This is a genomic window from Streptomyces sp. MS19 (assembly GCF_047200595.1).
Lineage (GTDB): Bacteria > Actinomycetota > Actinomycetes > Streptomycetales > Streptomycetaceae > Streptomyces.
In genome coordinates, this window is sequence record NZ_JBJZOH010000009.1 from 1 (window position 1) to 57024 (window position 57024).

At 75.0% G+C, this 57024-nt stretch carries 53 protein-coding genes (1 of these 53 only partly in view); 32 read left to right on the forward strand and 21 right to left on the reverse strand.

Translation table 11 applies throughout. The annotated features are described in order from the left end of the window. The first annotated feature begins 100 nt into the window (after positions 1–100). The 7 genes from ACL02R_RS11795 (at position 101) to ACL02R_RS11825 (ending at position 7409) form a co-directional block, all read left to right on the forward strand. Positions 101–1081, forward strand: coding sequence for an ABC transporter permease (locus tag ACL02R_RS11795; protein ID WP_412796822.1), 981 nt, complete (start codon positions 101–103; stop codon positions 1079–1081). 18 nt (positions 1082–1099) lie between these two features. Beyond that, entirely contained in the window at positions 1100–2182 is a 1083-nt protein-coding gene (locus tag ACL02R_RS11800) for an ABC transporter ATP-binding protein (protein ID WP_412796823.1), read from the forward strand. 49 nt (positions 2183–2231) lie between these two features. Next, positions 2232–3338 (forward strand): ABC transporter ATP-binding protein, encoded by a 1107-nt coding sequence (locus tag ACL02R_RS11805; protein ID WP_412796824.1) that lies wholly within the window; start codon positions 2232–2234, stop codon positions 3336–3338. Between the two features lie 226 nt (positions 3339–3564). Then, the gene (locus tag ACL02R_RS11810) at positions 3565–3759 is read left to right on the forward strand and encodes a hypothetical protein (RefSeq protein WP_362966117.1); all 195 of its coding nucleotides are present in this window, start codon (positions 3565–3567) and stop codon (positions 3757–3759) included. A 55-nt stretch (positions 3760–3814) separates the two neighbouring features. Then, a complete protein-coding gene (gene mshB / locus ACL02R_RS11815) occupies positions 3815–4711 on the forward strand; it encodes an N-acetyl-1-D-myo-inositol-2-amino-2-deoxy-alpha-D-glucopyranoside deacetylase (RefSeq protein ID WP_412796825.1) in 897 nt (298 codons plus the stop codon). Next, positions 4708–5076, forward strand: a complete 369-nt coding sequence (locus ACL02R_RS11820) for a DUF6113 family protein (RefSeq protein ID WP_412796826.1) — start codon at positions 4708–4710, stop codon at positions 5074–5076. The genes mshB and ACL02R_RS11820 overlap by 4 nt, the downstream gene beginning before the upstream one ends. Before the next feature lie 515 nt (positions 5077–5591). Next, positions 5592–7409, forward strand: a complete 1818-nt coding sequence (locus ACL02R_RS11825) for a hypothetical protein (protein ID WP_412796827.1) — start codon at positions 5592–5594, stop codon at positions 7407–7409. Positions 7410–7473: 64 nt separating this feature from the next. On the opposite strand, the gene ACL02R_RS11830 is transcribed toward ACL02R_RS11825, so the two are convergent. Next, entirely contained in the window at positions 7474–8466 is a 993-nt protein-coding gene (locus ACL02R_RS11830; protein ID WP_412796828.1) for a GNAT family N-acetyltransferase, read from the reverse strand. Between the two features lie 137 nt (positions 8467–8603). On the opposite strand from ACL02R_RS11830, the gene fdxA reads away from it, so the two are divergent. Together fdxA and dapC are read left to right on the forward strand one after the other, a co-directional pair. After that, a complete protein-coding gene (fdxA, locus tag ACL02R_RS11835; protein ID WP_362966107.1) occupies positions 8604–8930 on the forward strand; it encodes a ferredoxin in 327 nt (108 codons plus the stop codon). Positions 8931–9042: 112 nt separating this feature from the next. Next, positions 9043–10140, forward strand: a complete 1098-nt coding sequence (gene dapC, locus ACL02R_RS11840; protein WP_412796829.1) for a succinyldiaminopimelate transaminase — start codon at positions 9043–9045, stop codon at positions 10138–10140. A 48-nt stretch (positions 10141–10188) separates the two neighbouring features. Here the strand turns inward: dapC and ACL02R_RS11845 are convergent, their stop codons facing one another. Further along, positions 10189–10635 (reverse strand): ATP-binding protein, encoded by a 447-nt coding sequence (locus ACL02R_RS11845; RefSeq protein WP_412796830.1) that lies wholly within the window; start codon positions 10633–10635, stop codon positions 10189–10191. A gap of 509 nt (positions 10636–11144) precedes the next feature. Here ACL02R_RS11845 and dapE point away from each other — a divergent pair. Then, positions 11145–12224, forward strand: coding sequence for a succinyl-diaminopimelate desuccinylase (dapE, locus tag ACL02R_RS11850; RefSeq protein WP_412796831.1), 1080 nt, complete (start codon positions 11145–11147; stop codon positions 12222–12224). A gap of 79 nt (positions 12225–12303) precedes the next feature. Next, positions 12304–13137, forward strand: coding sequence for a TIGR00730 family Rossman fold protein (locus ACL02R_RS11855; protein WP_412796832.1), 834 nt, complete (start codon positions 12304–12306; stop codon positions 13135–13137). A 17-nt stretch (positions 13138–13154) separates the two neighbouring features. On the opposite strand, the gene folP is transcribed toward ACL02R_RS11855, so the two are convergent. After that, positions 13155–14015 carry a dihydropteroate synthase gene (folP, locus tag ACL02R_RS11860; protein WP_412796833.1) on the reverse strand — a complete coding sequence of 287 codons (861 nt, stop codon included), beginning with the start codon at positions 14013–14015 and terminating at the stop codon, positions 13155–13157. A gap of 158 nt (positions 14016–14173) precedes the next feature. On the opposite strand from folP, the gene ACL02R_RS11865 reads away from it, so the two are divergent. Next, positions 14174–14692, forward strand: a complete 519-nt coding sequence (locus ACL02R_RS11865) for a DivIVA domain-containing protein (RefSeq protein WP_412796834.1) — start codon at positions 14174–14176, stop codon at positions 14690–14692. Here the strand turns inward: ACL02R_RS11865 and ACL02R_RS11870 are convergent. Further along, positions 14689–15483: an enoyl-CoA hydratase-related protein gene (locus tag ACL02R_RS11870; RefSeq protein WP_412796835.1), complete on the reverse strand. Its 795-nt coding sequence runs from the start codon at positions 15481–15483 to the stop codon at positions 14689–14691. The two genes, ACL02R_RS11865 and ACL02R_RS11870, sit on opposite strands and share 4 nt — an antisense overlap. Positions 15484–15702: 219 nt before the next feature. Here ACL02R_RS11870 and ACL02R_RS11875 point away from each other — a divergent pair, with 219 nt between their 5' ends. Next, a complete protein-coding gene (locus ACL02R_RS11875; protein ID WP_019434894.1) occupies positions 15703–15870 on the forward strand; it encodes a DUF3117 domain-containing protein in 168 nt (55 codons plus the stop codon). Between the two features lie 173 nt (positions 15871–16043). On the opposite strand, the gene ACL02R_RS11880 is transcribed toward ACL02R_RS11875, so the two are convergent. Further along, the gene (locus ACL02R_RS11880) at positions 16044–16754 is read right to left on the reverse strand and encodes an O-methyltransferase (RefSeq protein WP_412796980.1); all 711 of its coding nucleotides are present in this window, start codon (positions 16752–16754) and stop codon (positions 16044–16046) included. A gap of 104 nt (positions 16755–16858) precedes the next feature. On the opposite strand from ACL02R_RS11880, the gene sigE reads away from it, so the two are divergent. The 5 genes from sigE to ACL02R_RS11905 all read left to right on the forward strand — a co-directional run bounded on the left by sigE (position 16859) and on the right by ACL02R_RS11905 (position 21637). After that, positions 16859–17665, forward strand: coding sequence for an RNA polymerase sigma factor SigE (gene sigE, locus ACL02R_RS11885; protein ID WP_412796836.1), 807 nt, complete (start codon positions 16859–16861; stop codon positions 17663–17665). Further along, entirely contained in the window at positions 17662–18624 is a 963-nt protein-coding gene (locus ACL02R_RS11890; RefSeq protein WP_412796837.1) for an anti-sigma factor family protein, read from the forward strand. The genes sigE and ACL02R_RS11890 overlap by 4 nt, the downstream gene beginning before the upstream one ends. A gap of 78 nt (positions 18625–18702) precedes the next feature. Further along, positions 18703–20142, forward strand: a complete 1440-nt coding sequence (locus tag ACL02R_RS11895; RefSeq protein ID WP_412796838.1) for a trypsin-like peptidase domain-containing protein — start codon at positions 18703–18705, stop codon at positions 20140–20142. 117 nt (positions 20143–20259) lie between these two features. Further along, positions 20260–20739, forward strand: a complete 480-nt coding sequence (locus ACL02R_RS11900) for a sec-independent translocase (protein ID WP_412796839.1) — start codon at positions 20260–20262, stop codon at positions 20737–20739. Positions 20740–20923: 184 nt separating this feature from the next. Then, a complete protein-coding gene (locus ACL02R_RS11905; RefSeq protein ID WP_412796840.1) occupies positions 20924–21637 on the forward strand; it encodes a hypothetical protein in 714 nt (237 codons plus the stop codon). 103 nt (positions 21638–21740) lie between these two features. On the opposite strand, the gene ACL02R_RS11910 is transcribed toward ACL02R_RS11905, so the two are convergent. Next, entirely contained in the window at positions 21741–22892 is a 1152-nt protein-coding gene (locus ACL02R_RS11910) for an Mrp/NBP35 family ATP-binding protein (protein ID WP_412796841.1), read from the reverse strand. Positions 22893–23007: 115 nt separating this feature from the next. On the opposite strand from ACL02R_RS11910, the gene ACL02R_RS11915 reads away from it, so the two are divergent. Then, the gene (locus ACL02R_RS11915; RefSeq protein WP_412796842.1) at positions 23008–23820 is read left to right on the forward strand and encodes a hypothetical protein; all 813 of its coding nucleotides are present in this window, start codon (positions 23008–23010) and stop codon (positions 23818–23820) included. A gap of 11 nt (positions 23821–23831) precedes the next feature. Here the strand turns inward: ACL02R_RS11915 and ACL02R_RS11920 are convergent, their stop codons facing one another. Both ACL02R_RS11920 and ACL02R_RS11925 read right to left on the reverse strand, forming a co-directional pair. Further along, positions 23832–24362: a hypothetical protein gene (locus ACL02R_RS11920; RefSeq protein ID WP_412796843.1), complete on the reverse strand. Its 531-nt coding sequence runs from the start codon at positions 24360–24362 to the stop codon at positions 23832–23834. Between the two features lie 211 nt (positions 24363–24573). Further along, a complete protein-coding gene (locus tag ACL02R_RS11925) occupies positions 24574–25323 on the reverse strand; it encodes a ferritin-like fold-containing protein (RefSeq protein WP_412796844.1) in 750 nt (249 codons plus the stop codon). Between the two features lie 524 nt (positions 25324–25847). Between ACL02R_RS11925 and ACL02R_RS11930 the strand changes: the two genes are divergently transcribed. Continuing rightward, positions 25848–27380, forward strand: coding sequence for a DEAD/DEAH box helicase (locus ACL02R_RS11930; protein ID WP_412796981.1), 1533 nt, complete (start codon positions 25848–25850; stop codon positions 27378–27380). Between the two features lie 1264 nt (positions 27381–28644). Further along, the gene (locus ACL02R_RS11935) at positions 28645–29511 is read left to right on the forward strand and encodes an alpha/beta fold hydrolase (RefSeq protein WP_412796845.1); all 867 of its coding nucleotides are present in this window, start codon (positions 28645–28647) and stop codon (positions 29509–29511) included. 193 nt (positions 29512–29704) lie between these two features. On the opposite strand, the gene ACL02R_RS11940 is transcribed toward ACL02R_RS11935, so the two are convergent. The 7 genes from ACL02R_RS11940 to ACL02R_RS11970 all read right to left on the reverse strand — a co-directional run bounded on the left by ACL02R_RS11940 (position 29705) and on the right by ACL02R_RS11970 (position 34420). Continuing rightward, on the reverse strand, positions 29705–30553 hold the full coding sequence (locus ACL02R_RS11940; RefSeq protein WP_412796846.1) for a PHP domain-containing protein: 849 nt from the start codon (positions 30551–30553) through the stop codon (positions 29705–29707). A 36-nt stretch (positions 30554–30589) separates the two neighbouring features. Next, on the reverse strand, positions 30590–31237 hold the full coding sequence (locus tag ACL02R_RS11945) for a DUF6758 family protein (RefSeq protein WP_412796847.1): 648 nt from the start codon (positions 31235–31237) through the stop codon (positions 30590–30592). Positions 31238–31280: 43 nt separating this feature from the next. Further along, on the reverse strand, positions 31281–31865 hold the full coding sequence (locus tag ACL02R_RS11950; RefSeq protein ID WP_412796982.1) for a suppressor of fused domain protein: 585 nt from the start codon (positions 31863–31865) through the stop codon (positions 31281–31283). A gap of 5 nt (positions 31866–31870) precedes the next feature. Beyond that, entirely contained in the window at positions 31871–32824 is a 954-nt protein-coding gene (locus ACL02R_RS11955; RefSeq protein WP_412796848.1) for a DMT family transporter, read from the reverse strand. 159 nt (positions 32825–32983) lie between these two features. Then, entirely contained in the window at positions 32984–33211 is a 228-nt protein-coding gene (locus ACL02R_RS11960) for a DUF3107 domain-containing protein (protein WP_362966068.1), read from the reverse strand. Positions 33212–33358: 147 nt separating this feature from the next. Then, entirely contained in the window at positions 33359–34000 is a 642-nt protein-coding gene (locus ACL02R_RS11965) for a TetR/AcrR family transcriptional regulator (protein WP_412796849.1), read from the reverse strand. Positions 34001–34159: 159 nt separating this feature from the next. Beyond that, complete coding sequence (locus tag ACL02R_RS11970; RefSeq protein WP_412796850.1) at positions 34160–34420, reverse strand: hypothetical protein; 261 nt, start codon at positions 34418–34420, stop codon at positions 34160–34162. 122 nt (positions 34421–34542) lie between these two features. On the opposite strand from ACL02R_RS11970, the gene ACL02R_RS11975 reads away from it, so the two are divergent. The 5 genes from ACL02R_RS11975 to moeZ all read left to right on the forward strand — a co-directional run bounded on the left by ACL02R_RS11975 (position 34543) and on the right by moeZ (position 40625). Beyond that, complete coding sequence (locus ACL02R_RS11975; protein ID WP_398840368.1) at positions 34543–35535, forward strand: alpha/beta fold hydrolase; 993 nt, start codon at positions 34543–34545, stop codon at positions 35533–35535. 9 nt (positions 35536–35544) lie between these two features. Next, positions 35545–36618, forward strand: coding sequence for a DUF3152 domain-containing protein (locus ACL02R_RS11980; protein ID WP_412796851.1), 1074 nt, complete (start codon positions 35545–35547; stop codon positions 36616–36618). A 159-nt stretch (positions 36619–36777) separates the two neighbouring features. After that, positions 36778–38262 (forward strand): DUF3492 domain-containing protein, encoded by a 1485-nt coding sequence (locus ACL02R_RS11985; RefSeq protein WP_412796852.1) that lies wholly within the window; start codon positions 36778–36780, stop codon positions 38260–38262. Between the two features lie 56 nt (positions 38263–38318). After that, on the forward strand, positions 38319–39287 hold the full coding sequence (locus tag ACL02R_RS11990) for an NAD-dependent epimerase/dehydratase family protein (protein ID WP_412796853.1): 969 nt from the start codon (positions 38319–38321) through the stop codon (positions 39285–39287). A gap of 159 nt (positions 39288–39446) precedes the next feature. Beyond that, on the forward strand, positions 39447–40625 hold the full coding sequence (moeZ, locus tag ACL02R_RS11995) for an adenylyltransferase/sulfurtransferase MoeZ (protein ID WP_362966056.1): 1179 nt from the start codon (positions 39447–39449) through the stop codon (positions 40623–40625). A 69-nt stretch (positions 40626–40694) separates the two neighbouring features. Here moeZ and ACL02R_RS12000 read toward each other — a convergent pair whose 3' ends face one another. The 5 genes from ACL02R_RS12000 to ACL02R_RS12020 all read right to left on the reverse strand — a co-directional run bounded on the left by ACL02R_RS12000 (position 40695) and on the right by ACL02R_RS12020 (position 47186). Then, on the reverse strand, positions 40695–42323 hold the full coding sequence (locus ACL02R_RS12000) for an alpha/beta hydrolase (RefSeq protein WP_412796854.1): 1629 nt from the start codon (positions 42321–42323) through the stop codon (positions 40695–40697). Positions 42324–42382: 59 nt separating this feature from the next. Continuing rightward, positions 42383–43183 (reverse strand): ABC transporter permease, encoded by an 801-nt coding sequence (locus tag ACL02R_RS12005; protein WP_412796855.1) that lies wholly within the window; start codon positions 43181–43183, stop codon positions 42383–42385. Positions 43184–43203: 20 nt separating this feature from the next. Then, the gene (gene modA, locus ACL02R_RS12010) at positions 43204–44007 is read right to left on the reverse strand and encodes a molybdate ABC transporter substrate-binding protein (RefSeq protein ID WP_412796856.1); all 804 of its coding nucleotides are present in this window, start codon (positions 44005–44007) and stop codon (positions 43204–43206) included. A gap of 7 nt (positions 44008–44014) precedes the next feature. After that, entirely contained in the window at positions 44015–44413 is a 399-nt protein-coding gene (locus ACL02R_RS12015; RefSeq protein ID WP_412796857.1) for a TOBE domain-containing protein, read from the reverse strand. Positions 44414–44495: 82 nt separating this feature from the next. Next, on the reverse strand, positions 44496–47186 hold the full coding sequence (locus ACL02R_RS12020) for a lysylphosphatidylglycerol synthase transmembrane domain-containing protein (RefSeq protein ID WP_412796858.1): 2691 nt from the start codon (positions 47184–47186) through the stop codon (positions 44496–44498). 173 nt (positions 47187–47359) lie between these two features. Here ACL02R_RS12020 and ACL02R_RS12025 point away from each other — a divergent pair, with 173 nt between their 5' ends. The 5 genes from ACL02R_RS12025 (at position 47360) to nudC (ending at position 56496) form a co-directional block, all read left to right on the forward strand. After that, the gene (locus ACL02R_RS12025) at positions 47360–47701 is read left to right on the forward strand and encodes an MGMT family protein (protein WP_412796983.1); all 342 of its coding nucleotides are present in this window, start codon (positions 47360–47362) and stop codon (positions 47699–47701) included. A gap of 260 nt (positions 47702–47961) precedes the next feature. After that, positions 47962–51306, forward strand: a complete 3345-nt coding sequence (locus ACL02R_RS12030; protein WP_412796859.1) for an ATP-dependent helicase — start codon at positions 47962–47964, stop codon at positions 51304–51306. A gap of 100 nt (positions 51307–51406) precedes the next feature. Next, entirely contained in the window at positions 51407–52099 is a 693-nt protein-coding gene (locus tag ACL02R_RS12035; RefSeq protein WP_412796860.1) for a sensor domain-containing protein, read from the forward strand. Positions 52100–52127: 28 nt separating this feature from the next. Then, complete coding sequence (locus ACL02R_RS12040; protein WP_412796861.1) at positions 52128–55535, forward strand: ATP-dependent helicase; 3408 nt, start codon at positions 52128–52130, stop codon at positions 55533–55535. Positions 55536–55545: 10 nt separating this feature from the next. After that, positions 55546–56496 carry an NAD(+) diphosphatase gene (nudC, locus tag ACL02R_RS12045; protein WP_412796862.1) on the forward strand — a complete coding sequence of 317 codons (951 nt, stop codon included), beginning with the start codon at positions 55546–55548 and terminating at the stop codon, positions 56494–56496. Between the two features lie 55 nt (positions 56497–56551). Here nudC and ACL02R_RS12050 read toward each other — a convergent pair whose 3' ends face one another. After that, a complete protein-coding gene (locus tag ACL02R_RS12050; protein ID WP_412796863.1) occupies positions 56552–56809 on the reverse strand; it encodes a mycoredoxin in 258 nt (85 codons plus the stop codon). 154 nt (positions 56810–56963) lie between these two features. Here ACL02R_RS12050 and ACL02R_RS12055 point away from each other — a divergent pair, with 154 nt between their 5' ends. After that, positions 56964–57024, forward strand: the start of a protein-coding gene (locus tag ACL02R_RS12055; RefSeq protein WP_412796864.1) for an ATP-dependent DNA helicase UvrD2. 2240 nt of this gene lie beyond the right edge of the window; 61 of the gene's 2301 nt are visible here — the first part of the coding sequence; the start codon lies at positions 56964–56966; its stop codon lies off the right edge, out of view.

A 57024-nucleotide genomic window follows, 5' to 3' on the forward strand; every position in this document is an offset into this window, starting at 1 on the left:
CCCCCCCCCCCCCCCCCCCCCCCCCCCCCCCCCCCCCCCCCCCCCCCGCCCCGCACCACCCGGCGCCACCCCAGGCCAACGAACCGAAGGCTGCGACCCGATGCTCAGATTCATCCTGCGGCGATCCCTCGGCGCCCTCGCCATCCTGCTGATCATCAGCGCCGTGACGTTCTTCCTCTTCTACGCGATCCCGCGCAACCCCGCGCTGCTCGCCTGCGGCAAGGGCGTCTGCACACAGGAGCAGCTCGCCGTCGTCGAGCACAACCTGGGCATCGACAAGCCGATCCCCCAGCAGTACTGGGAGTACATGATCGGCATCTTCGCCGGCCGCGAGTTCCCCGCCGGGAGCTGCCCGGCACCCTGCCTCGGCTTCTCCTTCCGCGACAACAGGCCCGTCCTCGACACCATCCTGGACCGGCTGCCGACCACGGTGTCCCTCGCCGCCGGCGGCACCGTCGTCTTCCTGATCCTGGGCCTGGCCTTCGGCATGGTCGCCGCCTGGCGCCGCGGGACCCTGCTGGACCGCTCGGTCAGCTCGGCGTCCCTCGTGCTCAGCTCGGCGCAGATCTACTTCCTCGGCCCGCTCGCGCTCGCGCTGCTCGTCTACAACAACCAGATCCTGTCCCAGCCGGGCTACTTCCCCATCTCGGACGACCCGGGCAAGTGGTTCGCCGGGCTGCTGCTGCCCTGGCTGGTGCTGTCCACCATCTTCACCGCGCAGTACACCAGGCTCTCCCGGGCCTCGCTCGTCGAGCAGTTGCAGGAGGACCACGTGCGGACCGCGCGCGCCAAGGGCATGGGACGGCGGACCGTCTTCTTCCGGTACGCCTGGCGCGGCTCGCTGATCCCGATCGTCACCGTCCTCGGCATCGACATGGGGTCGCTGATCGGCGGCGCCATGATCACCGAGAAGACCTTCGCCCTGCCCGGCCTCGGCCGCCTGGCGGTGGACTCGGTCACCCAGTCCAACCTGCCGATGCTGATGGGCGTCATGCTCTTCGCCGCCCTGATGATCGTCTTGTTCAACATCATCGTCGATGCCTGCTACGCGCTGATCGACCCGCGCGTACGGCTCGCGTAGCGCAAGGGAGCTGACGACGTGACCACCACAGAGCCCGCCGCGACGCCACGGCCGGGCACGGGGACGGACGCCGGGGCGGACGCCGAACCGTTCCTGTCCGTACGGGACCTGCGCGTGCGCTTCGCCACCGAGGACGGCACGGTCAAGGCGGTGGACGGCCTGTCGTTCGACGTGCTGCGCGGCCGGACCCTCGGCATCGTCGGCGAGTCCGGCTCCGGCAAGTCCGTGGCCAACCAGGCGATCCTCGGCCTGCACAACCCCAGGGTCGCCGACATCAGCGGCGAGATCCTGCTGGAGGGCGAGGACCTCGTCACCGCCCGCGAGCGCCGCATGGAGCAGCTGCGCGGCAACCGGATCGCCATCATCTTCCAGGACCCGCTGACGGCCCTCTCGCCGTACCACACCGTCGGGCAGCAGATCGCCGAGCCGTACCGCAAGCACAAGGGCGCCGGACGCCGCGAGGCGCGCGAGCGCTCCATCGAGATGCTGGCACGGGTCGGCATCCCCAGCCCGCAGCGCCGGGTGGACGACTACCCGCACCAGTTCTCCGGCGGCATGCGGCAGCGCGCCATGATCGCCATGTCCCTGGTCTGCGACCCCGACCTCCTGATCGCCGACGAGCCGACGACCGCGCTCGACGTCACCGTCCAGGCGCAGATCCTCGACCTCCTGCTCGAACTCCAGCAGGAGTTCGGCTCCGCGATCATCATGATCACGCACGACCTCGGCGTCGTCTCGCGCGTCTCGGACGACATCCTCGTCATGTACGCGGGCCGCGCCGTCGAACGCGGGACCGTCCACGACGTCCTCAGCCGCCCCCAGCACCCGTACACCTGGGGCCTCCTCAGCTCGATGCCCCGCCTCAGCGGCGATGTCGGCAAGGAGCTCGTGCCCATCACCGGCACGCCGCCCAGCCTGCTGAACCCGCCGCCAGGCTGCCCGTTCGCCCCCCGCTGCTCCTTCCGTGACGAGGTGCCGGAGGACCGTTCCTGCACCGGGGACAGGCCCGCGCTGCCCGAGGGGCGCGGCGCCGCCTGCCACCTCACCGACGGGCAGCAGCGCGTCCTGTTCACCGAACGCATCAGGCCCCGGCTCGTGTGAGCCCCGCCCGCCATCACACCGCACGCACGGACCGGAGACCGAGGACCAGATGACGACCGAGACCGCCGAGACCAAGGCCGGGACCGCCGGGGCCCGCAGCGCGCTGATGACCGTCCGGGGACTCACCAAGCACTTCCCGGTCCGCGGCGGCTTCCCGGTCAAGCGGACCGTCGGCGCCGTGCACGCCGTGGACGGCCTCGACTTCACCGTGCACGCGGGGGAGAGCTTCGGGCTCGTCGGCGAGTCGGGCTGCGGCAAGTCCACGACGGGCCGCCTGCTCGCCCGGCTGCTCGAACCGACCGCGGGCACGATCACCTACCGGGACCGCGACATCACGCACGCCTCGCGCCGCGCGCTGGCCCCGATCCGCTCCGAGATCCAGATGATCTTCCAGGACCCCTACTCGTCGCTCAACCCGCGGCAGACCGTCGGCACGATCATCGGCGGCCCGATGGAGATCAACGGGATCGCGCCGCCCGGCGGACGGGAGGCGCGCGTCCGCGAGCTGCTGGAGACGGTCGGGCTCAACCCCGAGCACTACAACCGCTTCCCGCACGAGTTCTCCGGCGGCCAGCGGCAGCGCATCGGCGTCGCCAGGGCCCTCGCGCTCGAACCGAAGCTGATCGTCGCCGACGAGCCGGTCTCCGCGCTCGACGTCTCGATCCAGGCCCAGGTCGTCAACCTGCTGCGCAAGGTGCAGGAGGAACTGGGCATCGCCTTCCTCTTCATCGCCCACGACCTCGCCGTCGTCCGGCACTTCTCGCAGCGGATCGCGGTGATGTACCTCGGCAAGATCGTGGAGATCGGCGACCGCGAGGCGATCCACGAGCGGCCCAGGCACCCGTACACGCACGCGCTCCTGTCGGCCGTCCCCGAGGTGACGCTGGAGAGCGAGGACGGCACGCCCGCCGAGCCGCCGCGCGAACGCATCAGGCTCCAGGGCGACGTGCCCTCGCCCACCGACCCGCCCTCGGGCTGCCGCTTCCGCACCCGCTGCTGGAAGGCGCGGGACGTGTGCGCCGAGCAGGAGCCGCCGCTGGTCCGCCTCGGGGGGAACGCCGAAGGCCACCTCACCGCCTGCCACTTCCCCGAGGACGGCACCACGCTGGCCGCTGACCGCCCCGAACCGGTGCTGCCGGACCCCCTCGTGCGCTGAGCCGTGCCCTGAACCGTGCCCTGAACCGTGCACGAGCACGGACGCCCCCCGGTGCCAGGCGTGGGCCGGGTGGCGTGCGCCCCTTCTCTGCTTCCGTGCACCCGGCCGTGCGCGCGCGCCCGCTCGTTATGATCCATGGCACGTGACGGGCAGCACTCACCCGAGCACGCGCTGAAGTCTGTCGCCGGCTGCCCTGAACGGGCCCGAACTATAGGGGTGATCCTCGGTGGCGCTCTCCGTCTCCGCCGTGCTGCTGCTCGCCATCATCGTCGTCCTCCTGGTCAGGAAGGCGGGGCTCAACCTGATGCACGCCTTCGTGTGCATGCTCCTCGGCTTCTACCTCGCCGGGTCGAACGTGGCGCCCGCCATCAGCGACTTCGGGTCGAGCGTCGCGGGGATGATCAGCGAGCTGAGCTTCTGACCGCCGGGCGCCCTTGTTTTTCGCCCGGCACTTGCCTCCGGCGTAGGCTCCCGGCATGAGTCCGGTCACTCCCCGGGTGCTGCTGGTGCACGCCCACCCCGACGACGAGTCGATCACCACCGGTGTGACGATGGCGGCCTGCGCCGCCATGGGCGCCGGGGTCACGCTCGTCACCTGCACGCAGGGCGAGGAGGGCGAGGTCATCCCGGCCGCGCTCGCCCACCTCGCGTCCGGCCGGGACGACGCGCTCGGCCCGTACCGCGCGGGCGAACTCGCCGCCGCCATGCGCGCCCTCGGCGTCACCGACCACCGCTTCCTCGGCGGCCCGGGACGCTGGCGCGACTCCGGGATGGCCGGACTGCCGGAGAACGCGCGGCCCGCCGCCTTCGACCGCGCCGACCCCGACGAGACCGGCGCCGAACTCGCCGCGGTCGTCGCCGAGGTGCGGCCGCACGTCGTCATCACCTACGACCCGCACGGCGGTTACGGCCACCCCGACCACATCCAGGCCCACCGCACCGCCATGCGCGGAGTGGAGATCGCGGCGGAGCGGCACGGCCACCGCGTGCCGCGCGTCCTGTGGGCCGCCGTGCCGCGCGGGGCCGCCGGCGAACGGCTCGCCGCCCTGCGCGCGGCCGGACCCGGGCGGTTCGCGGGCGTCGCGGATGTCGCGGAGATCCCCGGCGTCGTGGCGGACGAGGAGATCGCGCTCACCGTGCGCGGCACCCCGGAGCAGGCCGCGGCCAAGGCGGCGGCGATGGCCGCCCACGCGACGCAGATCGAGGTGGCGGGCGACGTCTTCGCGCTCTCCAACGGGCAGGCGCAGCCGCTGTGGGAGACCGAGTACTACCGGCTCGCCGCCGGGGTGCCCGTGCCGCCCGGTGCGGCCGACGTGTTCGCGGGCCTGGACCTGGATGCCGCGCGGGGCGCGGCGGGGGAGGTGCGGTCGTGAGGATCGCGGTGTACGCGCTGCTCGGTGTGCTCGGCGCACTGGCCGGGATCGCGGGCTCGCTGGTGCAGGGCGGCTGGTTCCCGCTCGGGCTGCTGCTCGCGCTCGCGGGCGCGGCCGGGCTGTTCTGGGGCGGCGCGCTCGTCACCAGGTCGCGGGTCGGGGCGGGCGCGCCGGCCGCGGGCTGGGTGCTCGCGGTGCTCGCGCTCACGTCGAGCCGCCCGCAGGGCGACTTCGTCTTCGCGGCGGGCGCGGGCAGCTACCTCTTCCTGCTGGGCGGCATGGCGGTCGCCGCCGCGGCCGCGACCCTCGCGCCGTCGGAACGCCCGCTGTTCGCCGTCCCGGAGGTGCCGCGCGCGCCACGGTGACGTCTCGCACGCCTGCGCGATGTGGCGAACCGGTGTGCGGCGTCCGGCGTGGCGGCCCGGCGCCCGTACGCGGGCGCGGCGGCACCGTCGGATATGTCAACACCGCCTCACCTGCGCATACTTGAAATCGGCGGCGATCGGCCCGCCGAAGTTTTGCGCCGCGCCGCGCGGCGCCGTACCGTTGCCGGACTGTGCGCCCCCGTGGTGTGTTGCACGGATGTGCCAATCCTGTGGGGGCGGCGTACCACACGGCCGTCACCAGTATCGTGGGGCCAGCCGCCCGGTCCCGGTGTGTTCCCGGGACGGCCGGTGAAGCCCAACCGGGAGATCCTGCCTTGAGTCGTGAATCTGACAATCCGTCCCCCCGTCCCAGGGGGTGGGGGGACCCCCAGCGCAGCGAAGGAGACGGTGGCGCACGCCCGGCGGCTCCGCAGCCCGAGGAGAAGAAGACCGAGACCACGCTGACGACGCGCGCCCGGATCAACATCCCCGGGTCCCGGCCGATCCCTCCCATCGTGGTGCGCGAGACGGTGCAGGACAGCCCCGACGGCCCCGACGGCGCCGCCGCCAGGGACGCCACCGACGGCGCGGGCACCGCGAGCGCCGCCCAGACCGCGCCCGAGGCCGCCGCCGCGCCGCCGTCCGCCCGGCCGGCCGCCCCCGCGAACGGCGCCGGCGCCGGCGCCGCGCCCGGCAAGAAGACCAGCTCCTGGTTCGAGCCGCGCAAGCCGCCGCCGCCCGCCCGCGCCGACACGCCCCCGGAGGGCCACCCGGCCGTCACCGACACCCCGCCCGGCGGCGTGCCGGACGCGCGGTCGGCCGCCGGACCCTCCACCGGGCCCACCCCCGTCGTACCGCCGCGGGCCGCCACCGACACGGGCCCCAACCCGCTGCTCGGCCGCCCCGAGCCGGACCACGCCCCCGGCACCGGCCCGAACCCGCTGCTCAGCGGCGGTTCCCCGGTGGAGCACGAGCCGCGCGCCGGCCAGGACCCCTGGTTCCCGCAGCACCCCGACACCCCGGCCGAGGGCGTGCCGCGCATCCCGCCGCGCCCGGTCGGCCCGACCAGCGGGCCCGTCACCGGGAGCATGCCGCTGCCCCGCCGCCAGCCGCCGCGCCCCGAGGACGAGGACCCGGCCGGTACGACGATGGACCTCGGCGGTCCGTTCCCGCCCGCGCCGCCCCCGGGCATCGCGGACCTGGAGTCCACCGGCCGGATGGCGCCCGTCACGGACGCGGACGCGCCCGTTCCGCCCGGTACCACCGGGCCCCGCACCGGGGGGTCCCGTTCCGCCGGTTCGGGACCCGCCGTGCCCCCGCCGGCCGACCCCGCGCCGCAGCAGGCGGCGCCGCCGCCCGCCGAACCCGCGGCGAAGGCGCGCAAGGGCGGCCGTTCCAAGGTGAAACTGCTGGTGGTCGGCCTCGTCGGCGTCGCCGTGATCGCGTACGGCGCCGGGCTGTTCCTGAGCCCGGCCGACATCCCGCAGGGCACCACCGTCCTCGGCGTGGACATCGGCGGCCTCTCCACCCAGGAGGCGCAGAACCGTTTGGAGAGCAGCTTCGAGGCCGCCAACAACGAACCGCTCGTCCTGCGGCTCGGCGACCAGGAGGTCGAGCTGAAGCCCAGCGTCGCCGGCCTGTCGGTGGACGCGGAGGCGACCGCCGAGAGCGTTTCGGGACAGGACTACAGCCCGGTCGCGGTGTACGGCTCGCTGTTCGGCGCCGAGCACCCGCAGGACGCGGTCGTCGCCGTGGACCGCGAGAAGCTGACGGTCGCGCTGCGCGACCTGACCGAGAGCGCGGGCTCGGGCCCGGTCGACGGCAGCATCACGTTCACGCCCGAGGGCCCGATCGCGGACGCGGGCCGTCCCGGGCTCGGCGTCGATCCCGAGGCGGCGGCCGACGCCGTGGAGGCCGCCTTCCGCGACCGCGCGGCCGGGACCGGCGACGGCGTTGTGGACCTGCCCATGACCGAGCAGCAGCCGGCGATCGGCGAGGAGCAGGTGCGGGCCGCCATGGCCGACTTCGCGGAACCGGCGATGTCCGGCTATGTGACGGTCAGGGCCGGTGACCAGGAGATCGACTTCAGCCCGGAGAACTCCATCTACCAGTTCATCGGCATGGCCCCGGCCAACGGCACGCTGGTCGACACGTACGACCTCGAAGCCCTCGCGGCGCTGTACGGGGGGACGTTCGAGACCGTCCTCGTCACGCGCGGCGACGGCTCGCAGACGCCCGTGATGCCCGAGGACGTCGCGGGCGCGCTGCGGACGGCGCTGCGGGAGACCGACCCGGCGGCGCGGGTCGCGGTCGTGGACCTCGACCCGAACTGACCGTGCCCGTCCCGGCGACGACGGCCCGTCCGCCCGTACCTCCCCGGTGCGGGCGGACAGGCCGTCAGCCTTCGCGGGGCGCCGCGCGGTAGTGGTAGTGGCTGTGCGCCGTGAAGCCGAGCCGTCCGTACAGGGCGAGGGCGGGCGCGTTGTCCGTCTCGACCTGGAGGTACGCGGCGCTCGCCCCCTCGGCGAGCGCCGCGCGCGCGAGTTCGCCCACGAGGGCGGTGGCCAGGCCGCGGCGGCGGTGCGCCGCGCCCACCTCGATCGCGCCGAGACCGGCCCAGCGGCCGTCGACCGTACAACGTCCGACGGCCGCCGGGCTGTTCCCGTCCGCGGGCGCCGAGGCGAACAGCACCGAGGGCCCGCCGGTCAGGACCCGGCGTGCGCCCGCCGGGTTCTCGCGCGTACGGGAGTAGGCGGCGAGCCACGCGTCGGACGGCGCGCGCCCGACGCGTACGCGCGGGTCGGGCGCGCGGTCGGCGAGCGCGGCCAGCGGGGCGACCATCGTCACGCTGTGCCCCGACGCCGCCCAGCCGAGCGTGTCGAGGCGTGCCGCGAGCAGCGCGTCCGCGCCGCTGCTCCCCGGCCCGTCGGTCGTCAGCTGGAGGACGAGGGGGAGGCCGCGGGCCGCGTACCAGGCGGTGAGCGCGCCGGTGTCGGGCTCGGCGGGGCCGGTGCGCACCGCCGAGTTGGCCCGGCGCGTCCAGCCGCCGCCGCCCGCGCGGGCGAGCCAGTCGCCGACCCGTCCGGTCTCCTCGCCGGGCCAGCCGCGCGCCGCGACCGCCGTCAGCTCGGCCACGTCCGCCGCCGGGACGCCGCGCCGCGGCGGCGGCGCGGGCGGCACCACCTTGCCCGCCACGAGGTCCGCCTCCGCGAGCCGCACGATCCGGCCGTCCCGCCGTGTGACGCCGACCACCCCGTCCTGCCACGACGTCAGCACGCCGACGGTGTCCGTGAACGTCACATCCGGCTCGTCCGGACCCGTCAACGACCGCACCGACACCCGTTTCCCCACGTCAGAAGGGGTGATGCGCACGACGAGCTGTCCGCCCACGGTGAACTCCGTCCTCTTGCCCGCCCCCTCTTTGGCCTCCCGGGGCCCGGACCGGAGATACTAAGGCGGGCACCGACGACGCCGCGCCCCGCGCGCCCCGGCGGTCAGCCGCCACCGTAACGAGGAGGACAGACAGCGTGACCTATGTCATCGCGGAGCCTTGTGTCGACCTGAAGGACAAGGCATGCATCGAGGAATGCCCTGTTGACTGCATCTACGAGGGTCAGCGGGCTCTGTACATCCACCCCGATGAGTGCGTGGACTGCGGTGCCTGCGAGCCGGTCTGCCCGGTGGAGGCCATCTTCTACGAGGACGACACCCCGGAGGAGTGGAAGGACTACTACAAGGCCAACGTCGAGTTCTTCGACGACCTCGGGTCGCCCGGCGGCGCGAGCAAGCTCGGCCTGATCGAGCGCGACCACCCCTTCATCGCGGCGCTGCCGCCGCAGAGCCACGACGAGTGACGTCCGGCGTCACCACGCCCGTCACCGGTCCCGTGCGGCGACTGCCGTACGGGACCCGTGCGCTTCAGGGCACCCGCCCGTCCCCCCTTCCGCGCAAGAAGTGAGCCACCCCGTGTCCCTCGTCTCCGCCCGGCTGCCCGTCTTCCCCTGGGACCGCCTGGAGCCCGCCAAGACCACCGCCGCCGCGCACCCGGACGGGATCGTGGACCTGTCGGTGGGCACGCCCGTCGATCCGGTGCCCGCGCTCGTGCGGCGCGCCCTCGCCGACGCGAGCGACAGCCCCGGATATCCGACGGTGTGGGGCACGGCGCGGCTGCGCGAGGCGGTTCTCGGCTGGCTGGCGCGCCGCACCGGCGCGGCCGGGCTCGACGAACGGAACGTCCTGCCGGTCATCGGCTCCAAGGAACTGGTCGCCGCGCTGCCCGCGCAACTCGGCCTCGGGCCCGGCGACCGCGTCGCCTACCCGGAACCCGCCTACCCCACCTACGAGGTGGGCGCCCGGCTCGCGGGCGCGGAGCCCGTCCCCTACCGCGGCAAGCCGGCCGAACTCGACCCGGCGGGGCTGCGGCTGCTGTGGCTGAACTCCCCGGGCAACCCGACGGGCCGCGTCCTGGGCGTGGACGAACTGCGCGAGACCGTCGCGTGGGCGCGGGAGCACGGCGTGCTCGTGTTCAGCGACGAGTGCTACCTCGAACTGGGCTGGGAGGCCGACCCGGTGTCGGTGCTGCACCCGGACGTCTGCGGCGGGGACACGTCGGGTGTCGTCGCGGTGCACTCGCTGTCCAAGCGGTCGAACCTGGCGGGCTACCGCGCGGCGTTCCTCGCGGGGGACGCGGCGGTGCTCGGCGAACTGCTCGCGGTGCGCAAGCACGCGGGGATGATGCTGCCCGCGCCCGTCCAGGCGGCGATGGCCGCGGCGCTGGACGACGACGGGCACGTGGCGGAGCAGCGCGCGCGCTACGCGGCCCGGCGCGCGGCGCTGCGCGGGGCGCTGGAGGCGCGGGACTTCCGCGTCGAGCACAGCGAGGCGTCGCTGTACCTGTGGGCGACGCGGGACGAGGACTGCTGGGCGACGGTCGGGTGGCTGAGTGAGCTGGGCGTCCTGGTGGCGCCCGGGGAGTTCTACGGGGCGGCGGGCGAGCGGTTCGTCCGGGTCGCGTTCACGGCGACCGACGAGCGCGTCGCGGCGGCCGTGCGGCGGCTGGCCTGAACCGCCGCCGGGCCGCGGCGTGCTGCCACGGCCCGGCGGGGCAACGGATCAGAGCGGGCTGCGCAGCAGGCTGAAGTCCTGGGTGTCCGGCAGCGCGGCGGTCGCCGCCGCCCCGCCCAGCTCGGTGGACGCGGTACGGGCCTCCTCCGGGGTGCCGACGACATCGCGCACCGTCGTGGCCGCCGTGCGCCCCGTGTCGGCGGCGAGGTCCCTGGCCAGCGGGCCGGCGACCGGCATGACCGCCCGCACGGCCTCGCCGCCGATCTCGTTCACCACGCCGTTCGCGGCGGTCGTCACGTTGTCGAGCGTCTGCTCGACGCCCGCGCTCTCCAGGCCTTGCAGGCCCGCGAGCGGCGCGGCGAGCGGCTGCTCGGAACCGGCCGCGGCCGCCTGTCCCGCCGCGCCCGCGACCGGCGCGGCACCGGCCGCGAGGAGGAGGGCCGCCTTGGCGACCCGGCGGGCGAACGGCTGCCGGGGGGTGGACGAGCTGGGCATGGTGCTCCTCTGCCTGGGGGGTGCTTGGGGGTGCTTGGGGGTGCTGGGTGTGTGCCGGGGTGTCGGGGAGCGGCGGGGCTGAGTCCCGGCCGCGCAGTGCCTATCGGCCGGGAGCGGCGGGAGGTTGCGGCCCGCGAGGGTAAAGGATTGGCAATGCGCCGACGCGATGGGAAATTGCCGCCCCGCGCGTAATCCGGGCGCGTAATGGCGCATTCGGCGGACGGCGGCGCGCGCGGCGCCCGTACTCGAATTGACGTGACGTCAGCGCCGCGTGTCAACGGCCGCGGTTTCGACCGACTTTCCCGGCCGTTGTCCGAAGCGCCGCGGAACGCGCCGTATTCCGTTTGCCGTACCCGCGTGGACGTATTTCCGTACATCTGTACCGCCGCGTTATCCGGTCCGCACCCCAGCGGCGGGCACGGCGAATGCGGCCCGTATTCCGGCGCGTTCCCCGCCCCCCGTGGCTCCGGCGGCGAGGGCGCTCGCCCGCGCCCGGGTACCGTGAGGCCATGGAACCGCCACTCCTCGACCTCGGCCTGGACGCCGCCGCGCTCACCGCGCGGCTCGTGGACATCCCCTCCGTCAGCGGCACCGAGAAGCCCCTGGCCGACGCGGTGGAGTCCGCTCTGCGCACCCTGCCGTGGCTGCGCGTGGACCGGCACGACGACAACGTCGTCGCCCGCACCGCGCTCGGCCGCGCCGAACGGGTCGTCCTCGCCGGGCACCTGGACACGGTCCCCATCGCCGAGAACGTTCCCGCCCGCCTCGACGGTGACGGCCGGCTGTGGGGCTGCGGCACCTGCGACATGAAGTCGGGCGTCGCCGTCCAGCTCCGCGTCGCCGCCACCGTCCCCGACCCCAACCGCGACCTGACCTTCGTCTTCTACGCCAACGAGGAGGTCGCCGCCGAGCGCAACGGCCTCGGCCACCTCACCGCCGCGCACCCCGACTGGCTCGCGGGCGACTTCGCCGTCCTCCTCGAACCGTCCGACGGCGAGGTCGAGGGCGGCTGCCAGGGCACCCTGCGGATGCTGCTGCGGCTCACCGGCAGGCGTGCCCACTCGGCCAGGTCCTGGACCGGCGAGAACGCCGTCCACGCCGCCGCCCCCGTCCTCGCCCGCCTCGCCGCGTACGAGCCGCGCCGCCCCGTCATCGACGGCCTGGAGTACCGCGAGGGGCTCAACGCCGTGCGGATCGAGGGCGGCGTCGCGGGGAACGTCATCCCCGACGAGTGCGTGGTCACCGTCAACTACCGCTACGCGCCCGACCGCGGCGAGCAGGAGGCCGTCGCGCACGTCCGCGAGGTCTTCGCGGACTGCGGCGTCGAGGAGTTCACGGTGGACGACCACTCGCCCGGCGCGCTCCCCGGCCTCGGCCACCCGGCGGCCCGCGCGTTCATCGACGCGGTGGGCGGCACGGCGCGCCCCAAGTACGGCTGGACGGACGTCTCGCGCTTCAGCGCCCTCGGCGTGCCCGCGGTGAACTACGGTCCCGGTGACCCCAATCTCGCCCACAAGCGGGACGAGCGGGTGGACACGCGGCAGGTGCTGCGCTGCGAGGAACGGCTGCGCGCCTGGCTGACGGCCTGAGGGGTACTCGGCGGGAGACCACGGGTGAGACGAGCGGTACGGCCCGAGCGGGGGAGTACCACGAGGTGAGGAGCACGGCATGAACGGCAGCGCGGAGCCGGGTGCGGACCGTCCCGAGGGCGTGCCGGAGGGCGTTCCGGCCGATTCGGCGGCGGCGGACGAGGCCGCGGCGCGCGAGCGCGCGGGCGCGACGACGGAACGGGGCGAGCAGCGCCTCGGCCCGGTGGTGCGCCGCCGGGACCAGGTCGTCGCGGGCACGGCCGACCAGCGGCTGCTGGACACCAGGGGCCCGTCCGACTGGGTGCACGGCGACCCGTGGCGGGTGCTGCGCATCCAGTCCGAGTTCGTGGAGGGCTTCGGCGCGCTGGCCGAACTCGGCCCGGCCGTCAGCGTCTTCGGCTCGGCCAGGACGCTCCCCGACTCGCCCGACTACGAGCTGGGCGTGCGCATCGGGCGCGGCCTGGTCGAGGCGGGCTTCGCGGTGATCACCGGCGGCGGCCCCGGCGCGATGGAGGCCGCCAACCGGGGCGCCAGCGAGGCGGGCGGCGTCTCGGTCGGCCTCGGCATCGAGCTGCCCTTCGAGCAGGGCCTCAACGAGTACGTCGACATCGGTGTCAACTTCCGCTACTTCTTCGTGCGCAAGACGATGTTCGTCAAGTACGCGCAGGGCTTCCTCGTCCTGCCCGGCGGACTCGGCACGCTGGACGAGCTGTTCGAGGCACTGACCCTCGTGCAGACCAGGAAGGTGACGCGCTTCCCCATCGTCCTGGTAGGCACCGACTACTGGGCGGGGCTCGCCGCGTGGCTGCGCGAGACCGTCGTCGCGCAGGGCAAGGCGTCCGACCGCGACCTGGCGCTCTTCCACGTCACGGACGACGTGGACGAGGCGATCGCGCTCGTCACGGAGCCCTGACTGCCCGGCGCGTGCCGTCAGGCCAGTCCCCGGCGGGCCACCGCCGGGGGCCGGTGGCCCGCGATGGAGGCCACCATGTCGAGCACCTGCCGCGTCTCCGCGACCTCGTGCACCCGGTAGACACGGGCGCCGAGCCAGGCGGAGACGGCGGTGGTGGCGAGCGTCCCCAGCAGCCGCTCCCTGACCGGCAGGTCGAGCGTCTCGCCGACGAAGTCCTTGTTCGACAGCGACACCAGCACCGGCCAGCCGGTCGCCGTCATCTCCCCGAGCCGCCGCGTGGCCTCCAGCGAGTGCCGCGTGGACTTGCCGAAGTCGTGGCCCGGGTCGATGAGCACGCCGTCCGGGCGCACGCCGAGCGCCACCGCACGTTCCGCCAGGCCGACCGTGACGTCCAGGACGTCCGCCATCACGTCGTCGTACGCCACCCGGTGCGGCCGGGTCCGGGGCGCCGCGCCGCCCGCGTGCGTGCACACCAGGCCCGTGCCGTACTCGGCGGCCACCTCGGCGAGCCGCGGGTCCACGCCGCCCCAGGCGTCGTTCAGCAGGTCGGCGCCCGCCTCGCACACGGCGCGGCCCACCTCGTGCCGCCACGTGTCCACGCTGATCACGACCGACGGGTGCCGCTCGCGCACGGCCGCGACGAACCCCGCCGTCCGCCTGATCTCCTCGGCCGCGTCCACCTCGGCGCCGGGGCCCGCCTTCACGCCGCCGATGTCCACGATCGCCGCGCCCTCCCCGACGGCGCGCGCGACGCGGTCGAGCGCCGGGCCGTCGGCGAAGGTGGCGCCCTGGTCGTAGAACGAGTCGGGCGTGCGGTTGACGATCGCCATGACCACCGGCTCGTCCGGGGGGAACGTCGCGGTTCCGAGGCGCAGCATGCCGTTCAGTTCTCCGCTCCTTCGAGTCCGCCGGGGCCCGCGGTCCCGGCCTGTCCCGAACCTACCTGGCCGTCCGGGCACCCGGCCGCGCCGGGACGTGCGACGATCGGAGCGCCGCACGGCGGCGCGGCGGGGAAGAACCGACGAAGGGGACGCGCGTGTTCTGGATTCTCATCGCCACCATGGTGCTGGTGATCGCCGGTGTCACGCTGGCGGTGCTCAGCAGCGGCGACGGCGCGGGCGGCCCGGTCACCGGCGGCCTCGTGGACGCGGTGCCCGACCGGCTCGACGACCCGCTGCCCCGCGACCGGCCCGTCGGCCCGGCCGACGTGGTGCGCGTACGGCTGCCGGTGGCGGCGCGCGGCTACCGCATGGCGGAGGTGGACGACGTGCTCGACCGGCTCGCGGCGGAACTGGCCGAGCGCGACGCGCGCATCACCGAGCTGGAGACGGCGCTCGCCGGCGCCCAGGCCCTCGCGCTGGACCACCAGGCCCCGGCCGGTGGCGCCGCCGCCGCCGACGACGACCCGGGCCGCGCCGACGCCGGGCCGGGGGCGTACGCGGGGGAGCGCTTCGCCGACGACGACCGGGCGGCGGCGGACGCGGCCTTCGTGGACGGCGCGTACGGGGACGGCGCGTACGGGGACGGACGGCCCGGCGGGGACGCCCCTCGCTAACGCCCCTCGAACCGCGGCCGCTCCTTGCGCAGGAACGCCCCGACCGCCGCCCGGTGGTCGGCCGACGCCCCGGCCTCCCGCTGGAGCCGCGCCTCCTCGTCGAGCGTCTCCGCCAGCGGATGCGACGCCCCGAAGGCCAGGGACCGCTTCAGTGCCGCGTAGGCGAGCGTCGGGCCCGCCGCCAGCCGCAGCGCGGTCTCCCGCGCCGCCGCCGCCAGCTCCCCGTCGGGCACGACGCGCTGGACGAGCCCGATCCGCTCCGCCTCCGCCGCGTCCACCCGGCGCGGGTCGAGCAGCAGCTCGGCGGCCCTCCCGGCGCCCACCGCGCGCGGCAGCGTCCAGGAGAGGCCCGAGTCGGCCGTCAGGCCGATCCCGGCGAAGGCGGTGTGAAATGCGGCACTCGCGGCCGCGAGCCGCAGGTCGGCGGCGAGGGCGAGGCCCAGCCCCGCGCCCGCCGCGGCGCCCTGGACGGCCGCGACCACGGGCCGGGGCATGGCGGCGATCGCGAGGGTGATCGGCCCGTAGTGCCGCGCCACGGTCTCCATGGCGTCCCCCGGCCGCTCCTCGCGGGCGAGGGCGTCGCGGTGCTCGGCGAGATCCTGACCGACGCAGAACGCGCGGCCGTTGGCGGTGAGGAGAACGGCCCGTACCGCGGAATCCGCGGCCGCCGCGCGGAGTGCGCGCAGCAGTGCTTCCTTCGCCGTGACATTCAGGGCATTCAGCTGTGCCGGTCGATTCAGTGTGATCGTCGCGAGACTCTCGGTCACTTCGTACAGCACGGTGTCGTCCATGTCCTTCAGCATGGCGCGGACAACGGGAGTATCACGGTCAATCGCCGAATTGAGTGGTTTTGCGCGCGCGCGTTGCCGAAGGGATACCACCCAATGTTGGTCAGGGGGACGTTCCATGCGGGATAATGGAGTGGAGCAATGTGTTCGACGCCGGTGTCCGTTGGCTTCTCGTCCTCGGGTCGCCGGTGGAGACGGGCTGGTTCAGGAAGGGGAACGAGCATGGCGGCCATGAAGCCGCGGACGGGCGATGGTCCGCTTGAGGTGACCAAGGAGGGGCGGGGCATCATCATGCGCGTTCCGCTCGAAGGCGGTGGCCGACTCGTCGTCGAGCTGACCCCGGACGAAGCGGTCGCCCTCGACGAGGAGCTCAAGAAGGTGACCGGCTGAGCGTTCGCGCCGGCCGTCTCCGCATTTCCGTATCTCCTCGTAGCGGTTCTCCCGCCGGTTCGCCGGCACGACCCAGGGCTGCGCAGGATTTTCCGATCCGTTCCACCGCTTCACCACCAGACCGCTCGACGGCTCCACCGTCAGTCTCTCTCCGGTCTGTTCGGCGCCAGGACTCAGACGCGGGTCGCGCACAGCAGGCCGTCGCCGACGGGCAGCAGCGCCGGCACGAGTTCCCGGCTCTCCCTGACGGTCCGCAGCAGTTCGCGCAGCATCCGCACCTCGGTGGGCTGCGCGGCCGAGTCCACGGTCCTGCCCCCGGCGAACACCCCGGCGAAGACGAGCAGCCCGCCCGGACGCAGGAGCCGCAACGATTCTGCGAGGCATTCGAGGCATTCGAGACGGTCGCCGTCGCAGAAGACGAGGTCGTACCCGCCGTCGGCCAGCCGGGGCAGCACGTCCAGCGCGTGCCCGGGGATGAAGCGCGCACGGTTCGCGGCGAAGCCGGCCGAGCGGAACGCCTGCCGGGCGAACTGCTGCCGCTCCGGCTCGATGTCCACGGTCGTCAGCACCCCGTCGGGGCGCATGCCGTGCAGCAGGTACAGGCCGGAGACGCCGGTGCCGGTGCCGATCTCCGCGACCGCCCGCGCACCCGCCGTCGAGGCGAGCAGCCGCAGGGCGTCGCCGGTGCCCGGGGACACGGCGCGCACCCCGGCCTCCCGCGCCCGCTCGCGGGCCCACCGCAGGGCCGTCCCCCCGGCGCTGTCGGCGTCCGGTTCGCCATACGCCTCGGCGAACGCCCAGCTCCTCAGCCGGTTGCCGGTAATGGCCCTCTCCTGTCCCCGTCTGTCACGCGCTTTGACTGTAGCGACTCCGGGCGGGAACAGGACGCCCGGACCGCTCGTTGGATCAACCGGACGGCCCGCGGACCCGATGTCCGCGGTCAAAGCCGGTCGAAAATGCTTATCCGGAGCTAACGGGCGGGGTGGCTATGGTAGGGACTCCACTGGACACCACCAGAGCCGACAGGGGAGGTGCGGCCACGTCCACGGGGCGGAAAGTGCTCAGGCGCTTTCTGCGGACGTCCGGCGGGCCGAATTCCGTGACAGACACCGCTGACGCCGATCGGGCGCACACCACTGCCGACTTCACCGACGGCCCCACCACCGCCGTCGCGACGTTCGGCACGGTGCCCGATGGTCAGAGCTGGGCACCCCCCAGCTGGGAGGAGATCGTCAGCACCCACAGCACCCGCGTCTACCGGCTGGCGTACCGCCTCACCGGCAACCAGCACGACGCAGAGGACCTCACGCAGGAGGTCTTCGTCCGGGTGTTCCGTTCGCTGTCCACCTACACGCCGGGCACCTTCGAGGGCTGGCTGCACCGCATCACCACCAACCTGTTCCTCGACTCCGTCCGCCGCAAGCAGCGCATCCGGTTCGACGCCCTGGGGGAGGACGCGGCCGAGCGGCTCGCCAGCCGCGAGCCCACACCGCAGCAGCACTTCAACGACACCCACTTCGACGCCGACATCCAGCAGGCGCTCGACACCCTGGCGCCCGACTTCCGCGCCGCCGTGGTCCTGTGCGACATCGAGGGCCTCAGCTACGAGGAGATCGCCACCACGCTCGGCGTCAAGCTGGGCACGGTGCGCAGCCGCATCCACCGCGGGCGCTCGCACCTGCGCAAGGCCCTGCGCCACCGCTCCCCGCGTGCCCAGGCGGCCGCCGGGGAGCAGCAGGCGGACGAGTCCGTCCTGACCGCCGCGCCCGCCGGGCCGGAAAGCGGGGCGGTGTGACGACCACCCCCTCCACCCCCTCCGGCTCTTCCGGCCACGGGTGCGCCGACCGGCACCTCGGGGACCGCCTCGCCGCCCTCGTGGACGGCGAGCTGTCCCACGACAGCCGTGACCGTGTCCTGGCGCACCTGGCGACCTGCCCCGGCTGCAAGGCCGAGGCGGACGCGCAGCGCGCGCTCAAGTCGGCCTTCGCCACCACCCCGCCGCCCGCCCCCTCGGCGGGCCTCCTCGCGCGCCTCCAGGGACTGCCCGCCATGACGGCGGCGGACGACGGGGGCCCCGACGGTCCCCGCGACCCGGGCGACCCCGACCCGTTCGGCCACTCCCTGGGCGGCGGGCTCACCGGGGGACCCCTGTCCCGGGGCGGCGAACGCCCGGGTGCGGAGCGCGCCTTCGCGTTCGGCCTGCTGCCCGGCGGCAGGGACCGCGGCTCGCTGCTCGCCCCCGCCGCGCTCGACACGGACCGCGGCTTCCGCATCCACGAACCGGCGCGCGCGCACCGCGGGCACCGGCTCGCGTTCGCCGCCGCGGGCGCGGTGTCCCTGGCCGCCTTCGCCATCGGCGGGGCGCTCTCCGGCGTCGGCGGCTCGTCCGGCGGACCGGGCTCGGCCGGCACGGTGGCGGCGGGCAACGGCCCGGCCAGCACCGCGTCGTTCCGCACGACGGCCGGACGGGCCGACGAGGAGAGCCGCGGCAGCCGTTCCCAGCCGGGCTCCCTCAGCGCGCCCCTCGGCCCGCTCGCGCCGAGCGGCCAGCTGCCCCCGCCCGGCGCACCGCTCCTCGCGGCCGACTCCCTGCTCGTCCCCGGCATCGCGCTCTCACCCGATCCGGTCGTCGTCCCGGCCGTCTCGCCCCTGGCCGTCACCCCGCCGGGCGCGCTGTCACCCGACGGCACGTCCCCCGCCCCGACCCCCACAGCCCCCGCCCCCGGCACCTCCGGAGCCGTGAGCCCCCGCTGATCCGGACCGCCCGACCTGGTTCAATGCACCCACGGGGACGGGGACCACGGACGGCTCGCAGACGATGGGGACACCGCCATGGACAAGGGAAACAGCCTTCCCGGCCCTCAGGCCGGCTCCCAGCGGCCACAGGACCAGCAGGAACAGCAGGACCAGCGGGACCAGCAGGAACAGCGCGACTCCGCATCCGTGGAGGAGGACCACCCCGGCCACGACCCGTACGGCACCCCGCCGTACGGGCAGCCGGGGCCCTGGGCGCCCGCCCCGCCGGTGCAGCGGCCCGAGCCGACGCCCCCGGCCGGGACCGTCCTGCCGGGCGCGCCGCCGCCGCGCTCCCCGCGCTACGACCCGTGGGCTCCGCACCCCGTCTGGACCGTCCAGCCCGACGCCGCCGACACCGACACGCCGCGCCGCCTCCCCGGGGCGCGCCGCCTCGTCGCCGGCGCAGCCCTGCTGGCGCTGCTCGCGGGCGTCCTCGGCGGCGTCGTCGGCGTGTACCTGGAGCGGAACGGCGCGTTCAGCGACGTCCACCTGTCCAGCACCGAGGGCCGCGACACCCCGCCCGAGCCCGGCAGCATCGCCGGGATCGCCGACGCCGTGCTGCCGGCCGTCGTCACCCTGCACGTCTCGGGCAGCGACGCGGGCGCCACCGGCACCGGCTTCGTCCTCGACGACCGCGGCCACATCCTCACCAACGCGCACGTCGTCCGCCCCGCCGGCGGGGGCGGCGCCATACAGGTCATGTTCGCCAGCGGCGAGACGGCACGCGCCGAGGTCGTCGGCCAGGACGCCGGGTACGACCTGGCCGTCGTCAAGGTGACGGGTGTCACCGGGCTGACGCCCGTCGAACTGGGCGACTCCGACACCGTCCGCGTCGGCGACCCGGTCGTCGCCATCGGCGCGCCCTTCGACCTCGCCGGGACCGTCACCTCCGGCATCATCAGCGCCACCGAGCGGCCGATCACCGCGGGCGGCGAGGAGGCGGACGGCTCCGACATCAGCTATGTCAACGCGCTCCAGACCGACGCCCCCATCAACCCGGGCAACTCGGGCGGTCCCCTCGTGGACCTCGACGGCCGCGTGATCGGCGTGAACAGCGCCATCCGCACCGGCGACTCGGGCGGCTTCGACGCCGGGGGCGCCGGCAGCGTCGGCCTCGGCTTCGCCATCCCCGTCAACCAGGCGCGGGACGTCGCCGAGCAGCTGATCAACACCGGCCGCGCCACCCACCCCGTCATCGGCGTCACCCTCGACACCGGCTACCTGGGCGACGGCGCCCGCGTCGGCAGCTCCACCGGCGGGACCGCCGTCGAGCCGGGCAGCCCCGCCGACGCGGCGGGCATCAGGGACGGCGATGTCGTCACGGCCGTGGACGGCGCCCGCGTGCGCAGCGCGGACGAGCTGATCGTCAGGATCCGCAGCCACCGCCCCGGCGACGAACTGGCCCTCACCGTGGAACGCGACGGTGACGAAGTGACGCTGGAGGTCACCCTGGGTGAGGCCGCCGGTGGTGAGTGAGGCACGGACCACGGGCGGGTGCCCATCGTTTACCCGCTCGTGGGGCTCGGCCCCTCCCATCCGCCTCCCCGGGCGGGTACCGTTTTGTGACAACCGCGTGCGCGAGGGAGCTGACAGGTGTTCTTCGATATAGGGTCCCTGGAGTTCATCTTGCTCCTGATCCTGGCGATTCTCGTCTTCGGCCCCGAGAAGCTGCCGAAGATGATCCAGGAGGCCGCCGCCTTCCTGCGCAAGATCCGCGAGTTCTCGGACAGCGCGAAGCGCGACATCCGCTCCGAGCTCGGTCCCGAGTTCAAGGACTTCGACTTCGAGGACCTCAACCCGCGGACCTTCGCCAAGAAGCACCTCCTCGACAACGACGACCTCGGCCTGCGCGAGCTGGGCAGCAGCCTGGACATGCGCAAGGAGCTGTCCGACGTCGCCGACGCCGTCAACAGCCGCCCGGCCGGCCCCGGGCTCGCCAAGCAGCCGGGCGGCGCCGCCCGCCCGGCCGGCGGACCGGTCAGCCTGGCGAAGGACTCCGACCCCAAGCCGGTCGTCCCGCCGCCCGCCGCGGCGGCCGGGGAGCACGCGCCGTTCGACGCCGACGCGACCTGAGCCGCCCGGCGGCCCGCGGCCGTTCCGACACCGGCTCCGACGCCAGCAGAGTGGAATCCCCGGCGCACGGGGGCGCATGACGCCACCCGTCCTCCGGCATGCCCGCCTGCTCCGATGCGGATGGCTATCCTCCCTATGTCCGGGGTGTGCCCAGGACGAGGGCAATGAGGAGGCGTCGCGTTACATGGAGACGACCAGTCGAGCCGAGCCGCAGGACGCCATGGGCGATGGCGACGAGACCGGGGGACCCGGGGGAAACGGTGCGGCGCAGGGGGTGCCCGGGGCACGGCGCGCGGTGGAGGGCTACCTGCTGGCCCAGTTCCCCTGGTACGGGCTGGACGAGGCGTTCACCGGGCCGCGCTGGCTGATGCAGGTCGGCATGGCGGCGGACGGCGCCGTCGAGCACGGCTCCACCGGCCACGGCGACGAGCCGTCGCTCCGGGGCGAACTCGGCGGCGAGGCCGACCAGCGCTTCACCGTCGTCGTGACGGTCGCGAGCCGCCCGGGGCGCCGCAGCCCCGACGGCAACGGCATGCTGGAGGCGACGTCCGTGTCCTCCGCCGCCTGGCTCGCCGGCTCGGGACTGCTCTCGTGCACCTGGCCCGCCCAGATGGAACGCGCGCTGCGCCAGGACTGGCTCGAACAGCAGACGGCCATCGCCTGGGAGCTGGCCGACGACCTCGACGGCGGCGGCTGGTCCACGCTGTCCCTGCCCGTGGACGGCGTCCCCACCGACTTCCTCTACCGCGAGTCCGAGTACGGCTGGGTCCTCGCGGGCGCCGCCCCGCACGGCGTCCACATCGGCGCGTACGGGCGCGGGATGAGCGCGTACGGCCTCGGGTTCGCGGTCGTCAAGGACATCGAGGGCTACGCCGAGCGGACCACACCGGCACCCTGACCCCGCGCTCCTCCCCGCGCGGCCGGGTACGACCGCCGGGCCGGACCCGCCGGGCCCGGCCCGCGCACGTCACCCCGCCATCACGTCAGCGGGACTGCGGGCGTCAGAGCCTGCCGCGCGGGGTCAGCCCCAGCGACATGCCCGCCAGGCCCCGCTGCCGCCCGCTCAGCGTGGACGCCACCCGGCGCAGCGCCTCGGCGGCCGGGGAGGCGGGATCGGCCAGCACGACGGGCGTCCCGTCGTCGCCGCCCTCGCGCAGCCGCACGTCGATCGGGATCGAGCCGAGCACCGGCACCTCCGCGCCCGTCGCGCGCGTCAGCCCCTCCGCGACGCGCTGCCCGCCGCCCGTGCCGAAGACGTCCACCATCTCGCCGCAGTGCGGGCAGGGGAGCCCCGCCATGTTCTCCACGACGCCGACGATCTTCTGGTGCGTCTGCACCGCGATCGACCCGGCGCGCTCGGCGACCTCGGCCGCCGCCTGCTGCGGCGTCGTCACGACGAGGATCTCGGCGCCCGGCACGAGCTGGGCGACGGAGATGGCGATGTCGCCCGTCCCCGGCGGCAGGTCGAGCAGCAGCACGTCCAGGTCGCCCCAGTACACGTCCGCGAGGAACTGCTGGAGCGCGCGGTGCAGCATCGGGCCGCGCCACACCACCGGCGCGTTGCCCGGCGTGAACATCCCGATGGAGATGACCTTCACGCCGTGCGCGGACGGCGGCATGATCATGTTCTCGACCTGCGTGGGCCGCGCGTCCGTCCCGAGCATGCGGGGCACCGAGTGGCCGTAGATGTCCGCGTCCACGACGCCGACCTTCAGCCCCTGCGCGGCCAGGGCCGCCGCCAGGTTCACCGTCACGGAGCTCTTGCCGACACCGCCCTTGCCCGACGCCACCGCGTACACCCGCGTCAGCGACCCCGGCTGGGCGAACGGGATCTCCCGCTCGGCCTGCCCGCCGCGCAGCGTCGTCGCCAGCTCCTTGCGCTGCTCGTCGCTCATGACGTCGAGGTCCACCCGCACGCCGGTCACCCCGGGCACCGCGCGGACCGCCGCCGTGACCTCCGAGGTGATCGAGTCGCGCATCGGACAGCCCTGGATGGTCAGATACACGCCCACGGTCACGGTGCCGTCCGGGGCGATCTCCACCGACTTGACCATGCCGAGATCGGTGATGGGCCGGTGGATCTCCGGATCGTTCACCCGCTGTAGCGCCGCACGTACGGCGTCCTCGCCGACGAGGGAGGTATCGGTAGCCATGCCCCGATGGTACGGCGACCCGAACGGCACGCGGTCATGGCCCTTTCCGGGCCGCGCGCCCTTGCCGGTACGCTGCGCCTCACCCGTCAGCGACCCCGGCGAGAGGCAGCCCGTCGTGACCCCCCGTTCCCCCCTGTCCCGCACGGCACGGCGCGCTGTCCCGCGGCGCCCCAGACGGGACGGGGCGCGGACGCTCCTGTGCGCCCTCGCGCTCGGTGCCGCGCTGGCGGCGTGCGGCGGGGAGGACCCCGACGCGGGGACGAACGGGCTCGGGAAGCTGGACGCGCCCGCGATCGAGGAGCGGGCCAGGGCGGCGGCGGCGGACGCCGCGTCCGTACGGCTCGTGGGGACCGTCATCAGCGGCGGGCACGAGTACGAGCTGGACGTCCAGCTCGCGCGGGACGGGGCGGCGGGCGAGGTGGCGTCCGAGGGCGGCCACTTCCAGCTGCTGCGGGTCGGCGAGGAGCTGTACATCTCGGCCGACGCGGCGTTCTGGCAGAGCGACGCCGTCCCCGAGGGGCTGGAGTCCGACCCGGCGCAGACACTGGACGGCAAGTACGTGCTGGTCGCGCCCGAGGACCCGGCGTACGGGCAGCTGGTCGGATTCACCGAGATGGACGTCCTGCTCGACGGGCTGCTCGTCCTTGAGGGGGAGCGGGAGAAGGACGACCGCGCCGAGGTGGACGGCGTCGAGACGATCCGGGTGACGGCGGACGGCGGGGCGGGCGGGGCGCTCGACGTGGCGCTGATCGGCGAGCCGTACCCGCTGCGCCTCGAACGGGGCGGCGGGGCGGGCGAGCTGACGCTGCGGGACTGGGACGAGCCGTTCGAACCGGCGCTGCCGGACGAGGAGCAGGTCGTGGACTACGGCGAGGCGATCCTCGACGAGGGAGACGACGGTGACGGCAGTGACGGCGGAGACGGCTGACGCGGCCCGTCTCAGCGGGCGCGGCGGCGGCGCCTGGCCGGGAGGCCGCTCGGGGTGCCCGAGCGGGTGGCCGCCGGGGACGGCAGCGGCGGCGCGGCGGGAGAGGCCGTCGGCATGTGGGCAGGGCGCAGGACGGGCCCGCCGTCCGGGGCCAGCCGCAGGACCCGGCAGTCCGCGCGCCAGCGGGCCGCCGTCTCCGCGGCGGTGTCCCGCCCGTTCAGCCGCTTCGCGGCCAGCTCCACCGCCGCCGCGGTCCACTCGTCGCCGCCCGGCGCCGGTTCCGACACGGCCGCGGGCCACGACACGAGCCGCCCGCCCTTGTCCTTGCTGCGGCAGGTGACCTCCGCACGGACACCGTCCGCCAGCCCGAGGCCGTCGAGCGGCTGCTCGCCGGGGCCGCCGACGAGCCAGACCGCGCCGTCGTGCCAGACGTGCCACAGCGCCCGCGCGGGCCCCTCGGGGCCGCGCACCCACACCAGCGCCGACTTGCGCGCCGCCTCCTCGACCAGCGCCGCGTCGAACGCCGCCCCTGACGCGTCCATGCCCGTCACCCCTGTCAGCTCTGTCAGCCCTGCCAGCCCGTCACCGCCAGGCCGTGTCGTTCGGATCGTGCCTGGCGCGCGCCGCCGGCCACCGCGCCTCGCCGCGTTACCGCATCGCCCGGGTACGCCCGGTACGCGTGGCGATCCGGTGCCTTGCGAGGCACGGCGTCCGACGACGCGGACCGATCCGCCACGATCCGAACGACACGACCTAGGCGGACAGGCCGAGCGCGCTCATCCGCTTGGTGTGCGCCTCGGTGATCCGCGAGAACATCCGGCCGATCTCCGCCAGGTCGAAGCCGTCCGCGACCCCGCCCACCAGCATCGTCGAGAGCGCGTCACGGTCCGCGACCACCCGCTGCGCCTGCGACAGCGCCTCACCCATCAGGCGCCGCGCCCACAGCGCCAGCCGGCCGCCGACCCGCGGGTCCGCCTCGATCGCCGAGCGCACCTTCTCCACGGCGAACGACGCGTGCCCCGTGTCGTCCAGCACCCGCAGCACCAGGGCGCGGGTGTCCGCGTCCAGCCGGGAGGCGACCTCGCGGTAGAAGTCCGCGGCGATCGCATCGCCCACGTACGCCTTGACCAGGCCCTCCAGCCAGTCGGACGGGGCGGTCATCCGGTGGAAGCCGTCCAGCGCCGACGCGAACGGCTCCATGGCGGCCGTCGGGTCCTCGTCGATCCCCCGCAGCCGCTCCGTCAGCTGCTCGAAGTGGCTCAGCTCGGCCGCCGCCATCCTGGCGAGCGCCGCCTTGTCACCCAGCGAGGGGGCCAGCTTCGCGTCCTCCGCGAGCCGCTCGAAGGCCGCCAGCTCGCCGTAGGCCAGCGCGCCCAGCAGATCGACGACCGCGGCGCGGTAGCGCGGGTCCCCCGACGCCGACGGCCAGTCCTGGGCGGCGATGCCCGTCGGCGCGGGCGCCTCGGACGGGGGTTGGTCTGCGGAAGTCTGCGGCGTCTCCATGGCAGTGCACAATAGCCGTCACCGGCGGTCCCGTACCCGCCCGCGGCCGAGCCCCGGCCGCCACGACCTGACACATGTGCGTGGTTCCGGGGTACAGTGCTAAAGAGACCCGCCCGTACGCGGCGGATCGCCAATCCCCCTGCTGGAGTCCCGGCGGCCCGGAAGTCACGGAGCCCGGGGACCCCCCGCGGATGCCCGGTCGGTGGCCCGATCGGCTCCGACTGACCAGCCCTCCGCGCGGTCCGTGCACCTCCGCACGGCCCGCATCACGAGGGACCCGCTCGCGCGGTGCGTGCGCTTGAGCGAGACGACCGGGTCCCGCGCCGGCCGGCCGGCCCTGGTGGCCGCCGGACCACGGCGCGGTGGACAAGACCCGCCTCGCCACCGTGTGCCGCGTCACACAAGAAGAGGCAACGACCCTGTCCGCTACCAGCTCCCTCACCTTCCGCGATCTCGGCATCCTGCCCGAGACCGCCGAGGCCCTTGAGGCCGTCGGAATCATCACCCCCTTCCCCATCCAGGAGATGACGCTGCCGGTCGCCCTCGCGGGCACCGACGTCATCGGCCAGGCCAAGACCGGCACCGGCAAGACGCTGGGCTTCGGCCTGCCCCTGCTGGAGTCCGTCACCGTCCCCGCCGACGTCGAGGCGGGGCGCGCCGCGCCGGAGCAGCTCACGGACGCGCCGCAGGCCCTCGTGGTCGTGCCGACGCGCGAGCTGTGCCAGCAGGTCACCAACGACCTGCTGACCGCCGGCAAGGCGCGGAACGTCCGCGTCCTCCCCATCTACGGCGGCCGCGCGTACGAGCCGCAGGTCGAGGCGCTCACGCGCGGTGTCGACGTCGTCGTCGGCACCCCCGGGCGGCTGCTCGACCTCGCCGGGCAGCGCAAGCTGAACCTGTCGGAGGTCCGCTGCCTCGTCCTGGACGAGGCGGACGAGATGCTCGACCTCGGCTTCCTGCCCGACGTCGAGAAGATCATGGACCTGCTGCCCGCCAAGCGGCAGACGATGCTGTTCTCGGCGACCATGCCGGGGCAGGTCATCGGGCTCGCCCGCCGCTACATGCGCCAGCCCACCCACATCCGCGCCGCCGCGCCGGACGACCACGGCACGACCGTGGCCAACATCACACAGCACGTCTTCCGCGCCCACTCGATGGACAAGGCCGAGATGGTCGCCCGCATCCTCCAGGCGGAGGGCCGCGGCCTGGCGATGGTCTTCTGCCGCACCAAGCGGACGGCGGCCGACGTCGCCGACCAGCTGACGCGGCGGGGCTTCGCCGCCGGCTCGGTCCACGGCGACCTGGGGCAGGGCGCCCGCGAGCAGGCGCTGCGCGCGTTCCGCAACGGCAAGGTGGACGTGCTCGTCTGCACCGACGTCGCGGCCCGCGGCATCGACGTGGACGGCGTCACCCACGTGATCAACTACCAGACGCCCGAGGACGAGAAGACGTACCTGCACCGCATCGGCCGTACGGGCCGCGCGGGCGCCACCGGTACGGCCGTCACCCTCGTGGACTGGGACGACATCCCGCGCTGGCAGCTGATCAACAAGGCGCTGGTCCTGGACTTCCAGGACCCGCCGGAGACCTACTCCACCTCGCCGCACCTCTTCGAGCTGCTCCGCATCCCGGAGGGCACGAAGGGCACCCTGCCGCGTGCCGAGCGGACCAGGGCGGGGCTCGACGCCGAGGAGGTCGAGGACCTCGGCGGTCCCGACGCGCGCCGCAGCAGGCGCGGCGGTGGCGGGCGCCAGGAGGCGCAGCAGAAGGGCCAGAGGGACCAGAAGGACAAGGAGAAGGAGCGGGCGCCCCGTACGCCGCGCCGGCGCCGCCGTACGCGGGGCGGGCAGGCCGTGGCGGGCGGCGCCGAGGGCGCGGCGGAGGCCGCGGCACCGGCGGCCGGGCCCGAGACGGCCGGCGAGCCGGGCGAGGCGCCCGCGACGCCGCGTACGCCTCGCCGCAGGCGGCGCAGGCGCGGCGGCAGCGGCGGGAGCGGCGGCGGTGGCACCGACGGCGCCGGAGCGGGCGCGGCGGGCCAGGCGGCCGCGGGCGACTGACCGGAGTGAACGCACGGGCGAGGCGGACCCGCACCTGTCCGCCTCGCGCACGAGGGGCCTGCGCGGTGGTCGCGGGCCCGCTCGGGGCACGGACGGGTGATCCGTCCATGCGCCAGGCCCCGGGAGATCGGCCCGTCGCGGATCTCCCCGGGACCGACCCCAGCCCTATGCGGCACCGGGCGCGCGCCCGTCCAGGACCGTCACCTTCCTCGGCGCGGCCCCCGCTGGACCCGCGTCCGTCGGACGCGGCCGCTTGATTCCGTGAGCGCGTGCCGTACCTCCCGGCCGCCCACACCGGTGCGATACCCCGGCGGCGTCCGGGATGCGTCGCATCCTTGGCGTTGACCGGTAGGCCGGCTCACCCGCCGCCCGCGAACGCGGTACGCATCCGGTCCCGCCCCGGCCGCTGCTGACGCCGATGCTGTGCGGGCCGTATGAGCTGTTGGGCGTACATCCGGGCTCCGGCGGCGTCCGGGATGCGTCCCATCCCCGGCGTGTCCACCTGATTCGGCTGACCGGCTCCGTCAGCGCGTGCCACGCCTTCCGGCCACTGACGACAGCGTGCCCCGCATGCCGTGCGGGCTGTTCGGCGTACGCGTCGGCTCAACGGCCTCGTGGCTCCCGGCGGCGTCCCGGATTCGCGAGCACGGTGCGCCTCCGGGGCTGACACGGCCGGCCGATGCCGGCGCCGGGAGACGGGCATGAGGCACCGGTCTCCGCCTTCCGGGAACCGGCCGGATGCCCCTGAGACCCGGACGGGATGATGTCACGGCCCGTCACCCGGTCTCCCGCCCCCATACCGGCGGCTCGACGTGGCCGTGGCCTCGGTGGGCGGGGGCGAGAACGGTGCCCGTGCCCGTGGCGCGCGGATGCGGCACCCCGGCCCACCGTTTCACCGGCCCCCACACCCGGAACCGGAGCGGCGCGTCACGCTGCGCAGAGGTGCGAAGGCCACCGGTGCGGGGCTTCAGGGTCTCCTGGATCGTTCCGGCCGGAGCAGCCTCCCGGCGGCCTGCGCCGCTCTGCGGCGTGCGGCGGGACCGTTGGGCGCTCCGGCCTCGCGGAATCTCCGGTGGCGTATCCGGGCCGGGGGAGAGGGGGCGGGAGGCGGTACCGGAAGGTGGTGTCCGGAACGGTGGGTCCGAGGACGGTCGTGTTGACGTCCCGGCCGTGCGGGGTCGGTGGGGCCGCCCGTGCGGCGTCGTCCGCCGTGCGCGGTTAAGGTCGGTTCCGGGGGTGTCCGGGGTGTGTTCGGGAGGACAGCGTGAGCAGGCCGCCGTTCTGTGTGCCGCCGGTCGGGGTGCGGGCGTACCGGCTCGTGACGCGGCGGGGCGACTTCGCGGTGCTGGACGTCGAGCCCGCCGGTGAGCCGATCGGCACCGTGCTGCTCGTGCCGGGCTACACGGGCAGCAAGGAGGACTTCATCGCGCTGCTCGTGCCGCTGTCGGCGGCCGGGTTCCGCGCGGTCGCCGTGGACGGGCGCGGGCAGTACGAGACGGTCGGGACGCGGGCGCGCGCCTCGTACGGTATCGGCGCGCTCGCGGAGGACGTGCTCGCGCAGGCCGACGCGCTCGGCGGCGCCGGGCCCGTGCACCTGGTCGGGCACTCGCTGGGCGGGCTGATCGCGCGCGGCGCGGTGCTGCGGGCCGTCGCCGCGCGGCGCGCCCCGCTGCCGTTCGCCTCCCTCACGCTGATCGCCTCGGGGCGCGGGCGGGTGGCGCCCCTTCAGCGCTGGAAGGTCCGCATGCTCGCGGTGAGCCTGCCGGTGCTCGGCGCCGACCTGCTCTGGCGGCTGCTGAACCCCCGGGCGGAGCCAGGCGAGATCGCGGACTTCCTGCGCCGCCGCTGGCTGGCGAACGCGCCGACGCAGCTGCTCGGCACCGGCAGGCTGCTGCTGCGCGAGCCCGACCGGGTGGCCAGGCTCGCCGCCGCCGGGCTGCCGGTCCATGTCGTGTCGGGGGAGCGGGACGGCGCCTGGCCGGTGCCGACGCTCGACCGCATGGCGGAGGAACTCGGCGCCCACCGCTCGGTGATCCCCGGCGCGGAGCACTCGCCGAACGCCGAGCAGCCGGGCGCCACGGCGGCGGCGCTCGCCGGGTTCTGGACGGGCCTGCCCGGCGCGGACGGCTGATCCCGGGGCCCGCCCGCCTCAGTGCGCCGGCAGGTCCCCGCAGAACGCGCGGATCGCACGCTCCACCACCACCGGCTTCTCCCAGGGCAGGAAGTGCCCGGCCCCGCGTGTCCGGAACGGGCCGACGGCCCGCGGGAACGCGAGGGCGCACCGCTCGTACGGACCGTGACCGCCGGCCAGGGCGGCGCGCCCCTCAGCGGGCGCCGGTGACCGGCCCGGCGCCCGTCGCCCGCGCGACGATCGCCTCGTACGCCGCGGGCGCCGTCGTGTGCTCGCCCAGGCGGCACGTCTTGCGGCTGCCGTGGTAGTCGCTCGACCCGGTGGCCAGCAGCCCGAGGTCCACCGCCAGCGCGTCGAGCCGCAGCCGCGTGTCGGTGTCGTGGTCCATGTGGTCCACCTCGATGCCGTCGAGCCCCGCCGCCGCGAGGCGGGCGATCGCGTCGTCGGGCACGACACGGCCGCGCGAGACCGCCATCGGATGCGCGAAGACCGCCACCCCGCCCGCCCCGTGGATCAGCCGGACCGCCTCGAACGCGTCCAGCTCGTGCTTGCCCACGTGCGCCCGCCCGCTGTCCCCGATCCACTCGGGCGTGAACGCGTCCGAGACCGTCGCGACGACCCCCGCCTCCACCAGCGCCTGCGCGATGTGCGGGCGGCCCACGGACCCCTGGGCCAGCTCCCTGACGCGCTCCCACGTGATCGGCGCGCCGAGCCCCCGCAGCCGTTCCACCATGGCCTGCGCGCGCGGTACGCGGTCGTCGCGCAGCAGGTCGCGCTCGCGGGCGAACGCGGGCTCCTCCGGGTCGAAGAGATACGCCAGCATGTGGAGGCTCACGCCGTCCAGCACGCAGGAGATCTCGGCGCCGGGCACCAGGGTCAGCCCCGGCGGCAGGGCGGCGGCCGCCTCGGCGAGGCCCGCGACCGTGTCGTGGTCGGTGAGCGCGACGACGTCGAGGCCCGCGTCGGCGGCGGCGCGGACCAGCCCGGCGGGCGAGTCGGTGCCGTCCGAGGCGGTGGAGTGGGCGTGCAGGTCGATCCGCATGGTGCGCAAGGCTACGGCAGGGGACGCGGGGGCCCGTCAGCCGTCCGGCGCCATCAGCCGGGGCGACAGGGCGCCGCAGGGGACCAGCTCGATCTCGGAGCCCGCGTCGCGCAGGTCGGTGAGCACCATGTCCTCGTACAGCAGCGGGCCGCACAGTTCGGGCCACACGACGGCCCACAGCCACAGGCCCATCGCCTCGCCCGCGAAGACGGCGCGGTCGGCGGGGGCGTCCGCCACGTGCCACAGCGGCGTGGGACGGCCGGCCGCGAGGACCTTCGCCTCCGGCGGGCGGCCGGTGCGCAGCCGGGGGCCCGGGTCGGGCCCGGATATGCCCGCGTAGCGTGCGCCGAGCCCGACGCCCGGCTCCTCGGCGACCAGCACCAGTTCGCCCGGCCCGCCCAGCGGCCCGGGGCCCGTGCAGGCGACGGCGGTGGCGCGCCCCCCGCTGCGGTCGTCACCCGCGCAGGCGACACCGCTGAACAGCCAGCCCACCGGCAGGGGCCAGGGCATCCACACCGGTACGCGCGTCCGCTCCACGACCACCGCCAGGGCACCGACGCTCGGCGGGACCACGGGCTGCACGGGATGCACGGCGCCGTGCGCGGCACACTGCCACGTGTCGGCGAACAGACCGGGCGCCCGCACCCGGCCACCGCACTTCGGGCAACTGGGTTCGCCCCTCATGGGGAACAACAGTCCCTTCCACCTGTCGGTCCGTCAAGGCTTGTCATCCGCTGAGGGGTACCCCGGCCCGGCCCGGATCACGCGGGTCGACACCGTGCGCCCGCCAGCGTTCGCGCAGGGCCTCCGCGCCACGCGCGCGTTTCCAGGCCGTCTCGTGCGGCGTCATGGGCAGCAGGGGCAGGAAACGCACCGGGTCGAGCGGCGCGGGCAGCGCCAGGTCCGGCACCGGGTCCCCCGGGTCGCCGACCAGCACGGACGTGAACGGCGCGCCGGGCCACAGCGGTTCACCCAGGTCGAGGGACGCGCCGGGCGCCACCACGACGCCCTCCACCACCGGCGACGCCGCCAGCACGGCCAGCGGACGCAGCACGCGGTCGGTGTCGGCCGCGCCCGCGCGGAACGTCAGCAGCAGTTCGGCACGCGGTCCCCGCTCCGGGTCGGCGACCACCGCCGCCGGGTCCGCCATCGGCGCCGCCGCCATGCCGAGCGTCGCGTACCGCACCGTCCCGCCGCCGGTGAAGCGCAGCACCTCGACGCGCTCGGTCCCCAGGAACGTGACGGCCGCGCGGGCGTCGGGCTCGCCGAGCGCGGCCCGCAGGCGCTCCTCCACCAGCGGCAGCACGGACACGGGCCTCACGGGACGCGTTCCCCCCGGATCACCAGGGCGAGGCCCGCCAGGACGGCGGCCATCGCCGGGTACGCGGCGGCGGGCGGGAACTGCCCGAGCCACACGGCCGCCACCAGCGCCGCGCCCGGTGTTTCCAGCAGGATCGCCGTGGACGTCACGGACGGGCCGAGCCCGGCGACGACGCGGTTGATCAGCGAGTGCCCGAGCAGCTGCGAGACGACCGTCAGCACCAGCAGCTTCCCCCACGTGTCGGCGCTGTAGCCGCCGCCCAGGGAGGCGCCGGTGGCGAGGCAGAGGACCAGCAGCAGCACGGCGGTGCAGCCGTAGCAGAGGAACGTGTAGACCGTCGTGCTGGTGCTGCGCCGTACTTCCGCGCCGATCAGGACGTACACCGCGGCGGCCATGCCCCCGGCGAGCGCGAGCGCGTCACCCGCGAGGGCCCGCGCCGACACGCCCAGGTCCACGCCGGTCAGCAGCAGTACACCGGCGAACGCGACGGACGTCCCCAGCCATACGGCGGCGGGCGGCCTGCGGCCCGTGAGCCGCAGCAGCAGCGTCGTCCACAGCGGGGTCGTCGTCACCAGCGCGACGGACGAGGCGACCGACGTCAGCCGCAGACTGGGCAGCCACAGGGCGAAGTGCGCCGCCAGGGCGACCCCGGCGGCCAGCGACAGCAGCAGCGTCCTGCGGCCCGCCCGCGCCAGTTCCCTGCGCAGCCCGGCCCGCAGCAGGACGACGGGCGCAAGGCCCGCGGCGGCGAGCCCGTTGCGCCAGAACGCGATGGCCAGGGCGGGCGCGGCGGTCGCCGCGATCAGGGGGCCCGACAGGGAGATGCCGACGACGGCGACGGCCAGCAGCGCGAAGTCGAGCCGCCGTGCCGGGCCGAAGGGGGAGAGGGGGATCGGCGGCGGGGTGGTGGCAACGGCGGCGGTGCGGCTCGTCGTGTCAGGAACGGCCACGGTTCCTCCCTCCCTTTCCGGCGGTCGCACAGCGCGTGTCGAGCATGGGGGCGCGCCCCCGGCGGCACAAGCCCCCAGGACAGCCGGAGGGCGGCCCGCCACGGCGGACCGCCCGCGCACGCCCCGGGGCGCGCCGTACCGTTCGAGCGCCCGGTGGCGTCAGACCGCCCCGAAGCCCACCCGGCGCGCGGCCGGCCTGCCGATCTCGATGTACGCGATCCGGTCGGCGGGGACGAGGATCTTGCGGCCGTTCACATCGACCAGGCTGAGCAGCTTGGCACTGCCGGAGAACACGTCGGCGACAGCGCTCTCCACGTCCTCGACAGACTGCCCGCTTTCGAGAGCGATCTCGCGCGGCGTGTGCTGAACGCCGATCTTGATCTCCACGGCTTGTCCCTCCACTGGTCCGTTGCTGGATCTCAGGTTAGCCGCGCCCGCGGCGCGCCCGCCGCCGCCCTGCCACGCCGAGAGCGAACAGCCGCCGCCCCCGGTGAGCGGGGGCGGCGGCCGTCCGTACGGGCAGGCGGGCGCGGGTCAGTGCTGCTCGGCGCCGCTGTGCATCGGGAAGCCCGCGATGCCGCGCCACGCCAGCGAGGCCGTCAGGTTCTTCGCGACGTCGCGCGGGATCTTCTGGTCGGAGCTGAGCCAGTGCCGCGCCGTCACCTGCGCCATGCCGCACAGGCTGACCGCGAGCAGCATCGCCTGCTCCTCCGGCAGGTCGGCGTCCTCCGAGATCAGCGGGCTGACGAGCTTCGCGCAGTCCGCCGAGACCTGGTCCACGCGCTCGCGGACGGCGGGCTCGTTCGTCAGGTCCGACTCGAAGACCAGCCGGAACGCGCCGCCCTCGTGCTGCACGTAGCTGAAGTACGCGTCCATCGTCGCCGCGATGCGCTGCTTGTTGTCGTTCGTCGAGTCCAGCGCCTCGCGCACCGCGAGCACCAGCGCCTCGCAGTGCTGGTCGAGCAGCGCGAGGTACAGCTCCAGCTTCCCGGGGAAGTGCTGGTAGAGCACGGGCTTGCTCACCCCGGCGCGGTCCGCGATGTCGTCCATGGCCGCCGCGTGGTAGCCCTGGGCGACGAACACCTCCTGCGCCGCGCCCAGCAGCTGGTTGCGTCGGGCCCGGCGCGGCAGGCGGGTGCCGCGGGGGCGAGCCTCGGTCTGCTCGGTGGCGCTCACGCCGGCCTCCCGGTGGTGTCTGGTTCGGTGCGCCGCGCGGCTCGCGCCGTGCGCCGTCCGGTCATCGTACGTTCGTGCCGTCGCGCAGCGTGCATCCGTCGCGGGACGATCTCACGCTGCGGACACGCCGTCGCCCGGGGTGACCGCCCCGGGCGCCGTTCACCGGTAGTCGTCGTCACCCGGCCCGACCTCGCGGTCCTGCTCCGCCGCGTCGGCCGGGTCGGCCTCGGCGGGCAGCCGCACGCCGGGCCCGGGGTCGACCGGGTCCAGCAGCGCGCGCCGCTGCTCGGCGGCGTCGGCCTCCGGCGTGCCGTCGGCCAGTGCCTCCCCGGCGTCCGGCGCGTCCGCGCGCCGCTCACCGAGCGTCTCGTACGCCTCCGCCTCCTCGGCGAAGCCGTCCTCCGTCTGTTCCCTCGCCATCACAGTCACCTCCGGACGACCGGCGGGCAACTCCAGCGTAGGGGCGCGGCGGTGCGGACGCGAACCGGCCAGGTGCACGCCGTACGGGGTACGGCCCGTACCGTGCTCGTACTATTGCGGGCATGCCGAGCACCGAAGAGCAGCGCGTCGAGGCCGCACTCGCCGCCGCGGAGGGCTGGCCGGGGGTACGTGACGGGGAGACCCTGCGGTCCGTCGCCCTGCCGGGGATGATCCTGGCGGTACGCCGCAGAGCCGCCGGACGCGACGGGCTCGAACCCGCCCTCTTCGTCCACGGTCTCGGCGGCTCCTCCCGCAACTGGTCCTCCCTGATGGCGCTCCTGGCCGACGAGGTCGAGTGCGAGGCCGTGGACCTGCCCGGCTTCGGCGCTTCCCCGCCGCCCGACGACGGGGACTACTCGGTGTACGGACACGCGCGCGCCGTCGTCCGCGTCATCGAGTCCTCGGGCCGCGGGCCCGTCCACCTCTTCGGCAACTCGCTCGGCGGCGCCGCCGTCACCCGCGTCGCGGCACTGCGCCCCGACCTGGTGCGCACCCTCACCCTGATCTCGCCCGCCCTGCCCGAACTGCCCCCGCAGCGCACCGCGATCCCCACCGGCATGCTCGGCCTGCCGGGCGTCGCCCCGCTCGTACGGCGGCTCACCCGCGACGTCTCGCCCGCCCAGCGCGCCCGCGAGGTCCTGCGGCTCTGCTACGGCAACCCGGAGCTGATCACCCCCGAGGAGCACGCCGCGGCCGAGGCGGAGGCCGAACGGCGGCAGGCCCTCCCGTACTTCTGGGACTCGCTCAGCCGCTCGGCCCGCGGCATCGTCAACGCCTACACGCTCGGCGGCCAGCAGTCGCTGTGGCGGCAGGCGGAACGCGTCCTGGCCCCCACGCTGCTGCTCTACGGCGCGCGGGACCGGCTCGTCGCACTGAAGTCGGCGAAGCGGGCGAAACGGGCATTCGGGTGCTCCCGGCTGGTCGTCCTGCCGGAAGCGGGACATGTGGCGATGATGGAGTACCCAGCCGTCGTGGCCGGTGCGTTCCTGGACTTCAGGCCCGACCGGCCCGTCGGGCCCGCAGCCGCCGGGACGACCGCCGCCACGGAGGGCTGAGGGAGCCGCATGGACCACCGCGAGACCGCCGCACCCTCCTCGACCGCCGGGCCGGAGGAGGCGTTCGGCCCGCGCCAGGAGTATCTGGATGCCTTCGAGGACGAGACCTTCGGACGCGCGCAGCCCATCCCCGGGCAGCGCGCGGCGCAGCGGACGGACACGCCGTCGTCCGGCCGCCACGGCCGCCCGCCGCAGCACCGGCGCCGACGCGTGCCCGGGGATAGCGGGGGCCGCCGGGCGGGCGGCAGGGGCAGGACGCTCACCGGGGTGGCCGCCGCGGCGGTCGTGACGGTGCTGGCCGTCGTCGTCGCCACGCAGGTGACCGGCGGCGAGGACGGCGGGCCGGCGCTGCCGCCGCCCGGCGGTGACGGGCGCGGGCCCGCGGCGGCGGTCACGCCGGAGCCGGAGCCGGAGGCCCTGGCCTCCTCGCCCGGGGCCGAGACCGAGACCGAGGCCGAGGCTCCGCCGGACCCGGAGCAGACGTACGACCGGATGATGACGACCATGTTCGCCCTGGACCCGGAGCTGACCGGTTCGGGCGAGCTGGTGCCGGTGCCCGGGACCGACCCGGCCGCCGACCCCGACGCGACGACCGTGCTGCGCTACCGCGTGGACGTCGAGGAGGGGCTCGGGCTCGACGCCGAGTTCTTCGCCGAGGTCGTCCACCGCACGCTCAACGACGAGCGGAGCTGGGGGAACGGCGGCGAGCGCAGCTTCGCCCGCGTCTCCGGCGGGGACCACGACTTCGTCGTCACCCTCGCCAGCCCCGGCACCGCCGCCGACTGGTGCGCGCGCTCCGGCCTCGACATCACCGAGGACAACGTCTCCTGCAACTCGTCCAACACCGAGCGCGTCATCATCAACGCATGGCGCTGGGCGCAGGGTTCCGAGACGTACGGGGACGACATCGCCGCGTACCGCCAGATGCTCGTCAACCACGAGGTGGGCCACCGGCTCGGGTACGGGCACGCGCTCTGCTCGTCGGAGGGCGCGCTCGCGCCCGTGATGATGCAGCAGACCAAGTTCCTGGAGACGGACGGCCTGACCTGCGTGCCCAACCCCTGGCCGCATCCGGACAACTGACCGACTCTCGAACCGATCGCGGTTAACGACCGGGGCGCGCCCTGAGTCACGAAACTTCACCCCTTCCGGTGGTGTGACGGACAACCGTCCGCCGTAACCGGCACATGTAGACATACCGTCTTTCCGTCACGGGAGAGACGTATGACAGGGGGTGCGCCGGTGCGCGTCGCATTGCTCACTGAGGGCGGGTATCCGTACGTCCACGGCGAATCGGCCGCCTGGTGCGACCGGCTGCTGCGCGGTCTGTCCCGGTACGACTTCGAGGTCTGGGCGCTCAGCCGCAGCGGGCGGCAGGCCGCCGGGCCGCGCCGCGCGCTGCCGCCGAACGTCAGCCGGCTGCGCACCGCCGCCCTGTGGGGGCCGCCGCCCGGCGGGCCCGGGGGCGCGCGGGGGCGGCCCGCGCGGCGCTTCGCCGAGTGCTTCGCCGAACTGGCCGCCGCGCTGTGCTCGCGCCCGGGGCACGCCGGAGCCCACGGGCAGGCGGACCGTTTCAGCACCGGCCTGCTCGGCCTCGCCGCGCTGGCCGCCGTGCACCGCGGCCTCACCCGCTGGCTCTACTCCGAGCAGGCCGTCCGCGTCCTGGAGGCCGCCTGCCGCGCCCCCGGCGCGCCCCGCGCGGTGCGCGCCGCCCGCGTACCGGACCTGCTGGCCGTCACCGAACGGCTCGAACGGGCGCTGCGCCCGCTGGAACTCCTCCCGCCGGGCGGGCCCCCCGGCGTCCACCTCTGCCACGCCGTGGGCGCCGGGCCCGTCGCGCTCCCCGGGCTGCTCGCGGCGCGGCTGCACGGCGTGCCGCTGCTGCTCACCGAGGACGCCGGGCGGCCGGGCGCCGGGAGCGCGCCGGGGGCGGCGTACGCGGTCGCGCCCTCGGCCGCGCGGGCGCCGGTGCGCGCGCTGCTGGCCGCCTTCCAGGACCGGCTCGCCCACGAGACGCGCGCCGCCGCCGCGCTGGTCACACCCGGCGGGAGGGCGTCCGTGCCCGCTCCCGGACCAGGACCCGCTCCCGAGGACACCGCCACGCTCGTGTGGGCCGGGCGGATCGAGCCGGCCAAGGACCTCGTCGGCCTGCTGCACGCCTTCCGCGCCGTACGGGACGCCGAGCCCGCCGCGTCCCTGCGGGTCGTGGACACCGGCGGCGCGCGCACCGACGCGGGCTACCTCGCGCGGTGCCGCGCGCTGGCGCAGCGACTGGTGCCCGGCGGGGTCTCGTTCACCAGCGCCGGCACCCCCGGCGCGCCCACCCTGGCCGACGCGTACGCGGCGGGCGCCGTCGCGGTGCTGTCGAGCGTCGTGGAGGGCGTGCCCGTGCCGCTGATCGCCGCCATGCACCGCGGGCGCGCGACGGTCGCCACCGACGTCGGCGCGGTGGGCGAGGTCGTCGGCGCCGCCGCCGTCCTCGTACCGCCGCTCGACCCCGCCGCGCTCGCCGCCGGATGCCTCGCCCTGCTGCGCGACCCCGAGCGCCGGGCCTCGCTCGGCGCGGCGGCCCGCGCGCGGGCGCGCGAACTGTTCACCACCGACCACGGCGCCGCCGCCTACGGCGCCATCTACCCGGAGCTGCTCGCGATGGCGAGCACTCCCCGGTCCGTCCCCCACGGGGACTCCGCTGGGCACGGCACACCCCGTTCCGTGCACTGCACATGACCGTCCCCTTCCCCCAACCCCACGATCGATCGTGCACACGCAAGGAGCACAGAGTCATGAGAGTGCTGCTTCTCGGCGCCGCCGGCTACCTCGGCCGGTTCGTCGCAGACCGGCTGCTCGCCGACCCCGCCGTCCAGCTCACCGCACTGGGCCGCGGTGACGACGCCGACGTCCGGTTCGACCTGTCCACCGGCAGCCCCGGCGCCCTGACCCGCTTCCTCGACGCCGTCCACCCCGGCGTGGTCATCAACTGCGCGGGCGCCATCCGCGGCACCGCCAGCGAACTGACCCGCCACAACACCGTCGCCACCGCCACCCTGTGCGAGTCGCTGCGCCGCAGCGGCTGCCGTGCCCGGCTGGTGCACATCGGCTGCGCCGCCGAGTACGGCCCCTCCCCGAACGGCTCGTCCATCGCCGAGGACGCCGTCGCGCGCCCCGGCGGCCCGTACGGGGTCAGCAAGCTCGCCGCCACCGAACTGGTCCTCGGCTCAGGGCTCGACGCCATCGTCCTGCGCGTCTTCTCGCCCACAGGTCCCGGCACACCCGCCGGATCGCCCCTCGGCCGCCTCGCTGACGCCCTGCGCCGCGCGATGCAGCACGGCGACACCGAGCTGAAGCTCGGCGGACTCGCCGTGCACCGCGACTTCGTGGACGTCCGCGACGTGGCGCGCGCCGTGCACGCCGCGACCCTCTCCGCCGCCCAGGGCGTCGTCAACATCGGCACCGGCCACGCCGTACGGCTGCGCGACGCCGCCGTCTCCCTGGCCCGCATCTCCGGCTTCACGGGCGCGCTGCACGAACTGGAGAGCCCCGCCGTGCCCCGGCAGGGCCACGAGCCCGGCGCCCACCCCCACCCCCACACGCCCGCCGCCTCGCACCCGGTCGCGCCCCCGTACCCGGACGGCTGCGGCGGCTGGCAGCAGGCGGACGTCCGCACGGCCCGCGACCGCCTCGGCTGGCGCGCGAGGATCGGCCTGGAGGAGTCCCTGGCCGACATCTGGATGGAGGCGGCCTGCCGCATGTGACGCGCGGTGTCCGGGACGGTGCCCGCGCCCGCGCCCGGACCGCCCGCCGGGACCCGTGCCGGCCCCTGCCCGCAGTGTGGGACGGCTGTCCAGGAATGCGACGGCGCGTGGCACTGTTGGGGGGAGAGTCACGACTGTCCCTAGACCTACGGAGTCCCCGTGTCGCTGCCACCCCTGGTAGAGCCGGCTGCCGAGCTCACCGTCGATGAGGTCCGCAGGTACTCCCGCCACCTGATCATCCCCGACGTCGGGATGGACGGGCAGAAGCGGCTGAAGAACGCCAAGGTGCTCTGTGTGGGCGCCGGCGGTCTGGGGTCGCCGGCGCTGATGTACCTGGCCGCGGCCGGGGTCGGCACGCTCGGCATCGTCGAGTTCGACACCGTCGACGAGTCGAACCTCCAGCGGCAGATCATCCACAGCCAGGCGGACATCGGCAAGTCCAAGGCGCTCTCCGCGAAGGAGACCGTCCAGGGCATCAACCCCCTCGTCCAGGTCAACCTGCACGAGGACCGCCTCGACTCCTCCAACGTCATGGAGCTGTTCGCCCAGTACGACCTGATCGTCGACGGCACGGACAACTTCGCGACCCGCTACCTCGTCAACGACGCCGCCGTCCTGCTCGGCAAGCCCTACGTGTGGGGCTCCATCTACCGCTTCGACGGCCAGGCGTCCGTCTTCTGGTCCGAGCACGGCCCCTGCTACCGCTGCCTCTACCCCGAGCCGCCGCCGCCAGGCATGGTGCCGTCGTGCGCCGAGGGCGGCGTGCTCGGCGTGCTGTGCGCGTCGGTCGGCTCGATCCAGGTCACCGAGGCCATCAAGCTGCTCGCCGGCGTCGGCGACCCGCTGGTCGGCCGCCTGATGATCTACGACGCCCTGGAGATGACGTACCGCCAGGTCAAGGTCCGCAAGGACCCCGACTGCGCGGTCTGCGGCGACAACCCGACCGTCACCGAGCTGATCGACTACGAGGCGTTCTGCGGCGTCGTCTCCGACGAGGCGCAGGCCGCCGCGGCGGACTCGACGATCACGCCGCGGCAGCTCAAGGAGTGGATCGACGCCGACGAGAAGATCGACATCATCGACGTCCGCGAGCCGAACGAGTACGAGATCGTCTCCATCCCCGGCGCGCGCCTGATCCCGAAGAACGAGTTCCTGATGGGCGGCGCGCTCAGCGACCTGCCGCAGGACCGGCGCATCGTCCTGCACTGCAAGACGGGCGTCCGCTCGGCGGAGGTGCTCGCCGTCCTGAAGAACGCGGGCTTCGCCGACGCCGTGCACGTCGGCGGCGGCGTCATCGGCTGGGTCAACCAGATCGAGCCGGAGAAGCCGGTGTACTGACCCGCGGGGCCAGGTACGGAACGGCGGCGGCGCCAGGGGCACGTTCCCCCGGCGCCGCCGTCCGCGCGTTCAGGCGTCGCACGTCGTCCCGTCGTCCGGGACGTCGCCGTCGAGCAGGTACGCGTTCGCCTTGTCGCGCACGCACTCGTTGCCGCTGTTGTACGCGCCGTGGCCCTCGCCCTCGTACGTCAGCTCGACGCCGACGCCGTCGCCCAGCGCGTCCTTCATGTGCGCCGTTCCCTCGTACGGGGTGGCGGGGTCGCCCGTCGTGCCGATCAGCAGGACGGGCGCCGAGCCCTCCGCCGACACGTCCGGGTGGTCCTGGCGGCCGCGGACGGGCCACCAGGTGCACGACAGCATGCCCCAGGCCATCGGCGGGCCGAAGACGGCCGAGGCGTCCTCGAAGTCGCCCAGGCTGTCGCGGACGTGGTCCTCCGAGAAGCGCTTCTTCGAGTCGGCGCAGTTGATGGCCGTCAGGGACGACTGGAGGGTGGAGTAGGTGCCGTCCGGGTTGCGGCCGTTCATGGAGTCGCCCAGGGACAGCAGGACGGTGCCGTCGCGCGCGTCGCCCGCCATGGCGTCGTCGAGCCCCTGCGTGAGGTAGGGCCAGAAGTCCTCGGAGTACAGCGACTGGGCGATGCCGTTCCACGCGAGGGACTGCGTCAGCTCGCGGCCCTCCGGGTCCTGGGTGCGCAGCGGGTGGTCGCGCAGGCGGTCGAGGAAGCGGCCGAGCCGGTCCTCGGCCTCGTCCTTGTCGCCGCCGAGGGGGCAGTCGTCGCTCTCGGCGCAGTGGTCCAGGTAGTTGCCGAGCGCCAGCTGGAAGCCCTTGGCCTGGCCGAGGGCACCCTGCTCGCTGTCGCCCGTCGGGTCCACGACGGCGTCGAGCAGCGCGCGGCCGACGCGGCGGGGGAAGAGGTGCGCGTAGACGCCGCCGAGTTCGGTGCCGTAGGAGATGCCGAAGTAGTGCAGCCGCCGGTCGCCGAGGACCTCGCGCATCAGGTCCATGTCGCGGGCGGTGGCGGTGGTGGTGAGGTGTGGCAGGAGGTCGCCGGAGCGTTCCTCGCAGCCGTCGGCGAACTCCTTGAGGCGGTCGGTGTACGCGCGGCGCTCGCCGGCCGTACGGGGGGCGGCGTCGGCGGCGAAGAAGTCGTCCAGCTCACGGTCGTCGAGGCACTGCACGCCCTCGCTGTCGCCGACGCCGCGCGGGTCGAAGCTGACGAGGTCGTACCGCTTGTTCAGCTCGGCGTAGTCCTTGCCGAAGGCAGGCAGCGTCGCGACGCCGGAGCCGCCGGGGCCGCCGAAGTTGAACAGCAGCGAGCCGATGCGGTCGTCGCCCTTCGCGTCGGTGCGGGCGCGGATCATGGCGATGCCGATCGTGTCGCCGCCCGGGTCGGTGTAGTCGACGGGCGCCCGCATCGTGGCGCACTCCCACGCGGCGCCGTCCGGCAGCGGGGTGGGGGAGGACTCGGGGCCCTGCGCCGGGTCGGTGCCGGGGCAGCGGGACCAGTCGAGGCGCTGGCCGGTGAGGGAGTCGGGGAGGTCGCCGGTGTCGGTGGCCCGCCGGTCGGCGGCGGCGCGCTGGGGGGCACGTTCGGCGCCGTCCGCGCCACCGCCGCCGCAGCCCGTGGCGGCCAGCAGGGCGGCGGCGGCCAGCCAGGAGGGTGCGGCGAGTCGGGCACGGCTCATGCGGGCTCCCATCGATCGCTCCGACAGGCCCATCGTCCGCGCCCGCCGCGCGCCCCCGCACCCGCAGCACGTCAACCGGGTGAGCGGCGCACCGATCCCAGCCAGCGGCCGCGCAGGCCGATCAGCACGGCCGCGGCGACCAGCAGCAGGAGCAGGGAGACGGCGGTGGCGGCCTCCTGGTCCTCCTGGAGCAGCAGGTAGACCTTGAGCGGGAGGGTCTGCGTCGTGCCCTCCAGATTGCCCGCGAACGTGATGGTCGCGCCGAACTCGCCGAGTGCCCGCGCCCAGCACAGCGCCGCCCCCGCCGCCAGCGACGGGCCGGCCAGCGGCAGCGTGACGAGGCGCAGGGTGCGCAGCGGGCCCGCGCCCATCGTCGCGGCGGCCTCCTCGTACTGCGGCTCGATCCCGGCGAGCGCGCCCTCCAGCGTGATCACGAGGAACGGCATCGACACGAACACGGCGGCCAGCACCGCGCCCGTCGTGCTGAACGGCAGGGTGATCCCCAGCGACTCCAGCCAGCCGCCGAGCAGACCGCGCCGCCCGAGGCCCCGCAGCAGGGCGACGCCCGCGACGGTCGGCGGCAGCACCATCGGCAGGATGACGAGGCAGCGCACCGCCGTCTTGCCGGGGAAGTCGGTGCGCGCCAGCAGCCAGGCCAGCGGCACGCCGACCACCATCGAGACGGCGAGGGCCCACGCCGAGACGAGCAGCGACAGGCGCAGCGCGGCGGCGACGGACGGCTCGGTCAGGCGCGTCCACAGGCCGGTCCAGGGCGCGTCGGCGACGATGCCGAGGAGCGGGACCAGCAGGAACGCGATGGCGAGCAGCGCGGGCAGGACGAGCGTCAGGGGCGGCCTGTGCCGGGGCGTCACGGGATCAGGGGGGCACGGGGTCAGGGGGCGAGGAAGCCCGCGCCCGCCAGGACCTCCCGCGCCTCGTCGGTGAGCAGCCAGTCCACGAAGTCCTGGGCGGCGTCGGCGTTCTCCGAGTCGGCGACCGCCGCGGCCGGGTACTCGGCGAGGACGTTGTCCTCCTCGGGGATCGGCACCGCGCGGACGGCGTCCTCGCCGGCGGCGGTCGCGTCCGTGACGTAGACGAGCCCGGCGTCGGCCTCGCCCAGTTCGACCTTGCCGAGGACGGCGCGCACGTTCGGCTCCTCCGAGTCGGGCCGCGCGTCGATGCCGAGGCGGTCGAGGATCTCGCGCCCGTACCGCCCGGCGGGGACCTCGGGCGCGGCCAGGACGAGGCGCAGGTCCGGGTCGGCGAGGTCGGCCAGTCCGTCCACGCCGCCGGGGTCGTCGGGCGGGGTGACGAGGGTGAGCGCGTTGCGGGCGAAGACGGCGGGGCCGTCGGTGAGGTCGGCGACGCCGTCCATCGTGGTCGTGTCGGCGGTGACCAGGACGTCGGCGGGCGCGCCCTCCCGGACCTGGGCGGCGAGTTCCTGGGAGCCGGCGAAGGAGAAGCGGAGGGTGACCTGCGGGTTCGCGTCCTCGTAGACCTCCTGCGCGTCCTCGAACACGTCGGTCAGGGACGCGGCGGCGAGCACCGTCAGCTCGACGGACCCGCCGCCGCTGCCGCCCGCGGCGTCCGTGCCGTCCCCGTCGGAGGCGTCGTCGGAGCCGCAGGCGGCGAGGAGGGCGGCGGCGAGGACGGCGGGCAGGGCGCGCGTCAGGGTCCTGGAGTGCAGCAGCGGCATGGGTACCTCACACCGTGTCGATGTGGACGTTGGTGGCCTTCACGCGGGCGACGGCCTCCATGCCGACGGCCAGGCCCAGTTCCTCGACGGCCTCTCGGGTGAGCAGCGACACCAGCCGGTGCGGGCCCGCCTGGACCTCCACCTGGGCCGCCACGTCGCCCAGCCGGACGGCCGTGACGATGCCGGGGAACGCGTTCCGCGCGGAGGTGTACGGCACGTCGTCCCCCTCTCCGGCGCCGTCGGCTGCCAGGGCCACGGCGAAGGCGGCGAGGTCCGTGCCGTCGATCAGCCGCCTGCCCGCCTCGTCGCGGCGGGTCGGCAGCCGCCCGGCGTCCGCCCAGCGGCGCACGGTGTCGGGGCTCACCCCGAGGAGGCGCGCGGCGGGGCCGATTCCGTAGGAACGCATGTGCGGCACGTTATGTGTCCCGGGCTCGCATACGCAAGGTGGCCCGGGAGTTGCGGCTCGCAGGTGCGGCGCCGACGCCCTGTCAGATGGCGCCCTTCCTGGTGAGCTGCGTGAACGCCAGCCAGCCCGGCAGCACCGGCAGCCAGAACGTCATCAGCCGGAACAGCAGCACCGCGCCCAGCGCCGCGTGTTCCGGCACGCCGAACGCCGCGAGACCCGCGCTCAGCGTCAGCTCCACCGCCCCGATGCCGCCCGGAGTCGGGGCCGCCGAGCCCAGCGCGTTCCCCGCCAGGAACACCACCGCGATCGTCGGATAGCTCAGCTCCCAGCCGAACGCCCGCAGCGACGCGTCCAGGCACATGACGAACGCCAGCGTCATCAGCAGCATCCCGCCGATGCCGGACAGCAGTTTCTTCGGCCGCTGCACCACGTCCAGCATCCGTGGCACCACGCCCGCGAACAGCGTACGCACCCGCTCCGACAGCGACTTCCGCAGCCGCGGCACCGCGGTGATGATCAGCGCGGCCACCGCGACCGTCAGGAGGCCCGCGATCACCGTGCGGGACGGCGACAGCGACGGCGTGTGCTCGGTCCCCGTGATGTAGCCGAAGACGGCGAGCAGCACGATGTGGCTGCCGAGGCCGAACAGCTGCGACGCCCCGACGCTCGCCACCGCGTGCCCCGGGCGCAGGCCCTGCCGCTGGAGGTAGCGCGTGTTCAGCGCCACGCCGCCGATCGCCGCGGGCGCGACCAGCTTCACGAACGAGCCCGCCACCTGCGTGACGACCGTCCGCCCGTACGCCACCTTCTCCGGCACGAAGCCCAGCAGGCTCATCGCGGCGGCGAAGTACGTCAGCGCCGAGAACAGCGCGGCGACGATGACCCAGCCCCAGTTCGCGTCCTCCCACACCCGCTGGAACTCCGGCGTGATCACCTGGATCGACAGGAAGTACGCGGCGAACACGGCCGCGATGATGCTGACCAGCGTCCGCGGTTTGATGCGCTCGACGCGGGCGGGCTCTATCGGCGCCTGCGGCCTGATCAGCAGCACCTGCTGGCGGATCAGCGACAGCAGGTCCGGCTCGCGCGCCTCCTCCAGCGCCTCCTCCATCACCTGCTTCTCGGCCTGCCGCGCGGCCCGCACCGTCTTGCGGTCCGCGTTCTCCGGCAGGCTGCCGCGCGCCTCGCGGTACGCGCGCGTCGCCTCCAGCACGGCCTGCCGCTCCCGGCCCGAACGTTCGCGGGCGAGCTGCCGCAGCGTGGCGCGCGTGCCCCTGGTCAGCGCGATGGGCTGGAGCAGCGGCAGGCTGTCGGCCACCGCGTCGGGGCCGAGGACGGACACGGCCGCGCCCACCGTGCGTTCGGCGCCCACGCGCAGGCCGAACGTCGTCAGCAGCTGCGCCACGTCCATCCGCAGCAGCAGATCGCCCGCAGCGATCTCACCACCGCGCAGGTCGGTCAGGAAAACGGTGCCCAGGTGATCGACCAGCAGTGAGCCGCCGTCCAGGCGCCGGTGCGCGATGCGCCGGGACTGTAGCGCGACCACCTGCCGCCAGGCCGCCTCCATCAGCGCGTCCGTGATCTCGTCGTCGGGCAGCGAGTCCAGGTCACGGCCGCCGATGTGCTCGTAGACCAGCATCACCGCGTCGGGGCCCAGCTCGGATGTCGCGATCAGCTTCGGCGCGTTCGCACCGGCGGCGATGGCGGCGTACGCGAGCAGCGCCTCCTGTTCGAGGACCTGGCGCAGCGTCGGCAGGCTGCGGCGCTGGGTGATGCCGCGCAGCGCGAGCCGGCGCCACAGGCGGTAGAAGAAGCCCTGCGCCTGCTGGGCGCGGTCCACGACCGTCACGTCCAGGGGCGGCCCGTCCTCCAGCGTCACCAGGTAGCGCCGGGAAGGCTCGCTGTAGTCGCCGCGCTCACGCCTGGCGCGGCGCTCCGCCTCGTCCGGGTCCTCGGCGCGCAGCGCGCTCACCGGACGGAAGCCGACATGGCGCAGCCCGGCCAGCAAGTGCTGCGCAGTGGGCCGTACGTTGGGGGAACCGACGGTGTACAGCGTCGCGTACGCGATGGTCCAGCCGATCAGCATCGTCACGATGATGGAGAACGGCGTGGTGTACCCGGCCACCAGCACGGCCACCCCGTCGAGCACCAGCACCGACCACATCGCCAGCCGCCAGCGCGGCCGGTGCGTCATGCCGACGGCGGTGGCGTACGCGATGACGGGCGCCAGGTAGTCGTGCACCGGGTCGGTCAGTCCGCCGCCCGGGGCGTCGCGCGTCAGGGCGTTCTGCACGGAGTCGGGCGACATGCGCGCCACCCACAGACTGAACGTCAGCGACACGCCGTGCGCCAGCACCGCGGCCAGCACACCGTCCGCGATGCGCAGCCCGTCCCGTTTCACCAGCCGCTCGATGGCGAACGCCACCGGCACCACCAGGACCGCCACACTGGACGCGAACCCCGCGAAGCTGATCAGCAGCGAGGGCGCCTGCTCGGCACCCGCGTCCACGTCGTGCTCGATGCCCTCGGTCGTGCCGATCGCCCAGGTCGCCAGCGCCAGCACCACACCGATGCCCAGCAGGCCGAGCAGGACGCGCAGCAGGTCGGCGGGCCGGTGCACGCGCGCCGCGAGGATCGGCTCGTCACCGTCCACCGGGCCCGGCGGACCGCCCCCCTCCCCGGCCGCCGCCGCCCGTCCGGGCTCCTGCGGCAGGTCGCCCACCCTCGTCGCGCCGAGCACGGGCTCCTCGTCCCGTCCGCCCGGCCGCCGCACGCGCTCTTCCTCGCCCCGTATCACCGGCCGCTTCCCCGCGCCTCTCCTCGTCCCGGGGCCGCCGACCAGCTCCCTCGTGCGTACGTCACCGTGATTCCCCCCGTGCTGGGACGATAGTGGCACGCGGGACGCCGCGTGGGGACCGTCCCGTGAGATACGGCACGATGGGCGGCATGGCCGAGTCCCGCGCGCCCCACCAGATCGGCGAGTACGCCGACCAAGTCCTGTCGGTCGTCGAGCACATCCCGCCGGGCACGGTCCTCACCTACGGGGACGTGGCGGCGGCTGTCGGGCGGGGCGGACCGCGCCAGGTCGGGACAGTCATGGCGCAGTACGGCGGCGCCGTCCCGTGGTGGCGCGTGGTGCGGGCGGACGGGCGGCTGCTGCCGGGGCACGAGCGCCGGGCGCTGGAGAACTACCGCGCCGAGGGCACGCCACTGCGTGACGCCGGGGAGCCCGGCGCGTATCCGCGGGTGGACATGCGGCGGGCCCGCGGGGACGATCCGGCGCTCTGAGTCCGGCCGCGGGTCGCGGTGTCCGGCGCCGTCGGGAGCGAGCCTCACACGTACCAGCATCCCGCACGGCGCGTCCGCCCATCGGATGACCGGTCCGACCGGGGGACACGGGCCGTGCCGTGCGCGGGGCGCGGGGAGGGGCGTACGGTCGTTCTTCCGCCCGTACCGCCCGTACCGCCCGTCCTGCCCGCAGCGTCCGTCCCGTCAGCCGTCCGTCCGGCCGCGCCGTCCGGTGGCGCGGCGGTCTCCCAGAATGCGCGATGCACGTGAGTCTCTCCGTCCCGTCGACCGATCGCCCGCCGTCCGCTTCGGGAGCGTACCGACTGGTCCGTCCCCCGGCCGCCGACGCACGCGCCCTGGCAGGGGACGCGAGCCAGGCCGCCGTGGTTGAGCACGCGGCCGGTACGGGCGGTCCACTTCTCGTACTCGCCGGTCCCGGCACGGGCAAGACGACGACGCTCGTGGCGGCCGTCGCCGAGCGCGTGGAGCGGGGCACCGAGCCGGAACGGGTGCTCGTGCTGACGTTCAGCCGCAAGGCCGCCGCCGAGCTGCGGGACCGCATGACGGCGCGCATGGGCGGGCGCGCGCCGCAGGCCACCACGTTCCACGCCTTCGCGTACGCCTTCGTGCGCTCCCACCAGGACCGCGAACTGTTCGCCGAGCCGCTGCGGCTGCTCTCCGGCCCTGAACAGGACCTCTACCTGCGCGAACTGCTCGCCGGGCACCGCGACTCCGGGCGGCCCGCGACCGGTTGGGAGTGGCCGGACGAGCTGCGCGCCTGCCTCACCACGCGCGGCTTCGCCGACGAACTGCGCGCCGTCCTCGCCCGCGCCCGCGAACTGGGCCTCGACCCCGGCACCCTCGCCGCCTTCGCCCGCCGCACCGGCCGCCCCGACTGGGAGGCCGCCGCCCACTTCCTCGCCGAGTACCTCGACGTGACGCAGGCCCAGGGCGTCCTCGACTACACCGAACTCGTGCGCGGCGCCGTCCGCCTCACCGAGGACCCCGAGATCGCCGCGGCCGTCCGCGACCGGTACGACGCCGTGTTCGTGGACGAGTACCAGGACACCGACCCGGCCCAGGCCGCGCTCCTCGAAGCCCTCGCGGGCGACGGCCGCGACCTCACCGTCTTCGGCGACCCCGACCAGTCCATCTACGCCTTCCGCGGCGCCGACGTGAACGCCATCCTCGGCTTCCCCGACGCCTTCCGCACCCGCGCGGGCGCCCCCGCGCCCGTCGCCGTCCTCACCACCGGGCGCCGCTCCGGCGCCGCCCTGACCGCTGCCACGCGCCTCGTCACCCAGCGCATGCCCCTCGCCCGGCTCCCCGCCGACGCCGTGCGCCGCCACCGCGCGCTGCACGCCGTACGGGAGGGCGGGCGCGTCGAGGCGCACACGTACCCGACGCCCGGCGCCGAACTGGAGAACATCGCCGACCTCCTGCGCCGCGCCCACCTGGAGGACGGCGTGCCCTGGCGCGAGATGGCCGTCCTCGTCCGCGCGGGCGCCCGCTCCCTGCCCGGCGTACGGCGCGCGCTGACCGCCGCGGGCGTGCCCCTCGACGTGGACGGCGACGACCTGCCGCTGCGCCAGGAACCCGCCGTCGCACCGCTGCTCACGGCCCTGCGCGCCGTCTCGCGGCCGGAGCCGCGGCGCGCCCCGGCCGAGGGCCCCGACAGCCACGACAGCACCGACGGCCACGACGACCCCGACGGCTCGGGCGACCGGCCCGCGCTCGACCCCGAGACCGCCCACACCCTGCTCACCTCCCCGCTCGGCGGCATGGACGCGGCCGACCTCCGCCGCCTCGGCCGCGCCCTGCGGAACGAGGAACGCGCCGCCGGGACCGCCGTGCCCCGGCCGTCCGGCGAACTCCTCGCCCGCGCCCTCGCCGAACCCGAGCGCCTGGTCGCGCACGACCCGGCGTACGCGGGCGCCGCCCAGCGCCTCGGCCTCCTCCTGCGCAAGACCCGCGAACTGCTCGCGGGCGGCGGCAGCGCCGAGGAGGCCCTGTGGCAGCTGTGGGACGGCACCGGCTGGCCCGGCAGGCTGGAGCGCGCCGCGCGGCGCGGCGGCGCCGCCGGGCGGAACGCCGACCGCGATCTGGACGCCATCTGCGCCCTGTTCGACGCGGCGGCGCGCGCCGAGGAGCGCGTCGGCGGGCGCGGGGCGCGCATCTTCCTGGACGAGCTGGAGGCGCACGACATCGCCGCCGACACGCTCGCGGGGCGCGTCGTACGCCCGGACGCCGTACGGCTGATGACCGCGCACCGGTCGAAGGGCCTCGAATGGTCCCTGGTCGTCGTCGCCGGGGTGCAGGAGGGCCTGTGGCCCGACCTGCGCCGCCGCGGCTCGCTGCTGGAGGCCGACCGCATCGGGCGGCACGGCCTCGCCGACCCGCTCAGCCCCGGCGCGCTGCTCGCGGAGGAACGCCGCCTGTTCTACGTCGCGGCCACCCGCGCCCGCGACCGGCTCGTCGTCACCGCCGTGCGGGGCGCGGACGACGGCGACCAGCCGTCCCGTTTCCTGCGCGAGCTGGGCGTGGAGCCCGTCGACATCGGCCAGCGCCCCCGCCGCCCGCTGTCCCTCGCCGCCCTGATCGCCGAACTGCGCGCCACCACCGTCGACCCCGCCACGTCGCCCGCACTGCGCCGCGCCGCCGCCGACCGGCTCGCGGAACTGGCCGCGCTGCGCGACGACGACGGGCACCCGCTCGTCCCCGCCGCCCACCCCCAGCGCTGGTGGGGGCTGCGCGAGACCTCCCGTTCCCCGGCGCCCGTGCGTGACCCCGAACGCCCCGTGGCGCTGTCGGGCAGCGCGCTCGACCAGCTCGTCAACACGTGCTCGCTCCAGTGGTTCCTGGGACGCGAGGTGCACGCCGACACCCCCGCGACGGCGGCGCAGGGATTCGGGAACGTGCTGCACGTCCTGGCCGACGAGGTCGCCTCCGGCACGACACCCGCCGACCTGTCGGTGCTGATGGAACGCCTCGAAACCGTATGGGACGCCCTGGCGTTCGAGGCGCCGTGGCAGTCGCGCAAGGAACAGGCGGAGGCGCGGGCGGCGCTGGAACGCTTCCTGCACTGGCACGTGCTCCAGCAGCGCGAGGGACGCGAGGCCACCGCGAGCGAGCAGGAGTTCGACGTCACGCTGACCGCCGGGCGGCACGAGGTGCGTATCCGCGGCGTCATGGACCGGGTCGAGCAGGACGCGGATGGACGCGCGTACATCGTGGACTTCAAGACCGGCCGCGGACGCCCCACCAAGCGGGAAGTGGAACGCCACCCGCAGCTCGCCGTCTACCAGCTCGCCATCAGGCACGGCGAGGAGGGCGTCACGCCCGCAGGAGCGGAGCTGGTGCACCTGCGGCAGGGCGCGGCCAAGAAGGACGGCGGCGACACACTGCCCGCCGTACAGCGGCAGCCACCCCTGGGCGGGGAGAGCGGCGACGGCGGCGACGGCGCGTGGGTCGGGGAACTGCTGGCGGAGGCGGCGGGCCGGGTGCTGGACGAACGGTTCTCGCCCCGCACCGGGCAGCACTGCGGGACGTGCTCCTTCCACGGGGCGTGCGGCGCGCGGCCCGAGGGACGGCAGGTCGTGGACTGACCGGCGGGGCCCGCGCCCCCCGCGGGGTGTAGCTGGCACCACCACCGGCTGACCACCTGCACGGCTGGGAACCGCCCGCCCCGTGCGGGAGCGTGGAGGCATGGCGGAAACCAGGGAGACGGCCGTGACGGCGACGAGGACGACGGACAGCACGCGCGACATGCACGACACGTGGGGCACACCACCCCCCGCGCCCCGCAAGGGACGCTTCGGCCGCGAACTGGGCTACCTCCTCACCGGACTGCCCCTCGGCGTCGCGGCGTTCTCCACCGTCCTGACCATGCTCGTGCTCGGCGCGGCCGGCCTCGCCCTGGTCGTCGGTGCGTCCCTGCTCGTCGCCGCGCTGGCCGTGGCGGGCGCCTTCGCCCGCGTCGAACGGCAACGCGTCGCACACGTCACCGGCCGCCCGATCCCCGCCCCCCGCTACCGGGAGCGCCGCGGCAGCGGCATCCCCCGCGCGCTGCACGCCCTGGGGGACGGGCAGCGCTGGCGCGACCTGGCCCACGCGCTCGTCGCGTTCCCCCTCCGGATCGTCACGTTCTGCTTCGCGGTGACCTGGACGGTCGGCGGCCTCGGCGAACTGCTCTACGGCGCCTGGTCCTGGTCCCTGCCGCGCGACGAGGGCGAGGAAGGGCTGCTCGACCTCATGTTCGACATCTCCTCCGAGGCGGCCGACATCGCGTTCAACACGGCGGTCGGGGCCGTCCTGCTGGCCACCGCCGTCCCCCTCCTGCGCGGCCTCACCGCCCTCCAGACCGCGCTCGCCCGCGCCCTCCTCGGCGACCGCGCCTGACACCACCCGCGCCCCCTCCCGACCACCGATGACGGCCGCGCTGTCAGTGGCGGGGGATAGGCTCCCCCACGTGTCCGGCGCCCCACTCGAACGGCCCGAGCAGCTCGGCGAACTGCTCGGCATCCCGTTCACCCGCGAGCAGCTGGCGTGCATCACCGCACCGCCGGCACCCCAGGCGATCGTCGCGGGCGCCGGCTCGGGCAAGACCACCGTGATGGCCGCCCGCGTCGTCTGGCTCACCGGCACAGGACAGGTCGCGCCCGAACGCGTCCTCGGCCTCACGTTCACCAACAAGGCCGCCGCCGAACTGGCCGAACGCGTCCGCGCCGCCCTCGCCCTCGCCGGAATCGGCGGCGGCCCGGCACCCGGCCCCCACACCGCACTCCACCCCGTTCCCGACCCGGACGCCGAGGCCACCGGCGAACCGCAGATCTCCACCTACCACGCCTTCGCCGGACGGCTCCTCGCCGAACACGGCCTGCGCCTCGGCGTCGAACCCGCCGCACGCCTCCTCGCCGACGCCGGCCGCTTCCAGCTCGCCGCCGAAGTCCTCCGCGCCGCACCCGCCGACTTCGAACCGCCCCCCGGCAGCTTCACCACCCTCGTCACCGACCTCGTCGCCCTCGACGCCGAACTCTCCGAACACCTCGTCGAACCCGCCGCCCTCCGCACGTTCGACACCGCCCTCCTCGCCGAACTGGAACACACCCCCCTCACCAACGCCGACCTGCGCCGCGTCCCCGAGACCGCCGCGGGCCGCACCCGCCTCCTCGACCTCGTCGAGGAGTACCGCGCCCGCAAACGCGCCCGCGACCTCCTCGACTTCGGCGACCAGATCGCCCTCGCCGCCCGCCTCGCCCGCGACCTCCCCGAAGTCGGCCAGGCACTGCGCGACCAGTTCGGCGTCGTCCTCCTCGACGAGTACCAGGACACCTCCGTCGCCCAGCGCGTCCTCCTCGCCGGACTCTTCGGCGACGGCACCGGCCACCCCGTCACCGCCGTCGGCGACCCCTGCCAGGCCATCTACGGCTGGCGCGGCGCCTCCGTCGCCAACCTCGACGACTTCCCCGACCACTTCCCCCACCGCGACGGCCGCCCCGCCACCCGCCACACCCTCAGCGAGAACCGCCGCAGCGGAGGCCGCCTCCTCACCCTCGCCAACGACCTCGCCGCACCCCTCCGCGCCCGCCACCCCGCCGTCGCCCCCCTCCGCCCCGCCGACGGCGCCGAACACGCCGGACGCGTCCGCTGCGCCCTCCTGCGCACCCACGCCGAAGAACTCACCTGGGCCGCCGACCACATCGCCCACCTCGTCGCCACCGGCACCCCGCCGGGCGAGATCGCCGTCCTGTGCCGCACCGCCGGCGACTTCGGCGCCATCCAGCGCGAACTGGTCGACCGCCGCGTACCCGTCGAGGTCGTCGGCCTCTCCGGACTCCTGCACCTCCCCGAGGTCGCCGACCTGGTCGCCGTCTGCCAGGTCCTCGCCGACCCCACGGCCAACGCCGCACTCGTCCGCCTCCTCACCGGCCCCCGCTGGCGCATCGGCCCCCGCGACCTGGCCCTCCTCGGCAGACTCGCCCGTCTCCTCGTACGCCGCACCGACGCCGCCGCCACTCCCGAACGGCTCGCCGCGGCCGTCGAGGGCACCGACCCGGCCGAGATCACCTCGCTCGCCGACGCGCTCGACACGTTCATCGACAGCGGCCCGCCCGGCGACACCCCGAGCGAAGACGGCCGGTCCCCCTCCGAGGACGCCACCCTCCCGTTCTCCGCCGAGGCACGCGTCCGCTTCGCCCATCTCGCCGCCGAGATCCGTGAACTCCGCCGCTCCCTCGGCGACCCGCTGATGGACGTCCTCCACCGCGTCCTGTCCATGACCGGCCTCGAAGTCGAACTGGCCGCCTCACCCCAGGCCCTCGCCGCCCGCCGCCGCGAGACACTCGGCGCGTTCCTCGACGTCGCCGCCGGATTCGCCGCCGGACGCGCCGGCACGGCCGTGGACAGCGAGGCCACCCTCCCCGCCTTCCTCGCCTTCCTCCGCGCCGCCGCGCAGTACGACAAGGGGCTCGACGGCTCCCTCCCCGGCGGCGACGACACCGTGAAGGTCCTCACCGCCCACAAGGCCAAGGGCCTCGAATGGGACGTCGTCGTCGTCCCCGGCCTGTCCGCCGAGGTCTTCCCCGCCAAACCCACCCGCGACTCCTGGCTCAAACAGCCCCGCGCCCTGCCCCACCCCCTGCGCGGCGACGCCGGCACCCTGCCCGCCGCACCCGAATGGACCGCCGCCGCCCACAAGGAGTACCTGGCCGCCGTCGCCGACCACCTCGCCCTGGAAGAGCTGCGGCTCGGCTACGTGACGTTCACCCGGCCGCGCACCCTCCTCCTCGGCTCCGGCCACTGGTGGGGCCCCAGCCAGAAACGCCGCCGCGGCCCCTCCGGCTTCCTCGAAGCACTCCGCGCCCACTGCGAGACCCACCCCGCGCACGGCGAGGTCGAGGCCTGGGCCGACGAGCCCGCCGACGACGAGGAGAACCCCGCCCTCGCCGACCGCGACGAGGATCAGCTGTGGCCCCTCCCGCTCGACCCCGCCGCCCTCGCCCGCCGCCGCGCCGCGGCCGACGCCGTACTCGCCCGGCTGCGCGACGGCACCGTCCCCGCCCCACGCGACACCACCGAAGACCCACAGGACCCCGACGGCGGACCGACCCCCGACGACGGCCTGACCCCCGAGGAACGGCGCACCGTCACCTCCTGGGACCGCGACCTGTCCGCCCTCGCCCGCGAACTGCGCCAGACCCGCGCCACCTCACGCGACGTCCCCCTGCCCCAGTCCCTGTCCGCCTCCCAGGTCCAGCGCCTCGCCGCCGACCCCGACGGCTTCGCCCGCGACCTCGCCCGCCCCATGCCCCGCCCGCCCCAGCCGGCCGCCCGCCGCGGCACCCGCTTCCACGCCTGGGTCGCCTCACGCTTCGAAACCCTCGCCCTCCCCATGCTCGGCCCCGACGAGCTGCCCGGTGGCGACCGCGACGACATGGAGATCAGGGACGAACGCGAACTGGAAGCCCTCAAGGAAGCCTTCGGCCGCACCCCCTACGCCCACCGCAGGCCCTACCGCATCGAGGCACCCTTCCAGCTCCAGCTCGCCGGACGCGTCATCCGCGGCCGGATCGACGCCGTCTACCGCGGACCCCACGGCACCTTCGAGATCGTCGACTGGAAGACCTCACGCCGCCAGGACGCCGACCCCCTCCAGCTCGCCATCTACCGCCTCGCATGGGCCGAGCGCCGCGAACTGCCCCTTTCGGCCGTCACCGCCGCGTTCCTCTACGTCCGCAGCGGAGAGGTCGTACGCCCCAGCGTCCTGCCCGGACGCCGCGGACTGGAGCGCCTGCTGCTGGGGGAGGACTCCTGGGAGCCCAACGACCCCGGTTAGGCTTTTCATCATGAGTACAACCCCGGCGTCTCCGGACAACGTCGTCCACCCGATCGCCCTCACCGGCACCGGCGGTATCGACCGCGATGCCAGCCACCGCCTCGACGAAGCATGGCTCGCCGCGGCGTGGAGCCACCCCACCACACGCGTCTTCGTGGTCTCCGGTGGACAGGCCCTGATCGAGGACACGCCGGACGGCCGGACCGAACTCGTCACCATGCCGTCCTTCGACGCACCCCTCACCGAGGCCCATCGCTACTTCCTCGGCACCGACGCGGACGGCGTCAAGTACTTCGCCCTCCAGAAGGACGCCCTGCCCGGCCGCATGGACGCCGCCGCCCGCCCCGCCGGACTCCGCGAGGCCGCCGCGCTGCTCTCCGAACGCGACAGCGAACTCCTCGTCCACGCCGTCGCCCTTGAGAACTGGCAGCGCCTCCACCGCTTCTGCTCACGCTGCGGCGAACGCACCGTCATCGCCGCGGCGGGCCACATCAGGCGCTGCCCCGCCTGCGGCGCCGAGCACTACCCGCGCACCGACCCGGCCGTGATCATGCTCGTCGTCGACGAGGACGACCGCGCGCTCCTCGGCCGCCAGATGCACTGGCCCAAGGGACGCTTCTCCACCCTCGCCGGCTTCGTCGAACCGGGCGAGTCCATCGAGCAGGCCGTCGTCCGCGAGGTCCACGAGGAGGCCGGCATCCCGGTCGGCGAGGTCCAGTACATCGCCAGCCAGCCCTGGCCCTTCCCCTCCAGCCTCATGCTCGGCTTCCTCGCCCACGCGACCGGCACCGACGTCCGGGCCGACGGCGAGGAGATCGAGGAGGCGCGCTGGTTCTCCCGCGACGACCTGCGGGCCGCCATGGAGTCCGGGGAGGTCCTGCCCCCCTCGGGCGTCTCCATCGCGGCCCGGCTGGTCGAGATGTGGTACGGCAAGCCGCTCGCCTCGGCGTCCCCCTGGTGACACCGGCCCGGTGACAGGGCCGGTGACACGGCCGGGTGACGCCGGACGCGCGGCGTCAGGCCGTCAGCGCCTGCTTCACCTGCTGCAACGACGGGTTGGTCATGGTGACCTCCGCGCCACCCGACTCGGGCGCGACCACGACGGTCGGCACCGTGCGGTTGCCGTTGTTCGCCTTCTCGACGAGCTCCACGGCCGACGGCTCCTGCTCGATGTCGATCTCGGTGTACGCGATGCCCTCACGCTCCAGCTGGCCCTTCAGCCGGCGGCAGTAGCCGCACCAGGTGGTGCTGTACATCGTCACGGTGCCAGACATCGTCCCGGACTCCTTCGTGTGTCGCATTCGTGTGTCGCACTGTCGTCCCCGTCAGGGGACGGCTCGCCTCCACCCAGCAGAACATGCGAAGCGGTGTGACTAATTCCTCGGCCCTGTGGACAAGCCGCCCGCACCGCCGACCGGACCTGGCAGCATGACGTCCGTGAGCACCGCACCGGACACCCCGCCCACCTCACCGTCCCCCACACCCACGC

Bases quoted from the DNA above. Each gene is read 5' to 3' on its own strand.
- ACL02R_RS11990 (WP_412796853.1), top strand. From the start codon at position 38,319: ATGAGAGTGCTGCTTCTCGGCGCCGCCGGCTACCTCGGCCGGTTCGTC.
- ACL02R_RS11940 (WP_412796846.1), bottom strand. From the start codon at position 30,553: ATGCGGATCGACCTGCACGCCCACTCCACCGCCTCGGACGGCACCGAC.
- ACL02R_RS11910 (WP_412796841.1), bottom strand. From the start codon at position 22,892: ATGGCTACCGATACCTCCCTCGTCGGCGAGGACGCCGTACGTGCGGCG.
- ACL02R_RS11805 (WP_412796824.1), top strand. From the start codon at position 2,232: ATGACGACCGAGACCGCCGAGACCAAGGCCGGGACCGCCGGGGCCCGC.
- ACL02R_RS11905 (WP_412796840.1), top strand. From the start codon at position 20,924: ATGGAGACGACCAGTCGAGCCGAGCCGCAGGACGCCATGGGCGATGGC.
- ACL02R_RS12025 (WP_412796983.1), top strand. From the start codon at position 47,360: ATGGCCGAGTCCCGCGCGCCCCACCAGATCGGCGAGTACGCCGACCAA.
- ACL02R_RS12035 (WP_412796860.1), top strand. From the start codon at position 51,407: ATGGCGGAAACCAGGGAGACGGCCGTGACGGCGACGAGGACGACGGAC.
- ACL02R_RS11845 (WP_412796830.1), bottom strand. From the start codon at position 10,635: ATGCCCAGCTCGTCCACCCCCCGGCAGCCGTTCGCCCGCCGGGTCGCC.
- ACL02R_RS11875 (WP_019434894.1), top strand. From the start codon at position 15,703: ATGGCGGCCATGAAGCCGCGGACGGGCGATGGTCCGCTTGAGGTGACC.
- ACL02R_RS11855 (WP_412796832.1), top strand. From the start codon at position 12,304: ATGAACGGCAGCGCGGAGCCGGGTGCGGACCGTCCCGAGGGCGTGCCG.
- ACL02R_RS12030 (WP_412796859.1), top strand. From the start codon at position 47,962: ATGCACGTGAGTCTCTCCGTCCCGTCGACCGATCGCCCGCCGTCCGCT.
- ACL02R_RS11930 (WP_412796981.1), top strand. From the start codon at position 25,848: ATGACGCTGCCGGTCGCCCTCGCGGGCACCGACGTCATCGGCCAGGCC.
- ACL02R_RS11920 (WP_412796843.1), bottom strand. From the start codon at position 24,362: ATGGACGCGTCAGGGGCGGCGTTCGACGCGGCGCTGGTCGAGGAGGCG.
- ACL02R_RS11795 (WP_412796822.1), top strand. From the start codon at position 101: ATGCTCAGATTCATCCTGCGGCGATCCCTCGGCGCCCTCGCCATCCTG.
- sigE (WP_412796836.1), top strand. From the start codon at position 16,859: ATGGTAGGGACTCCACTGGACACCACCAGAGCCGACAGGGGAGGTGCG.
- nudC (WP_412796862.1), top strand. From the start codon at position 55,546: ATGAGTACAACCCCGGCGTCTCCGGACAACGTCGTCCACCCGATCGCC.
- ACL02R_RS11970 (WP_412796850.1), bottom strand. From the start codon at position 34,420: ATGGCGAGGGAACAGACGGAGGACGGCTTCGCCGAGGAGGCGGAGGCG.
- ACL02R_RS11945 (WP_412796847.1), bottom strand. From the start codon at position 31,237: ATGAGGGGCGAACCCAGTTGCCCGAAGTGCGGTGGCCGGGTGCGGGCG.
- ACL02R_RS11870 (WP_412796835.1), bottom strand. From the start codon at position 15,483: ATGGACGACACCGTGCTGTACGAAGTGACCGAGAGTCTCGCGACGATC.
- ACL02R_RS11925 (WP_412796844.1), bottom strand. From the start codon at position 25,323: ATGGAGACGCCGCAGACTTCCGCAGACCAACCCCCGTCCGAGGCGCCC.
- ACL02R_RS12000 (WP_412796854.1), bottom strand. From the start codon at position 42,323: ATGGGAGCCCGCATGAGCCGTGCCCGACTCGCCGCACCCTCCTGGCTG.
- dapE (WP_412796831.1), top strand. From the start codon at position 11,145: ATGGAACCGCCACTCCTCGACCTCGGCCTGGACGCCGCCGCGCTCACC.
- ACL02R_RS12050 (WP_412796863.1), bottom strand. From the start codon at position 56,809: ATGTCTGGCACCGTGACGATGTACAGCACCACCTGGTGCGGCTACTGC.
- ACL02R_RS11975 (WP_398840368.1), top strand. From the start codon at position 34,543: ATGCCGAGCACCGAAGAGCAGCGCGTCGAGGCCGCACTCGCCGCCGCG.
- folP (WP_412796833.1), bottom strand. From the start codon at position 14,015: ATGCTGCGCCTCGGAACCGCGACGTTCCCCCCGGACGAGCCGGTGGTC.
- ACL02R_RS11980 (WP_412796851.1), top strand. From the start codon at position 35,545: ATGGACCACCGCGAGACCGCCGCACCCTCCTCGACCGCCGGGCCGGAG.
- modA (WP_412796856.1), bottom strand. From the start codon at position 44,007: ATGCCGCTGCTGCACTCCAGGACCCTGACGCGCGCCCTGCCCGCCGTC.
- ACL02R_RS12015 (WP_412796857.1), bottom strand. From the start codon at position 44,413: ATGCGTTCCTACGGAATCGGCCCCGCCGCGCGCCTCCTCGGGGTGAGC.
- ACL02R_RS12040 (WP_412796861.1), top strand. From the start codon at position 52,128: ATGACGGCCGCGCTGTCAGTGGCGGGGGATAGGCTCCCCCACGTGTCC.
- ACL02R_RS11895 (WP_412796838.1), top strand. From the start codon at position 18,703: ATGGACAAGGGAAACAGCCTTCCCGGCCCTCAGGCCGGCTCCCAGCGG.
- mshB (WP_412796825.1), top strand. From the start codon at position 3,815: ATGAGTCCGGTCACTCCCCGGGTGCTGCTGGTGCACGCCCACCCCGAC.